Source organism: Glycomyces sambucus (assembly GCF_900102815.1).
Lineage (GTDB): Bacteria > Actinomycetota > Actinomycetes > Mycobacteriales > Micromonosporaceae > Glycomyces > Glycomyces sambucus.
The window spans coordinates 42,872-99,138 of record NZ_FNGF01000008.1 but is presented as its reverse complement, the minus strand read 5'-3'; the positions used below and the strand labels follow the sequence as shown (position 1 = coordinate 99,138).

General features: G+C 72.4%; 52 protein-coding genes and 1 riboswitch (1 of these 53 cut by a window edge). Of the genes, 34 read left to right on the top strand and 18 right to left on the bottom strand.

What is annotated here, in order from left to right; translation table 11 throughout:
• Together BLS99_RS22285 and BLS99_RS22280 are read left to right on the top strand one after the other, a co-directional pair.
• Positions 1-603: the 3' portion of a tripartite tricarboxylate transporter TctB family protein gene (locus tag BLS99_RS22285; protein ID WP_091053936.1), read on the top strand. It extends 6 nt beyond the left edge of the window; 603 of the gene's 609 nt are visible here — the last part of the coding sequence; its start codon lies off the left edge, out of view; it ends in the stop codon at positions 601-603.
• 9 nt (positions 604-612) lie between these two features.
• Positions 613-2,121, top strand: coding sequence for a tripartite tricarboxylate transporter permease (locus BLS99_RS22280; protein WP_091053935.1), 1,509 nt, complete (start codon positions 613-615; stop codon positions 2,119-2,121).
• Between the two features lie 65 nt (positions 2,122-2,186).
• Here the strand turns inward: BLS99_RS22280 and BLS99_RS22275 are convergent, their stop codons facing one another.
• Together BLS99_RS22275 and BLS99_RS22270 are read right to left on the bottom strand one after the other, a co-directional pair.
• Positions 2,187-3,344, bottom strand: a complete 1,158-nt coding sequence (locus tag BLS99_RS22275; RefSeq protein WP_091053934.1) for a DUF418 domain-containing protein — start codon at positions 3,342-3,344, stop codon at positions 2,187-2,189.
• 112 nt (positions 3,345-3,456) lie between these two features.
• Positions 3,457-4,200, bottom strand: a complete 744-nt coding sequence (locus BLS99_RS22270) for a DUF2306 domain-containing protein (protein WP_245712373.1) — start codon at positions 4,198-4,200, stop codon at positions 3,457-3,459.
• Positions 4,201-4,348: 148 nt separating this feature from the next.
• Between BLS99_RS22270 and BLS99_RS22265 the strand changes: the two genes are divergently transcribed.
• Positions 4,349-5,050, top strand: coding sequence for a TetR/AcrR family transcriptional regulator (locus BLS99_RS22265; RefSeq protein WP_176953482.1), 702 nt, complete (start codon positions 4,349-4,351; stop codon positions 5,048-5,050).
• 65 nt (positions 5,051-5,115) lie between these two features.
• Here the strand turns inward: BLS99_RS22265 and BLS99_RS22260 are convergent, their stop codons facing one another.
• Positions 5,116-6,507, bottom strand: a complete 1,392-nt coding sequence (locus tag BLS99_RS22260; RefSeq protein ID WP_091053932.1) for a dicarboxylate/amino acid:cation symporter — start codon at positions 6,505-6,507, stop codon at positions 5,116-5,118.
• A 345-nt stretch (positions 6,508-6,852) separates the two neighbouring features.
• Between BLS99_RS22260 and BLS99_RS22255 the strand changes: the two genes are divergently transcribed.
• The 3 genes from BLS99_RS22255 (at position 6,853) to BLS99_RS22245 (ending at position 10,373) form a co-directional block, all read left to right on the top strand.
• On the top strand, positions 6,853-7,305 hold the full coding sequence (locus BLS99_RS22255) for a fluoride efflux transporter FluC (RefSeq protein WP_245712372.1): 453 nt from the start codon (positions 6,853-6,855) through the stop codon (positions 7,303-7,305).
• Positions 7,302-7,664, top strand: coding sequence for a fluoride efflux transporter FluC (locus BLS99_RS22250; RefSeq protein WP_091053930.1), 363 nt, complete (start codon positions 7,302-7,304; stop codon positions 7,662-7,664). Before BLS99_RS22255 ends, BLS99_RS22250 begins: the two co-directional genes overlap by 4 nt.
• A 201-nt stretch (positions 7,665-7,865) precedes the next feature.
• Complete coding sequence (locus BLS99_RS22245; RefSeq protein ID WP_091053929.1) at positions 7,866-10,373, top strand: S8 family serine peptidase; 2,508 nt, start codon at positions 7,866-7,868, stop codon at positions 10,371-10,373.
• A gap of 276 nt (positions 10,374-10,649) precedes the next feature.
• Here the strand turns inward: BLS99_RS22245 and BLS99_RS22240 are convergent, their stop codons facing one another.
• Positions 10,650-11,384 carry an SDR family NAD(P)-dependent oxidoreductase gene (locus tag BLS99_RS22240; protein WP_091053928.1) on the bottom strand — a complete coding sequence of 245 codons (735 nt, stop codon included), beginning with the start codon at positions 11,382-11,384 and terminating at the stop codon, positions 10,650-10,652.
• Between the two features lie 128 nt (positions 11,385-11,512).
• Positions 11,513-11,721: riboswitch (cobalamin riboswitch) on the top strand.
• 41 nt (positions 11,722-11,762) lie between these two features.
• Here BLS99_RS22240 and metE point away from each other — a divergent pair.
• From metE to BLS99_RS22190, 11 genes are all read left to right on the top strand, one after another.
• Positions 11,763-13,997 carry a 5-methyltetrahydropteroyltriglutamate--homocysteine S-methyltransferase gene (gene metE, locus BLS99_RS22235; RefSeq protein WP_091053927.1) on the top strand — a complete coding sequence of 745 codons (2,235 nt, stop codon included), beginning with the start codon at positions 11,763-11,765 and terminating at the stop codon, positions 13,995-13,997.
• Positions 13,998-14,153: 156 nt separating this feature from the next.
• Entirely contained in the window at positions 14,154-15,278 is a 1,125-nt protein-coding gene (gene alr / locus BLS99_RS22230; protein WP_091054091.1) for an alanine racemase, read from the top strand.
• A 3-nt stretch (positions 15,279-15,281) separates the two neighbouring features.
• The gene (locus tag BLS99_RS22225; RefSeq protein WP_091053926.1) at positions 15,282-16,475 is read left to right on the top strand and encodes an alpha/beta fold hydrolase; all 1,194 of its coding nucleotides are present in this window, start codon (positions 15,282-15,284) and stop codon (positions 16,473-16,475) included.
• Between the two features lie 69 nt (positions 16,476-16,544).
• Positions 16,545-17,021 carry a tRNA (adenosine(37)-N6)-threonylcarbamoyltransferase complex ATPase subunit type 1 TsaE gene (tsaE, locus tag BLS99_RS22220; protein WP_245712371.1) on the top strand — a complete coding sequence of 159 codons (477 nt, stop codon included), beginning with the start codon at positions 16,545-16,547 and terminating at the stop codon, positions 17,019-17,021.
• Positions 17,018-17,671, top strand: coding sequence for a tRNA (adenosine(37)-N6)-threonylcarbamoyltransferase complex dimerization subunit type 1 TsaB (gene tsaB, locus BLS99_RS22215; protein WP_091053925.1), 654 nt, complete (start codon positions 17,018-17,020; stop codon positions 17,669-17,671). Before tsaE ends, tsaB begins: the two co-directional genes overlap by 4 nt.
• Positions 17,672-17,718: 47 nt before the next feature.
• Positions 17,719-18,174 (top strand): ribosomal protein S18-alanine N-acetyltransferase, encoded by a 456-nt coding sequence (rimI, locus tag BLS99_RS22210; protein WP_091053924.1) that lies wholly within the window; start codon positions 17,719-17,721, stop codon positions 18,172-18,174.
• Positions 18,171-19,229 (top strand): tRNA (adenosine(37)-N6)-threonylcarbamoyltransferase complex transferase subunit TsaD, encoded by a 1,059-nt coding sequence (gene tsaD, locus BLS99_RS22205; protein ID WP_091053923.1) that lies wholly within the window; start codon positions 18,171-18,173, stop codon positions 19,227-19,229. The genes rimI and tsaD overlap by 4 nt, the downstream gene beginning before the upstream one ends.
• A 40-nt stretch (positions 19,230-19,269) precedes the next feature.
• A complete protein-coding gene (locus BLS99_RS22200; RefSeq protein WP_091053922.1) occupies positions 19,270-19,830 on the top strand; it encodes a mycothiol transferase in 561 nt (186 codons plus the stop codon).
• A 57-nt stretch (positions 19,831-19,887) separates the two neighbouring features.
• The gene (locus BLS99_RS25840; protein ID WP_143034910.1) at positions 19,888-20,769 is read left to right on the top strand and encodes a hypothetical protein; all 882 of its coding nucleotides are present in this window, start codon (positions 19,888-19,890) and stop codon (positions 20,767-20,769) included.
• An 80-nt stretch (positions 20,770-20,849) separates the two neighbouring features.
• Positions 20,850-21,881, top strand: a complete 1,032-nt coding sequence (locus BLS99_RS22195) for an endonuclease/exonuclease/phosphatase family protein (protein ID WP_143034909.1) — start codon at positions 20,850-20,852, stop codon at positions 21,879-21,881.
• 87 nt (positions 21,882-21,968) lie between these two features.
• Complete coding sequence (locus BLS99_RS22190) at positions 21,969-22,535, top strand: dihydrofolate reductase family protein (protein WP_091053920.1); 567 nt, start codon at positions 21,969-21,971, stop codon at positions 22,533-22,535.
• 32 nt (positions 22,536-22,567) lie between these two features.
• Here BLS99_RS22190 and BLS99_RS22185 read toward each other — a convergent pair whose 3' ends face one another.
• The 3 genes from BLS99_RS22185 to BLS99_RS22175 all read right to left on the bottom strand — a co-directional run bounded on the left by BLS99_RS22185 (position 22,568) and on the right by BLS99_RS22175 (position 25,330).
• The gene (locus tag BLS99_RS22185; RefSeq protein WP_091053919.1) at positions 22,568-23,104 is read right to left on the bottom strand and encodes a GNAT family N-acetyltransferase; all 537 of its coding nucleotides are present in this window, start codon (positions 23,102-23,104) and stop codon (positions 22,568-22,570) included.
• A gap of 87 nt (positions 23,105-23,191) precedes the next feature.
• Positions 23,192-24,172, bottom strand: coding sequence for a S66 peptidase family protein (locus tag BLS99_RS22180; protein WP_091053918.1), 981 nt, complete (start codon positions 24,170-24,172; stop codon positions 23,192-23,194).
• An 84-nt stretch (positions 24,173-24,256) separates the two neighbouring features.
• Positions 24,257-25,330 (bottom strand): hypothetical protein, encoded by a 1,074-nt coding sequence (locus BLS99_RS22175; RefSeq protein ID WP_143034908.1) that lies wholly within the window; start codon positions 25,328-25,330, stop codon positions 24,257-24,259.
• 225 nt (positions 25,331-25,555) lie between these two features.
• Here BLS99_RS22175 and BLS99_RS22170 point away from each other — a divergent pair, with 225 nt between their 5' ends.
• The 4 genes from BLS99_RS22170 to BLS99_RS22155 all read left to right on the top strand — a co-directional run bounded on the left by BLS99_RS22170 (position 25,556) and on the right by BLS99_RS22155 (position 30,775).
• Positions 25,556-27,829 carry a glycoside hydrolase domain-containing protein gene (locus BLS99_RS22170; protein WP_091053917.1) on the top strand — a complete coding sequence of 758 codons (2,274 nt, stop codon included), beginning with the start codon at positions 25,556-25,558 and terminating at the stop codon, positions 27,827-27,829.
• A complete protein-coding gene (locus tag BLS99_RS22165) occupies positions 27,826-29,100 on the top strand; it encodes a glycosyltransferase (protein WP_091053916.1) in 1,275 nt (424 codons plus the stop codon). The genes BLS99_RS22170 and BLS99_RS22165 overlap by 4 nt, the downstream gene beginning before the upstream one ends.
• Positions 29,101-29,447: 347 nt before the next feature.
• Positions 29,448-29,993: a SigE family RNA polymerase sigma factor gene (locus tag BLS99_RS22160; RefSeq protein ID WP_218126792.1), complete on the top strand. Its 546-nt coding sequence runs from the start codon at positions 29,448-29,450 to the stop codon at positions 29,991-29,993.
• On the top strand, positions 29,990-30,775 hold the full coding sequence (locus BLS99_RS22155; protein WP_091053914.1) for a hypothetical protein: 786 nt from the start codon (positions 29,990-29,992) through the stop codon (positions 30,773-30,775). Before BLS99_RS22160 ends, BLS99_RS22155 begins: the two co-directional genes overlap by 4 nt.
• A gap of 150 nt (positions 30,776-30,925) precedes the next feature.
• On the opposite strand, the gene BLS99_RS22150 is transcribed toward BLS99_RS22155, so the two are convergent.
• Entirely contained in the window at positions 30,926-31,396 is a 471-nt protein-coding gene (locus BLS99_RS22150) for a rhodanese-like domain-containing protein (protein ID WP_176953481.1), read from the bottom strand.
• Positions 31,397-31,508: 112 nt separating this feature from the next.
• Between BLS99_RS22150 and BLS99_RS22145 the strand changes: the two genes are divergently transcribed.
• On the top strand, positions 31,509-32,345 hold the full coding sequence (locus tag BLS99_RS22145) for an aldo/keto reductase (protein ID WP_091053912.1): 837 nt from the start codon (positions 31,509-31,511) through the stop codon (positions 32,343-32,345).
• Positions 32,346-32,408: 63 nt separating this feature from the next.
• Here the strand turns inward: BLS99_RS22145 and BLS99_RS22140 are convergent, their stop codons facing one another.
• From BLS99_RS22140 to BLS99_RS22120, 5 genes are all read right to left on the bottom strand, one after another.
• Positions 32,409-32,621 (bottom strand): helix-turn-helix domain-containing protein, encoded by a 213-nt coding sequence (locus BLS99_RS22140; RefSeq protein WP_091053911.1) that lies wholly within the window; start codon positions 32,619-32,621, stop codon positions 32,409-32,411.
• Positions 32,621-33,109, bottom strand: coding sequence for a DUF2975 domain-containing protein (locus tag BLS99_RS22135; RefSeq protein ID WP_091053910.1), 489 nt, complete (start codon positions 33,107-33,109; stop codon positions 32,621-32,623). The genes BLS99_RS22140 and BLS99_RS22135 overlap by 1 nt, the downstream gene beginning before the upstream one ends.
• Before the next feature lie 101 nt (positions 33,110-33,210).
• Positions 33,211-34,098, bottom strand: coding sequence for a sigma-70 family RNA polymerase sigma factor (locus BLS99_RS22130; protein ID WP_091053909.1), 888 nt, complete (start codon positions 34,096-34,098; stop codon positions 33,211-33,213).
• A gap of 118 nt (positions 34,099-34,216) precedes the next feature.
• Positions 34,217-35,458, bottom strand: a complete 1,242-nt coding sequence (locus BLS99_RS22125; protein ID WP_176953480.1) for an arginine deiminase — start codon at positions 35,456-35,458, stop codon at positions 34,217-34,219.
• 17 nt (positions 35,459-35,475) lie between these two features.
• Entirely contained in the window at positions 35,476-36,915 is a 1,440-nt protein-coding gene (locus BLS99_RS22120; RefSeq protein ID WP_091053907.1) for a basic amino acid/polyamine antiporter, read from the bottom strand.
• Positions 36,916-37,257: 342 nt separating this feature from the next.
• On the opposite strand from BLS99_RS22120, the gene BLS99_RS22115 reads away from it, so the two are divergent.
• A complete protein-coding gene (locus tag BLS99_RS22115; protein WP_091053906.1) occupies positions 37,258-37,725 on the top strand; it encodes a universal stress protein in 468 nt (155 codons plus the stop codon).
• A gap of 183 nt (positions 37,726-37,908) precedes the next feature.
• Here the strand turns inward: BLS99_RS22115 and BLS99_RS22110 are convergent, their stop codons facing one another.
• Positions 37,909-39,411, bottom strand: a complete 1,503-nt coding sequence (locus BLS99_RS22110; RefSeq protein ID WP_218126791.1) for a glycoside hydrolase family 43 protein — start codon at positions 39,409-39,411, stop codon at positions 37,909-37,911.
• 342 nt (positions 39,412-39,753) lie between these two features.
• Between BLS99_RS22110 and BLS99_RS22105 the strand changes: the two genes are divergently transcribed.
• The gene (locus BLS99_RS22105) at positions 39,754-41,718 is read left to right on the top strand and encodes a potassium transporter Kup (RefSeq protein WP_091053904.1); all 1,965 of its coding nucleotides are present in this window, start codon (positions 39,754-39,756) and stop codon (positions 41,716-41,718) included.
• 14 nt (positions 41,719-41,732) lie between these two features.
• Here the strand turns inward: BLS99_RS22105 and BLS99_RS22100 are convergent, their stop codons facing one another.
• Entirely contained in the window at positions 41,733-43,148 is a 1,416-nt protein-coding gene (locus BLS99_RS22100; RefSeq protein ID WP_091054088.1) for a short-chain fatty acyl-CoA regulator family protein, read from the bottom strand.
• A gap of 141 nt (positions 43,149-43,289) precedes the next feature.
• On the opposite strand from BLS99_RS22100, the gene BLS99_RS22095 reads away from it, so the two are divergent.
• From BLS99_RS22095 to BLS99_RS22075, 5 genes are all read left to right on the top strand, one after another.
• Positions 43,290-44,789, top strand: coding sequence for an MmgE/PrpD family protein (locus BLS99_RS22095; RefSeq protein WP_091053903.1), 1,500 nt, complete (start codon positions 43,290-43,292; stop codon positions 44,787-44,789).
• Positions 44,789-45,685: a methylisocitrate lyase gene (prpB, locus tag BLS99_RS22090; RefSeq protein WP_091053902.1), complete on the top strand. Its 897-nt coding sequence runs from the start codon at positions 44,789-44,791 to the stop codon at positions 45,683-45,685. The genes BLS99_RS22095 and prpB overlap by 1 nt, the downstream gene beginning before the upstream one ends.
• A complete protein-coding gene (locus BLS99_RS22085; RefSeq protein ID WP_091053901.1) occupies positions 45,682-46,800 on the top strand; it encodes a bifunctional 2-methylcitrate synthase/citrate synthase in 1,119 nt (372 codons plus the stop codon). The genes prpB and BLS99_RS22085 overlap by 4 nt, the downstream gene beginning before the upstream one ends.
• Positions 46,801-46,881: 81 nt before the next feature.
• Positions 46,882-47,466, top strand: a complete 585-nt coding sequence (locus tag BLS99_RS27520; RefSeq protein WP_091053900.1) for a sugar O-acetyltransferase — start codon at positions 46,882-46,884, stop codon at positions 47,464-47,466.
• A complete protein-coding gene (locus BLS99_RS22075; RefSeq protein ID WP_091053899.1) occupies positions 47,456-48,004 on the top strand; it encodes a TetR/AcrR family transcriptional regulator in 549 nt (182 codons plus the stop codon). The genes BLS99_RS27520 and BLS99_RS22075 overlap by 11 nt, the downstream gene beginning before the upstream one ends.
• A 74-nt stretch (positions 48,005-48,078) precedes the next feature.
• Here the strand turns inward: BLS99_RS22075 and BLS99_RS22070 are convergent, their stop codons facing one another.
• A complete protein-coding gene (locus tag BLS99_RS22070; RefSeq protein WP_091053898.1) occupies positions 48,079-49,968 on the bottom strand; it encodes a glycogen debranching N-terminal domain-containing protein in 1,890 nt (629 codons plus the stop codon).
• A 32-nt stretch (positions 49,969-50,000) separates the two neighbouring features.
• Between BLS99_RS22070 and BLS99_RS25835 the strand changes: the two genes are divergently transcribed.
• The 5 genes from BLS99_RS25835 (at position 50,001) to BLS99_RS22050 (ending at position 54,572) form a co-directional block, all read left to right on the top strand.
• On the top strand, positions 50,001-50,729 hold the full coding sequence (locus BLS99_RS25835; RefSeq protein ID WP_143034907.1) for a hypothetical protein: 729 nt from the start codon (positions 50,001-50,003) through the stop codon (positions 50,727-50,729).
• 284 nt (positions 50,730-51,013) lie between these two features.
• Positions 51,014-51,367: an ArsR/SmtB family transcription factor gene (locus BLS99_RS22065; protein WP_091053897.1), complete on the top strand. Its 354-nt coding sequence runs from the start codon at positions 51,014-51,016 to the stop codon at positions 51,365-51,367.
• Complete coding sequence (locus tag BLS99_RS22060; protein ID WP_091053896.1) at positions 51,364-51,840, top strand: SRPBCC domain-containing protein; 477 nt, start codon at positions 51,364-51,366, stop codon at positions 51,838-51,840. Before BLS99_RS22065 ends, BLS99_RS22060 begins: the two co-directional genes overlap by 4 nt.
• Before the next feature lie 80 nt (positions 51,841-51,920).
• A complete protein-coding gene (ligD, locus tag BLS99_RS22055) occupies positions 51,921-52,817 on the top strand; it encodes a non-homologous end-joining DNA ligase (protein ID WP_218126788.1) in 897 nt (298 codons plus the stop codon).
• Positions 52,818-53,030: 213 nt separating this feature from the next.
• Positions 53,031-54,572: a pectate lyase family protein gene (locus BLS99_RS22050; RefSeq protein ID WP_091053895.1), complete on the top strand. Its 1,542-nt coding sequence runs from the start codon at positions 53,031-53,033 to the stop codon at positions 54,570-54,572.
• 96 nt (positions 54,573-54,668) lie between these two features.
• Here BLS99_RS22050 and BLS99_RS22045 read toward each other — a convergent pair whose 3' ends face one another.
• The gene (locus tag BLS99_RS22045; protein ID WP_091053894.1) at positions 54,669-55,532 is read right to left on the bottom strand and encodes an alpha/beta fold hydrolase; all 864 of its coding nucleotides are present in this window, start codon (positions 55,530-55,532) and stop codon (positions 54,669-54,671) included.
• A gap of 24 nt (positions 55,533-55,556) precedes the next feature.
• Entirely contained in the window at positions 55,557-56,126 is a 570-nt protein-coding gene (locus tag BLS99_RS22040; protein WP_091053893.1) for a GNAT family N-acetyltransferase, read from the bottom strand.
• Positions 56,127-56,267 lie beyond the last annotated feature (141 nt).

Genomic DNA, 56,267 nt, shown 5'->3' with positions numbered 1-56,267 from the left:
GACGCCGACAAGGCGGAGGGCGCGGTCGAGGACCCGTCCGCGGCGTCGGGCGCCGCGGACGACGCGGCCGCACCGACCGGCGCGCCCGGGGGCGGCGGCGCCGACACCGCTGCGGCCGAGGCGAAACCGGGCCGCGACCTCCAGCAGCTGTGGGTCTGCGGGTTCCTCGCGGTGCTCGGCGTCCTCGTCATCGTCGACGCCGCGCGCCTGGGCGGGTTCACCGCCTCGAACGACCCGATCGGCCCGAAGCCGGTCCCGATCATCCTCGGCGTCCTGCTGTTCGCGGTGGCCGCGTTCTACGCGCTCGACACCGTGCGCGGCGGCCACGGCGAGGACGAGGGCGCCAACGCCGGCGACAGGCTCGACTTCAAGACCGTGGGCCTGCTGTGCGCCGTGTTCATCGCGAACGCGCTGCTCATCGACTGGCTCGGCTGGGTGATCTCCGGCTCGCTCCTGTTCTGGGGCGCCGCGATCGTGCTCGGCTCGCGCCGGTACTTCCTCACACTCGCCGCCGCGGTCGTCCTCGGCCTGGCCACGTTCTACGGGTTCGCGATCGGCCTGGGCCTCGGCCTGCCCGCCGGCGTGCTCCAGGGAATCCTGTAGGGGGCGGGGATGGACAACCTCAACTCCCTCCTCGACGGCTTCGCCGCGATCCTCACCCCCGGGAACCTGCTCATCGCGCTCCTGGGCGTCACCATCGGCACCGCCGTGGGGATGCTCCCGGGCCTGGGCACGGCGATGGCGATCGCGCTGCTGCTGCCGATCACGTACGGGATGGAGCCGACCCAGGCGTTCATCATGTTCGGCGGGATCTTCTACGGCGGCATGTACGGCGGCTCGACCACGGCGATCCTGCTGAACACGCCGGGCCAGTCGTCGTCGGTGGTGACGGTCCTCGAAGGGTTCAAGATGGCCCGCAACGGGCGCGGCGGCCAGGCCCTCGCGACCGCGGCCATCGGCTCCTTCGTGGCCGGGACGATCGCGACGATCGCGCTCGTGTTCGTCACCCCGATCACCGTGGAGTTCGCGATCGGCCTCGGCGCGCCCGAGTACCTCGCGATCATGGTGCTCGCGCTGGTGGCGACCGCGTCGGTGCTCGGCTCCTCGCGCATCCGCGGATTCGCCTCGCTCCTGGTGGGCCTGGTGATCGGGACGATCGGGATCGACGCGGTGACCGGCCAGCAGCGGCTCACGTACGGGGTGCCGGAGCTGGCCAACGGGATCGACATCGTCGTGGTCGCGGTCGGCGCGTTCGCCGTGGGCGAGGCGCTGTGGACCGCGGCGCGGCGCCGCAGCGGCAGGGACGAGATCATCCCGGTAGGCCGGGTGTGGATGGGGCGCAGCGACTGGCGCCGCTCGTGGGGCCCGTGGCTGCGCGGCTCGGCGCTGGGCTTCCCGTTCGGGGCGGTCCCGGCCGGGGGCGCGGAGGTGCCGACGTTCCTGTCGTACGTGACCGAGCGGCGGCTCTCGAAGCACAAGGGCGAGTTCGGGAACGGCGCGATCGAGGGCGTCGCGGGCCCGGAGGCGGCGAACAACGCCTCCGCGGCGGGCACGCTGGTGCCGATGCTCGCACTCGGCCTGCCGTGCAACGCGACCGCGGCGGTCATGCTGGCGGCGTTCCAGACCTACGGGATCCAGCCGGGCCCGCTCCTGTTCGAGAAGGAGTCGGCGCTGGTGTGGACGCTCATCGCGGGCCTGTTCGTGGGCAACGCGATGCTGCTGGTGCTCAACATGCCGCTCATCCCGGTGTGGGTGAAGCTGCTGCGGATCCCGAAGCCGTACCTGTTCGCGGGGATCCTGTTCTTCGCGTCGATGGGCGCGTACGCGACGAGCGGCCAGTCGTTCGAGCTGTTCGTGCTGCTCGCGCTGGGCCTGATCGGACTCGCGATGCGGCGCTTCGGGATCCCGATGCTGCCGATGATCGTGGGCGTGATCCTCGGCCCGATGGCCGAGCGGCAGGCGCGCATGGCGCTCCAGCTCTCGGGCGGCGAGGCGTCGGGCCTGCTCGGCGGGCCGGTCGCGTGGACCGTGTACGGCGTCATCCTGGTGATCGCCCTGTGGCCCTTGGCGTCGCTGCTGCGCCGCCGCATGACCCGCGACCGCGAGGCGGTCGCGACCTGACCCGACCGGGTGAGGCGAGGTGCGGGCCGATCTCGAACCGGCCCGCACCTCTTTGCTGTCGCGCCTCAGCGCAGGACGGCCTTCTGGAGCGCTTCGGCCGGGCCGTTCGCGAAGCGGCGCAGCCACAGCCGGGACCCGGCGAGCAGGACGACGCTGATGCCGAGCCAGAGCGCGGGTGCGAACCACGCCTCCGTCCCGAACCGGGCGGCGAGCCCGAGTCCCCAGCCGTAGCAGGCGATCGAGGCGAGCAGGTTCTGGAGGATGTAGCCGCTGAGCGCGGTGCGCCCGAGCGATTCGATTGCGGCCGTGACGGGTCCGCGGCGCACGTGCTCGACGAGGAACCCGGTCAGGCCGATGTAGCCGAGCATGACGACCGGCGCGACGGCGTACCGCTCCAGGTACACGAAGTCGTCGGGCGCGAACATGACGGCGATGTTGAGCGGCAGGCCGACGCCCAGGCCCCAGGCCGTCAAGCGGGCCCGGATGCGCCGGCCCGCGTCGTCGGCGCCGAACGCCCCGGCGCGGAACAGCCTGACGCCCAGCAGGAACAGGAACACCAGGAGCGGGAAGGTGATGATCGGCTCGATGCGGAAGACGAGCGCGTGGTCGAGGCGGAACCGCACCTGGTCGAGCCAGGAGCCGTCGGCGTAGAGCGCGGCGACCTCGGCGTCGCGCGACGGGTCGTTGCCGGGGCCGGTGACCTGGGCCGCAGTGAGGAGCGCGACCACCGTCAGGTGCAGGCCGAGCGCGGTCCACATGACGGCCCGCTGGGCGCGGGCGGAGCGCTTGAGGAGCCAGGCGACGGTGATCGCGGTGACGGCGTAGCCCATGAGGACGTCCCACGCGAACAGCAGGACGAAGTGGACGGTGCCTTCGGCGAACAGGAACAGGGCCCGCCAGTGGTAGCGGCCCGGCCAGCGCCGGCCCTTCTTCTCGGCGGAGGCGAACTGGATGGCGAGGCCGACGCCGAAGAGCACGGTGAGCATCGACAGGAACTTGCCGTTGGCGAGGAGTTCGAAGACGGCGCCGAGGGGGCCCTCACCGGTGATGCCGTAGCCGAGGAGCGGGCCGGCCTCGCCGTGGGCGCCGGCGAAGAGCCAGACGTTGGTGCCGAGCGTGCCGAGGATCGCGACGCCGCGGAGGACGTCGAGGAGCGGCAGCCGCTTCGCCGCGGCGGGCGCGGCCCCGGCGGCGGCCGGCGCGGTGGCGGTGGTGGTGTCCATGCCTCCAGCATCGCGTCCCGGAGGCCGCGGCGAATCCTTCCGCGGCATGGACTTCGGGGGTGCGGCGGGGCGACCGGGGGTGGAGCCCCGGCCGCCCCGAAGGTGGCACGTCCTAGGCGTTCACTGCGACTTTGGTGGCAGGGCGCTTGCCGCGGCGGTGCTTGGGCCTGCGGTCGAGCCACCACTGGGCGATCATGAGGTTGACGACCCAGGAGAGCCAGATGGAGGCGACGGCGACGTCCTGGATGAGCGCGTCGGTGTCCCCGTCGTAGTAGGTGTCCTCGAACGGGAGCAGGATGAGGATGAGCAGGACGATCCACACGCGGTTGACCACGATGGACCAGCAGAGGGCGAAGCTGCGGATCATCCAGCGCCGGTGGGCGCCGAAGTCGCGGCGGCGGGCGGCGAGGAACCCGGCGAAGGTCGTGCCGAACCACAGCAGGGAGAGCAGGACGTTGCCGACCTTGCCGTCGTTGCCCACGGTGGACATGAGGGAGACGGTGAGCGCGAAGATCCCCGAGGGCACGACGCCGGCGAAGACGTAGAGGCGCCCGGAGACGCGGTGGACCCGGGGGTGCTCGGTGCGCAGCCAGGTCCAGACCTGCATGGAGCAGGTGATGAGGGCGATCGAGCCGAACAGGATGTGGCCCGAGAGCATCAGGTAGTGGGTCTCGGGGAACGCGTCCTGGAGTTCGACGAGCGAGTCGCCGGTGTCGAAGGTGAGGTAGAAGGGCAGCCGCGCGGCGACGAACAGGCCGGCGACGGCGAAGAGCGGGACGATCCAGGGGCGCCGGTACCACTTGGGCTTCTCGCGGCCGGGCGGGCGTTCGTCGGTCTGAGGGAGGGTCTGGGTCACGGGTCTCTCCGATCGAGGTGGGGTCCGATCGATGCGTATGAGATACGCTATTAAGCGTACATCATACGCACGCTTGGCGGGTGCACGCGAGACCGGCACGGGCCCTAGGCTTGCGACGCGCGGAACCGGAGCTGAGGGGGTGCTTCTGTTGGGACAGGGCGATTACGAGCTGCTGTGGGGCGACCGCACGCCCGACGGCCGACCCCGCCCCGGGCGCGGACGCCCCTCCGGACTCACCCGCGAGCGCATCGTCGCCGAAGCCGTCGCCATCGCCGATGCCGAAGGGCTCCAGAAGGTCTCGATGAAGCACCTCGCCGACCGCCTCGGCTCCGGCGTCATGTCCCTCTACCGGCACGTGCCCGGCAAGGACGAACTCGTCGTCCTCATGTACGACTCCCTCATGGCCGGCCCGATCACCGTCCCCGAGGCCGACCACTGGCGCGACGTCCTCCTCGGCTGGGGCCGGTCCGTGCGCGGCCTCTTCCACGACCACCCCTGGGCCCTCCCCGTCGCCACCGGCGAACGGCCCATGGGCCCCCACGAGGCCGGCTGGGTCGACCAGGTCCTCGGCCGCCTCGACGCCGTCGGCATGCCCCCCGCCACCGGACTCGTCGCCGTCCTCACCGTCGACTGCTTCGCCCTCGGCGCCGTCCGCCCCGAGATCGGCGCCACCGGCGAGACCGCCGCCGACTTCTTCCGCTTCCTCGCCGACCCCGCCAACACCGGCCGCTTCCCCCACCTCGCCCGCGTCGCCGCCGACATCGCCCCCGACGACCCCGTCGAGGACCACTTCGAGTTCGGCCTCCACCGCGTCCTCGACGGCCTCCAGCTCTACCTCGACCGGCAGTGACGGGAACGGGGGACCGGCCCTGACGGACCGGCCCCCCGCTACTCAGGAGAGAACAAAGCCTCGGATCACGCCGGCGCCAGCGCCGGATCGCCCTTGCGCGGCGACCCGCCCTCGTCAGAGGACGCCGGCTCGGCGCCCCCGCCGAACGCGGACTCCTCGTCCAGCGGCTGCGGCGCCGCGTCGTACACCTCGCGGTCGAGCAGTTGCTCCGACCGCGCCACGATCACCGGCACCACCATCTGGCCGGCCACGTTCGTCGCCGTCCGGATCATGTCCATGATCGGGTCGATCGCCAGCAGCAGGCCCACGCCCTCCAGCGGCAGGCCCAGCGTCGACAGGGTCAGCGTCAGCATCACCGTCGCGCCCGTCAGGCCCGCCGTCGCCGCCGAGCCGATCACCGACACGAACGCGATGAGCAGGTAGTCCTGGATCCCCAGGCTCACGCCGTACACCTGCGCCACGAAGATCGCGGCGATCGCCGGGTAGATCGCGGCGCAGCCGTCCATCTTCGTCGTCGCCCCGAACGGCGACGCGAACGACGCGTAGTCGCGGTCCACGCCGAGGCGGTCGGTCACCGTCTTCTGCGCCAGCGGCAGCGTCCCCACCGACGAGCGCGACACGAACGCGAACTGGATCGCCGGCCAGGTCTTGCGGTAGAACTGCACCGGTGAGACCTTCCCGAACACGCGCAGCAGCACCGGGTACACGATGAGCAGCACGATCAGCGCGCCCGCGTAGATGTCGATGCTGAACACCGCCAGCGGCTCCAGCAGGTCCCACCCGTACGCGTACACCGACTTGCCGATCAGCGCCGCGGTGCCGATGGGCGCCAGGCGGATCACCCACCACAGGGCCTTCTGGATCAGCGCCAGCGCCGAGGCGTTGAACTTCAGGAACGGCTCGGCCTTGTCGCCGATCTTCGCCGCCGCCGCGCCCGCGACGATCGCCACGAACACGATCTGGAGCACGTTCACGTTCACGAACGCGTCGACGATGTTCGTCGGGACGATCCCGGTCAGGAAGTCGGTCCACGACCCCTGCGTCTCCGGCGCGGCCGCCGCACCCGACAGCTCGATCCCCGCACCCGGGTTCGTCGTCAGGCCGATCGCCAGGCCGATGACCACGGCGATCAGGGAGGTGATCGCGAACCAGCCGAGGGTCTTGGCGACCAGGCGGCCCGCGTTCGCGAGATTGCGCAGGTTCGCGATCGACGCCACGATCGCGGTGAACACCAGGAACGGGACGATCAGGAACAGGAGCTGCACGAACAGCGTCCCGACCGTCTCCAGCGTGGTGCCGAGCCACGCGACGGACCACTCGCGGGCCACGTACCCGAGGGCGAGACCGAGCACGAGACCGATGAGCAGTTGCGCGGCGAACGGGATGCGTCTGCGCCGCTTGGGCTTCGAAGTTTCCGAGACGGCCGGGTCGGCCGTGCTGTCGGGAGCACTTGACATGTGGACCTCTGGTGAAGGCAGGCGCCGCACGGCTGGGCGCGCAGCGGCGCGCCGTGTCAGCGACAGGGATGCGGGTCGGGCTCGGACCCAGCGGGGAAGATGAGAACGTCGGCGAGCCGGCCGGTGGGATCGGCGGTACTAACGACAGAGCACGGTCGACACGCGGCAGAAGTCGAGATGACGCCTGCGTGTCAGGAACTGGTTAGTGACGGTGTACCTCATCACCGTCAACGGTAGCGTCATTCGCATTTCGGGCGCAAGACCCGGTGAGGGATCGCATACGGACCGCCCCGCCGGAATAAACCCGGCGGGCACCGGCCCGCGGACCGGGCCTACATTCACTGCGTGCCCGCAACTCCCCGACCACCGGACCCGCGCCCGCCCCTGCGCGACGCGCTCGGCGCCGTCCCGGTCACCGTGCTCGCCGCCGTCTCCCTCGGCGGCGTCATCGGCTCCCTCGCCAGGTACGGACTCCTGCTGCTCCTCCCGCCCGAACCCGGGCGCTTCGACACCGCCACGTTCCTCGCCAACACCATCGGCGGGCTCCTCATCGGCGCCGTCATGGTCACCGCCACCGAGATCGCCCCCGGGCGGCGCCACCTCCGGCCGTTCCTCGGCGTCGGCGTCCTCGGCGGCTTCACCACCTTCTCCACCTACATCGTCGGCATCGGCCGCGCCGCCGCCGCGGACGCCGTGCTCCTCGCCGCCGTCTACGCCGCGACCACCCTCGCCGCCGCGCTGGCCGCGGCGGCGCTCGGCGCCTGGGCCACCCGCGCGATCGGGAGGCGCCTGCGGTGACGGTCCTCCTCGTCGCGCTCGGCGCCGCCGTCGGCGCGCCCGCCCGGTTCCTCACCGACATCGTCGCCGCCCACTACCTCGGACGCGCCATGCCCTGGGGCACCCTCGCCGTGAACACCGCCGGCTCCGGCCTCGCCGCGTTCCTCGCCGTCGCCGCCACCGGACCCGCCTGGACCGCGCTCCTCGCGATCGGCTTCTGCGGCGCGCTCACCACGTACTCCACGCTGTCGTGGGAGACCCTGCAACTCGCCCAGACCGGCCGGGTGCTCCGCGCCGCCGCCAACATCGCCCTCAACCTCGGCTGCGGCCTCGGCGCCGGACTCGCGGGCGCGGGACTGGCGCACCTGCTCGGATTCTGACGCGGACCGTCGGGGGACGCGGCGACCGTCCCGACCGCCTTCTTGAACGCCGCCGAGGGCCGACACGCGTTCGCGCCGCGCGGCAAATCCACGGTTCGGCGCGCCCCATGCCCCACGATCGAAGGTCCTGCCACATCTGCCCGCCGGGGGTTCCCGGGCGCCTCCGCGAACCCCCGGCGGGCGCGAGACGAAGGGACCCCTATGCCGGGCCTCCGCACGCTCCGACCCCTCCCGCCCGCCTGGCGGCGGCCCCTCGCCGCCGCGGTCGCACTGCCGCTCCTCGCGCTCGCCGCGCCTGCGGCGCAAGCGGAACCGGAGGACGGGCCCGCGCAGGTGTGGCTCGTCGAGTTCGCCGAAGGCGCCGACGCGTCGGCGCTCGGCGAGGCCCGCGACCTCGACTTCGAGGTGCGGCACGACTTCGAGCGGATCTGGAACGGCGTCTCGGTCGAGGCCGACCCCGCCACCGCGCGGCGCCTCGGGCAGCTCGGACTCGTCGAGCGCGTCTGGTCCGACGTCGTGTTCACCGGCCCCGCCCGCTTCGAGCAGATCACCGAATCCGCCGCCGTCCCCGAACTGGCGCAGGCGATCCAGACCACCCGCGCCGACATAGCCCACGAGCGGGGGATCACCGGCGAGGGCGTCAAGGTCGGCGTCATCGACACCGGCATCGACTACACCCACCCCGACCTCGGCGGCTGCTTCGGCCCCGGCTGCCGGGTCGCGTACGGCACCGACTTCGTCGGCGACGAGTTCGACTCCGACGACCCCGAGCTGAGCGAGCCCGACCCCGACGACGACCCCGCCGACTGCGGCGGCCACGGCACCCACGTCGCCGGGATCGTCGGCGCCGACGGCGAGGTCACCGGGGTCGCGCCCGACGTCGAGTTCGGCGCGTACAAGGTCTTCGGCTGCGAGGGCTCCACCAGCGCCGAGGTCATCATGCAGGCGCTGGAGACCGCGCTCGAGGACGGCATGGACGTCGTCAACCTCTCGCTCGGCCAGTCGTACCAGTGGCCCGGCTACCCGACCGCGAAGGCCGCCGACCGGCTCACCGAGGAGGGCGTCGCGGTCGTCGCCTCCATGGGCAACGACGGCGAGACCGGGGTCTACTCCGGTTCGGCGCCCGGCGTCGGCGAGGACGTGATCGCCGTGGCCTCCACCGACAACCCGGCCCAGCGCATGGACGCCGCATACGTGCCCGCGCTCGACCGCCGCATCGGCTACCGCACCATCGAGGAGTCCCCCGAGCCCGAGACCGGCACCGCGACGGCGCCGCTCGCCTGGCTCGGGCGCGCGTGCGCCGACGACGCCTCCGAATCCGACGTCGACGGGAAGACCGCCCTCATCGTGCGCGGCACCTGCACGTTCAAGGAGAAGTACGAGCGGGCCGTCGCCGAGGGCGCGACGGGCGTCGTCGTCTACAACGACCGGCCCGGCCCCTTCGGCGGCGGCGGCATCGAGGACCTCGGGGTCCCGATCATCGCCGTCACCGACACCGACGGGACGGACCTCCGCGACCTCGCCGCGATCGGCGAGGCCCCGGTGCTCGAGTTCGCGGGCGAGACGGTCCTCGTCGAACTGCCCCGCGGCGGCCTCGCCTCCAGCTTCACCGCCTACGGCCCGGCCCCCGACCTCGCCTTCAAGCCCGACGTGGCCGCCCCGGGCGGCGGCATCTGGTCCACGGTCCCCGTCGCCGACGGCTCGTACGAGGCGCTCTCGGGCACCTCGATGTCCTCCCCGCACGTGGCCGGCGCCGCCGCGCTCCTCCTCGACGCCGAACCGCGCCTGGAGCCCCGCGACCTCCGCACCCGCCTCGCGAACTCGGCCAAGCCGGTCCCGTGGGGCGACAACCCGGACCTCGGCGAACTCGAAGCGGCCCACCGGCAGGGGACCGGCGTCATCGACATCGTCGACGCCCTCGACGCCGAGGCGTGCCTGTACCCCGCGGGCGTCAACGTCGGCGACGGCACCGGGCCCCGCACCTTCGAGCTGACCCTGACCTCGCGCGACCGGACCGCCCGGGACTACACGCTGACCCACCGGTCCACGATCGCCACCACCGGCGACGACCGCGACCCGGGCTTCAGCGCCGCCGAACCCGAGGTGACCTTCGCACCCCAGGAGCTCCGACTGCACCCGGGCCAGTCCGCCACCGTCGAGGTCACGGTCGAACCCGGCGCGGACCTGCCCATCGGCAGCGTCTTCGGCGGCCGCATCACCGCCCGCCCCGAAGGCGGCGGCGAGTCCTTGACGGCCGCCTACTCGGGCTACCAGGGCGACTACCTGTCGATCCCGGTCCTCGAACACCCCGAGTTCCCGCGCCTGGCGGCGATCGTCGCCCAGGACCCGGACACCCATGAGTTCGAGTACCGCGACCTGGTCGACGGCGAGACCTTCAGCCTCGCCGAGGGCCCCGACCTGGCGGCCCTGGTCTACCTGGGCCACCAGCCGGCCGCCCTGGAGGTCTCGGCGGCGAACGCCGACACCGACGAGACCGTCGAATGGGACCCCGAGTCGTTCCTCCCCCGCTCCCCCGGGCCCGACGACACCATGGGGATCCACCTCGAGGACCTGGTCGAACAACGGCCCAGCGCACTCGAACCCGGGCGCTGGACCCTCACGGTGAAGGTCCTCAAGGCCCTGGGCGACCCGGAGGACCCGGACCACTGGGAGGAGTGGACCTCCCCGGTCTTCACCCTGGCCGAGTAGGGCGGGAAGTGGTGTTCGTGCGGGCGGTCGGCCTCGTCAGGCCGACCGCCCGCGGTGCTCCGCGCGGAGCAGGTGTATCGGCGGGGACCCGAGCGCGGATGGCTTCCGCGCCGTTCGGGCCTCGGTATGGAGCGACGTTTCGCGAATCCCCTTGTGTCGCCGCCATCCCGCCGACAGCGGATGACGTTTTTGCTATCCACTACAACAGGTGGGGCGGGGCGGTGGCGAACACGAAGAACGTACTTGTGGATAACTCTGCGGCGTCGCTGGTCAGGGCTACTGGCGGCGGTGGACCAGTTGGGCTCCGGCCTGGTCCCTCGGGGTGATGGTGATCTGGTCGATGTTGACGTGCGCGGGCCGGGTGGCGACCCAGGCGATCGTGTCGGCGATGTCGTCGGCGACGAGCGGGGTCATCCCTGCGTACACGGCGTCGGCCCGGTCCTGGTCGCCCTCGAAGCGGACCAGGCTGAACTCGGTCTCGACCATGCCCGGGTCGATCTCGCACACCCGCACCGGCTCGCCGAGCAGCTCCATCCGCAGCACCCGCGTGATCGCCGCTTCGGCGTGCTTCGCCGCGTTGTAGCCGCCCCCGCCCGGGTACGGCTGGTGGCCCGCGATCGAGCCGACCACCACGACCTGGCCGTCGCCGGACTCGATGAGCTTCGGCAGGAGCGCCTTGGTGATCCGGGCCGTGCCGAGGACGTTCACGTCGTACATCCGCTGCCATGCGTCGAGGTCCGCGCCCGCGATCGAGTCGAGGCCGAACGCCCCTCCCGCGTTGTTGACGATGAGGTCGCATCGGTCGATCTGCTCGACGAAGGCGGCCACCGAGCTCTCGTCGGTGACGTCGAGGGGGAGCGCCCTGCCGCCGCACTCGGCCGCGACCTCCGCGAGCCGGTCGGCCCGGCGGGCGCCCAGGACCACGTCGAAGCCGGCCTTGGCGAGCGCCCGCGCGGTGGCCGCGCCGATGCCGCTGCTCGCTCCCGTGACGACTGCGGTCTTCCTGCTCATCGAATCCTCCTCGAACGCGTCCCGGGCCGCGGTCCCGGCCCGGGACGGACCCTACCCGCCGCTCCTCCGGGGCCGGCGCCGGTTCTCACACTCTGGCCGAGGCGCCCGGGCCGCCCCGGCGCGCCCGTACCATCGCATTCGACGCTGGTTCCGCGGCGTGGGTTTCGCCGCGGCCAAGAGGGAATCTGGTGCGAATCCAGGACTGCCCCGCAGCGGTGAGGGGGAACGGAACCCGCCATGAGCACTGGGCCCGCGAGGGTCTGGGAAGCGGCGGGGAGTAGGTGCCGGCGACGGCGCGCCCCCGAGTCCGAATACCTGCCCGCGTCCCGCGCGCGAGCGCGCGCGGCCCCGCTGTCGCATGTTCGAGGGAACTGACACATGACGAACAACCGCATCGCCGTGCGCTCCACGGCGCTGGGATATCCGCGCATCGGATCCGACCGCGAGCTCAAGCGCGCGCTCGAGGCCCACTGGTCCGGGCGGCTCGACGCCGAAGGGCTGGAACGGGCCGCCGCCGCGGTCCGGGCCGAGATGCTCGACGACCTGTCCGTGCTCGACTCGGTGCCGACCGGCGTCTTCTCCTACTACGACCACGTGCTCGACACCGCGTTCGCGGTGGACGCCGTCGCGCCCCGGCACCGGCGCGGCGACGCGCTCGCCTCGTACTTCGCCGCCGCGCGCGGTGACGCCGAGGCGGCGCCGCTGGAGATGACCAAGTGGTTCGACACGAACTACCACTACCTCGTGCCCGAGATCGGGCCGTCGACCGCGTTCGCGGCCCGGCCCGAGAAGGCCGTCGCCGAGTTCCTGGAGGCGCGCGAGCGCGGCCTGGACGCCCGGCCCGTGCTCGTCGGCCCCGTCTCGTTCCTCCTGCTCGCGAAGCCCGAGGACGGCGCGCCCGAGGGCTTCCGGCCGCTCGACCGGATCGACGACCTGGTGGAGGTCTACGCCGAGATCCTGGCCGCGCTCGGCCGCGCCGGGGCCGGGCTGGTCCAGCTGGACGAGCCCGCGCTGGCCGCGGACCGGTCCGCGGAGGAGCTGGCGGTCGTGGCCGCGGCGTACCGGCGGCTGGTCGGGGTCGCGGAGATCCTGGTCGCCGGCGGCTACGGGCCGTTCGGCGAGTCCCTGCCGGTGCTCCTCGACGCCGGGGTGGAGGGCATCGCCCTCGACCTGGTGCGCGGCCGGTCGGACCTCGAAGCACTTGAGGCCCTGAATGTTTCACGTGAAACATTCGTCCTCGCCGGAGTGGTCGACGGGCGCAACATCTGGCGCACTGACCTGCACGAGGCCGCCCGGCTCATCGAGCGGGTTCGGGCTGTGAGCGACCGGGTCGAGGTCTCCTCTTCTTCTTCGCTCCTGCATGTCCCTGTGGACCTGTCGTCCGAGACGGCGCTCGAACCTGAGCTGCTCGCGCGGCTGTCATTCGCGCGGCAGAAGCTCGCCGAGATCACCGCGCTCGCGGACCCGGACGGCCCGCGCGCCTCCCGTCAGGCGACACCCGATGCCTGGCGCGACGACGCCGTTCGCGAGCGCCTCGCCGCGCTCGGCGCCGACGCCGACCGGCGCACGCCCTACGCCGACCGCCGCGCCGCCCAGGCCGAACGCGTGCCGCTGCCGCCCCTGCCGACCACCACGATCGGCTCGTTCCCGCAGACCGCCGAGCTGCGCAAGGCCCGCGCCGCCCACCGGCAGGGCCTCATGATCGACGCCGACTACCACGCCCGCATGAAGGCCGAGGTCGCCGCCGTCATCGCCGAGCAGGAGAAGCTCGGCCTCGACGTCCTCGTCCACGGCGAACCCGAGCGCAACGACATGGTCCAGTACTTCGCCGAGCAGCTCACCGGGTTCGCCACGACCGCCGCCGGGTGGGTCCAGTCCTACGGGTCGCGCTGCGTCCGCCCGCCGATCCTGTTCGGCGACGTCGCCCGGACCGCGCCCATGACCGTCCCCTGGACCTCCTACGCGCAGTCGCTCACCGACAAGCCCGTCAAGGGCATGCTCACCGGCCCGGTGACGATCCTCGCGTGGTCCTTCGTGCGCGACGACCAGCCGCTCGCCGACACCGCCGACCAGGTCGCCCTCGCCCTGCGCGACGAGGTCGCCGACCTCGAAGCGGCCGGCACCGCGATCATCCAGGTCGACGAGCCCGCGCTCCGCGAACTCCTGCCCGTCCGGGAGGCCCCGCGCGCGGCCTACCGCGAGTGGTCCACGCGCTCGTTCCGCCTCGCCACCTCCGGGGTGCGGCCGGAGACCTCGATCCACACGCACCTGTGCTACTCCGAGTTCGGGGTGGTCATCGACGCGATCGCCGCGCTCGACGCCGACGTGACCTCCATCGAGGCGTCGCGCTCGAAGATGGAGGTCGTGGCCGACCTCGGCCGCGCCGGGTACGCGAGCGGGGTCGGGCCGGGCGTGTGGGACATCCACTCCCCGCGCGTGCCCGGCGCCGCCGAGATGGCCGCCGCGCTGCGGCTCGCCGTCGCCGCGCTCGGGACCGGCCGGGTCTGGGCCAACCCCGACTGCGGGCTGAAGACCCGCCGCTACGAGGAGGTCGTGCCCGCGCTCGAAGGGCTCGTGGAGGCCGCGCGCACCGTGCGCGCCGAGGCCGCCTAGACCCGCCGCAGGCGCCCGGCCGCGCGTCCCGTTTCGCCCGGGATGCGCGGTCCGGCCGCCGCGGGTGCGTTGCGGCGGCGCGCATCCGGAGCCACGTACTCTTGAGCCGTGGCGATGGACAACTACCGCATCCTGACCGAACCGGTGAACGGCGGCATGTCCGGACTGGCGAAGGCCAGCGCGGACTGGCGGCGGCTCGCGCACAACGTCGAGGCGCTGGCGCGCGTCGCAGGGGTCCCGATGATGGCGATGGTGAAGGCCGACGCGTACGGGCACGGCATGGTCCCGGCGGCGCGCGTCGCCGTCGAGGCCGGGGCCGACCGGCTGGGCGTGGTGACGCTCCGGGAGGCGTGGCAGCTGCGGCATGCGGCGGGCCTGGAGCAGGCGCCGGTGATGGCGTTCTTCTTCGCGCCGGACCAGCCGGGGCTCGCGGAGGCCGTGGCCGCCGGGATCGACCTGGGGGTGTCGTCGCTGGCGCAGCTGGAGGCGGCGGCCGCGGCGGGCGAGCGGGCCGGGACGCCGGCGCGCGTGCACCTGAAGGGCGACACGGGGATGTCGCGCGGCGGGGTCGCCGAGCACGAGTGGGAGCAGGCCGCGGAGGCGGCGGCGAAGTTCCAGGCGGCGGGCCTGGTGGCGGTCGCGGGGGCGTGGAGCCACCTGGCGTGCGCCGACGAGATCGGGCATCCGGCGAACGCGTCGCAGAAGGAGGCGTTCGGGCGGTACCTGGCGGCGGTGGCGGCGGCGGGGCTGGAGCCGGAGGTGCGGCACCTGGCGAACTCGGCGGCGCTGATCGCGGACCCGGAGACCCGCTTCGACATGGTGCGGCCGGGGATCGCCCTGTACGGGTACAACCCGGTGCCGCGGTTCCCGGTGGACCTGCGGCCGGTGATCGAGGTGCGGTCGCGGGTGATGAGCGTGAAGCGGCTGCCGGCGGGGTCGGGGATCTCGTACGGGCACACGCACGTGCTGGAGCGGGACACGAACGTGGCGCTGGTGCCGCTGGGGTACGCGGACGGGATTCCGCGGGCGGCCTCCAACAAGGCGGAGGTGTACCTGGCGGGCCGGCGGCGGCGGGTGATCGGGCGGATCTGCATGGACCAGTTCGTGGTGGACTGCGGCGACGACGCGGTGAAGGCGGGCGAGCCGGTGGTGCTCATCGGCGCGGGCGAGCAGCATCCGGACGCGGACGACTGGGCGGCGTGGGCGGGGACGATCCCGAACGACGTGCTGACGGGGCTGGGGGCGCGGATCCCCCGGTTGTGGAACCGGGGTCTGGAATAGGCGATGGGCGCAGCGGAGGGCCGCGGTTCGCGGCGGGCGCGGGCCTGGGCGGTCGCGGGCGGGATCACCGGCGGTGTGGCGGTGGGCGCGGCGCTGGCGTACGGGGTGCCGCGGTACGTGGCGCGGCGGACGCGGGCGTCGTCGTCGGATCCGTACGCGCACGAGCCGTTCGAGATGCCGCCGACGAACTCGGTGCGGACGGTGGAGACGCGCGACGGGGCGTCGGTGCACGTGGAGACGGCGGGCCCGGAGGACGCGGACCTGACGGTGGTGCTGGTGCACGGCTACATGCAGGACATGGGGACGTTCTACTTCCAGCGGAAGGCGATCGCGGACGCGGTGCGGGGCGGGCTGCGGCTGCGGGCGGTGCTGTACGACCAGCCGGGCCACGGGCGGTCGAGCGGTCTGGTGCGGACCGAGTACTCGATCGACGATCTGGCGGAGATCCTGTTCGACGTGCTGGAGGAGGCGGCGCCGCGGGGGCCGCTGGTGCTGGTCGGGCATTCGATGGGCGGGATGACGATCATGGCGTTCGCGCGCCTCTACCCGGAGGTGTTCCGGGAGCGGGTGCGGGGCGTGGCGTTCCTGTCGACGAGCGCGGCGGGGCTGGACACGGTGGAGACGAAGGCGATGCGGGCGCTGCGGCGGCTGCGGCGGACGGTGCTGCCGATGCTGCAGCAGGTGGCGGGGTGGACGCCGGATCTGATCGACCGGTCGCGGCTGCTGGCGGGGGACCTGGGGTGGCTGCTGACGCGGAAGGCGGCGTTCCGGTCGCCGAATCCGCCGGGGTCGATCGTGACGCTGGTGGAGCGGATGAACCGGCGGACCTCGATCCAGTCGATCGTGGGGTACGCGCGCGCTATCCTCGACCACGACTCGACGGCGGTGCTGCCGCAGTTCAAGGGGCTGCCGATCCTGGTGGCGGTGGGGGACGACGACCCGTTGACGCCGCCGGGGCACTCGCGGCGGCTGGCGGAGGCGCTGCCGGGGTCGCGATTGGAGCTCATAGCCGAGGCGGGGCATTCGCCGCAGCTGGAGTACCCTGGTGAGATCTCACAACTGTTGTTGGAGATGATCGACAAAGTCGCGGCCGAGATGGGTGAGGGCCCGCAGCGTCCGGAGGCGGTGCCTCCGGGGGCCGGGCAGGTGCGGTACCGCCGCTGGAAGCCGTTCTCGCGGGGCCGCGCGCTCCCCTGACCGGGTGCGGATTTCGGATACGGGCGCCGGCGTGCAGTGGCCGCCGGTGCGGCAGAAGAGGAGTGAGACGTGAGGCTGACGCTCCGGACAGCCGAGGACACGCACGAGTTCGGGCTGCGCCTGGCAGCGGTGCTGCGGGCGGGCGACCTCGTGATCCTCACCGGCCCGCTCGGGGCCGGGAAGACGGCGCTGACGCAGGGCATCGGCGCGGGTCTGGGCGTGGAGGGGCGGATCACCAGCCCCACGTTCGTGATCGCGCGCTCGCACCGCGCCGGGGGCGCGGGGGTGCCTTTGGTGCACGTGGACGCGTACCGGCTGGAGACCTTGGACGAGCTGGACGACCTGGACCTGGACACCGACGTGGACGCGGCGGTGACCGTGGTCGAGTGGGGCGCGGGCCTGGCCGAGCGCCTCGCGGAGTCGCACCTGGAGATCGCGATCGACCGGCGAGCGGACGAGGTCCGCGAGGCGGTGCTGCACGCGCGCGGCGGCGACTGGGCGGCGCGGCTCGCGTCGCTGGGGCTGCCGGTGGGTGCGGCCGCATGAAGGTGCTGGCGCTCGACACGTCCACGTCCGCGGTGCAGGCGGCGCTGGTCGTCGTGGACGGTGCCGCGTTCGACGCGGAGCTGTTCCTGACCGCGTTCCGGCGCGAGGTGGACCCGCGCGGGCATGTGGAGAAGCTGGGGCCGTTCATCGAGGCGTGCCTGGCGGACGCCGGGTGGACCGCGAAGGACGTCGACGCGGTGGTGTCCGGGGTCGGCCCGGGCCCGTTCACGGGCCTGCGGGTCGGGATGGTCACGGCCGCGGCGTTCGCCGACGGCGCGGGCGTCCCGGTGTACGGCGTGTGCTCGCTCGACGGGATCGGCGGGAACACGCGCGGGCGGGCCCTGGTGGCGACCGACGCGCGCCGCAAAGAGGTGTACTGGGCCGTGTACGAGGACGGGCTGCGCGAGGGGGAGCCGCAGGTCGGCAAGCCCGCGGAGCTCCCGGAGACCGGCGCGGACTACGCGATCGGCGAGGGCGCGGCGAAGTACGCGGCCGAGCTGGCGGTGCCCGCCGAGGCCGAGGCGGTGTACCCCGACCTGGTGAAGCTCGTGGAGCTGGCCGCGCCGCGGCTGCTGTCGGGCGCGCCGAGCGAGCAGTTGACGCCGCTGTACCTGCGCCGCCCGGACGCCCAGCCCGCCAGTGGGAAGTGACGGCCGCCGAGGCCGGACCGCGCCCCGGCGTGGTACAGCTTGACGTGATGAACGGTGACTTGAGGATCGAGCGGGTGCGCTGGTGGCACCTGTCCGCGATCGCGCGGATGGAGACCGCGATCTTCGGGCCGGAGGCGTGGAGCGAAGGCGTCCTGTGGTCGGAGCTCGCGGCCGGGCACGACTACCGGGCCGTCCTCGACGGCGCCGACGGGGACCGGATCGCGGGATATGCCGGGACCGCGTTCGGCGACGCGGAGGCGTGGATCAACAACATCGCCGTCGACGCGGCGCACCGGCGGCGCGGGATCGCCGCGATGCTCATGGACGACCTGCTCGCGCGCGCCCGCGCGGGCGGCGCGAAGTCGGTGTTCCTGGAGGTCGCGGTCGACAACGCCCCGGCCCAGCGGCTGTACGACCGGTACGGGTTCTACGGCATCGGCGTGCGCAAGAACTACTACCAGCACACCGGCACCGACGCCGCCGTGATGAGGATGGACCTGTGAAGAACGAACCCTTGGTGATGGGCATCGAGACCTCGTGCGACGAGACCGGTGTCGGGATCGTGCGCGGGCACGAGCTGCTCGCGGACGCGATCGCGTCCTCGGTCGACGAGCACGCGCGCTTCGGCGGCGTGGTCCCCGAGGTCGCCAGCCGCGCCCACCTGGAGGCCATGGTGCCGACGGTGCAGCGCGCCCTGGACGACGCGGGCGTGACCCTCGCCGACCTCGACGGCATCGCCGTCACCGCCGGTCCGGGCCTGGCCGGGGCGCTCATGGTCGGTGTCGGCGCCGCGAAGGCGTACTCGATCGCCACCGGCGTCCCGATCTACGGCGTCAACCACCTGAGCGCGCACATCGCCGTCGACACGCTCGAGAACGGCCCCATCCCCGAACCGGCGATCGGGCTGCTCGTGTCCGGCGGGCACTCCACGATCATGATGGTCGAGGACCTCGCCGGGAAGGTCACGCAGCTCGGCGCGAGCATCGACGACGCCGCGGGCGAGGCGTTCGACAAGGTCGCGCGGCTCCTCGGCCTCCCGTTCCCCGGCGGCCCGTACATCGACCGGGCCGCGAAGGAGGGCGACCGGGCGTACGTCGACTTCCCGCGCGGCCTCTCCGCCGCGAAGGACCAGGAGAAGCACCGCTACGACTTCTCGTTCTCCGGGCTCAAGACCGCCGTCGCCCGCTGGATCGAGGCGCGCCGCGCCGACGGCGAGGACGTGCCCGTCAACGACGTGGCCGCCGCGTTCCAGGAGGCCGTCTGCGACGTGCTCACCAGGAAGGCGATCCTCGCCGCGAAGGAGCACGGCGTCGAGACGGTCCTCCTCGGCGGCGGCGTCGCGGCCAACTCGCGCCTGCGCGCCCTCGCCACCGAGCGCGCCGAGGCCGCGGGCCTGGTCCTGCGCTACCCGCGGCCGAAGCTGTGCACCGACAACGGCGCCATGGTCGCCGCCCTCGGCTCGCACCTCGTCGCCGCGGGCGTCGCGCCCTCGGTGATCGACTTCCCGGCGAACTCGTCGATGGACGTCGAGGTCGTCTCGCTCGCGGACACGCTCTGATCGGCCCCGGTTGTCGGTGCCCGGCGCTACCGTGTCGGGCATGACCGAACCAGTTCCGTGGGAACCGCCCCTCGCGGGCACCGAGTCCGAGCACCTCCTCGCGATGCTCGAACGCCTCCGCACGACCTTCCGGTGGAAGGCCGACGGCCTCGACAGCGCCGGCCTGAACCTGCGCATCGGGGCCTCGAACCTGACCATCGGCGGGCTCCTCAAGCACCTCGCGCGCGTCGAGGACATCACGTTCGCGTGGAAGATGCGCGGTCAGAGCCCCGGCGAGCCGTGGGTGTCCGCGCCTTTGGAGGACACCGACGACTGGGAGTTCACGACCGCCGCCGACGACAGCCCGGAGTACCTGTACGGGCTGTGGGACGCCGCGGTCGCCCGCTCCCGCGACCGCCTCGCCGCCATCGTCGCCGACGGCGGCCTCGACCAGCCCGCGCACTGGGAGTGGCCCGGCCGCGGGCACTTCAGCGTCCGCCGCATCGTCTGCGACCTCATCGAGGAGTACGGCCGCCACACCGGCCACGCCGACCTCCTGCGCGAGGCCGTCGACGGCCGCGTCGGCGAGGACCCGCCCGAAGGATGGCGCCCGAGCTCCTGAACCCGGTCCGCTGCACTCGGTACCGTTGCGGGTCAACCGCACCGGAAGGACACGGCCATGGGACCCGACCCGCGCGCGATCGTCGACGCCCTGCACGACTGGGCCCGGGACACCGACTGGGTCGAGTGGGTCGAGCTCGGCGGGTCCCTCGGCCGCGGCGCCGGCGACGCCTACTCCGACGTCGACGCGGGCATCGGCGTCACGGGCCTTGACGACCACGCTCTCGACGGCCGCGCCCTCCAAGGCGATGCCGCTGACGACCACGACCCTGAAGCTCCTGCCCCTGAAGACGCTGCCCCCGACGACCACGCCTCCGACCATCCCACCCCCACAGGCCCCGACCCGCGCGCGGCCGAGACCCTGGCGGCGATCAGCGCCTTCGCGCCGCTCGCCGCCACGCTGGAGCAGCGGATCGGCGGGCTCCTCCACTTCGTCTGCGTCTACGAGGACGGCCGCCAGCTCTCCCTCGTCCTCTTCGACGCCGCCGCCCGCGCCGGACTCGCCCCCCAGTCCAGGGCCGTCCTCGACAAGACCGGCCGCCTCGCCGCGCCCCTCGACCCCGGGCACTGGACGCCCAGCGGCGACGAGGTGCGCGAATGGACCTTCCTCGCGTGGATCGACCTCGGCGACGCCGCCCGGCACCGCCACCGCGACCACCCGTGGCGGGCCCTGCGCTCCCTCACCGACGCCCGCGACCACCTCTGGAAGCTCCACGCCGCCCGCCTCGGCCTCACCTACCCGGCGTTCGGCGCCGTCACCGTCGAGAACGCCGGCGCCCCGCCCCCGCCCGGCATCGCCGCCACCCACCCGACCGGCCTGGGCCGCAACGAGTTCCACACCGCGCTCACCGCCCTCGCCGGGCTCCTCGACGCCCACACCGGCCCCGACCTGCACGGCCTCGCCGCCGCGATCCGGCCCCGCCTCGACCTCCTCGCCTGAACGACGGGACCACCGGACACCCGGGCCCCGGACACCCGAGCGCCCGGGGACTGTGGACGCCGGCGGCTAGATTCGGGCCCATGACAGAGACGGACACCGCCGCCGCGACCGACGAGCGCCCCCGACCGGGCGAGCGGGCCCGGCGGCCCTGGTGGCGGTCCCGCTGGCTCCGGGCCCTCTCCTGGGCCGGGACCGCCGGCGTCGCCGCGTACACGCTCGTCCGCCTCCTCGGCCTGGAGACCGGCTGGCTCCTGGTCACCACCGTCGCGTTCGTCCCCTACGCCGCGATCGGCGCCCTCGCCGCCGCCGGGATCCAGGCCGCCGTCCGGCACTGGGCCGCGCTCGCCGCCACCGGCGCCTGCGCGCTCGCCCTCGGCGCCGTGCTCCTCCCGCGCGTCGTCGAGGACGCGCCCGCCGAAGCCGCCGGCACCGAGTTCACCGTCATGTCAGTGAACCTCTACGTCGGCCAGACCGACCTCGAACGCGTCGTGGACCTCGTGGAGGAGCACGCGCCCGACCTGCTCAGCGTCCAGGAGCTCACCCCCGGCGCCGCCGACCGCCTCGCCGAACTCGGCCTCGGCGACCTGCTCCCCCACTCGATCCTCGAACCCGACGACCTCGCCGTCGGCACCGGACTGTACGCCGCGCACCCGATCGAGCGCATCGACACCGTCGGGCGCGAGGGGATCTTCTACCAGATCGGCGCCGAGGTCGACCTCGGCGGCGAGGCCGTCCGGTTCATGGCCGTGCACACCGCCGCCCCCGCCTCCCGCGAGCGCATCCCCTTGTGGGAGGAGGACTTCGCGGACATGCCGCGCCCCGACGGCGGCGCCCCGTGGATCCTCGCCGGCGACTTCAACGCCACCCTCGACCACGACAACATGCGCGGCCTCCTCGCCGACGGGTACACCGACGCCGCCGAAGCGCTCGGCGAGGGCCTGACCCCCACCTGGCAGCCCACGAGCGACGGGTACTTCGGGTTCGTGAAGATCCCGCCCGTCACCCTCGACCACGTCCTCGCCGAGGACGGCGTCGCCGTCCTCGACTGGGAGGTCCTGGGGAAGGGCGGCAGCGACCACGCCCCGGTCCTCGCCCGGCTGCAACTCCCTTAAGGAGATTTCAGGTTCGCGATGAATACTGTCGGGGGCCGTCGTCATAGTGGGGGAGAGCCCGACACCACCGAACCGAAAGGCACGCACATGCGCCAGCTCATCGTCACCGCGTTCGTCTCCCTCGACGGCGTCATGGAGGCCCCCGGCGGCGAGGCCGGGTACCGCAACACCGGCTGGACCTTCAAGGACATCGAGTTCGTCCCCGAGGCGTACGCGCTCAAGGGCGCCGAGCAGGAGGAGGCCGGGGCGCTGCTGCTCGGGCGCCGCTCCTACGAGGCGTTCGCGCCGGTGTGGCCCTCCATGACCGAGGAGTTCGCGGGCTACAACTCGATGCCCCGCTACGTCGTCTCCACCACCCTGAAGGAGGAGGACGAGCGCTGGCCCGCCACGATCCTGCGCTCGGTCGACGACGTCGCCGCGCTCAAGGAGGGCGAGGGCAAGCCGATCATCGTGAACGGCTCCGGCACCCTCGGCCAGAGCCTCGCCGACGCGGGCCTGGTCGACCGCTACAACCTGCTGGTGTTCCCCAAGCTCCTCGGCGCCGGCAAGCGCCTGTTCTCCGCGGCCGACCAGGACGCCGTGAAACTCGAGCTCGTCGAGCACGAGGCGTACGCGAACGGCATCCAGAAGCAGGTCTTCGACGTCGTCCGCTAGCGCCGGCCGGGCCGGACCCGTTCCGGCCCGGTTCAGGCCGCCGCGGCGTCCTTCTGGAGCGTCAGCCGCGCGCACGGGAACGACGCGCCGCCGAGTTCGACGGTCTTGCGCGCGCCGTCGGCCGCGAAGCCGTACCGCTCGTAGAAGCGGCGGCTGACCTCGCTGCCCTCCATCATCCACACCCGGACCGGCGTCAGGCCCTCCTCGGTCAGCCACCGCACGCCCTCGTTCATGAGGGCGCGGCCGGCGCCGCGGCTCCAGTGGTCGGGGTGGACGTAGATCGACAGCACCTCGCCGGGGACGCCGGGCCCGGCGTCCTCCTCGGCCGCCTCGTCGCGGTCCCAGGCGAACACGGCGAACCCGATCACGTACGGGCCCTTCTCCGCCACGAGTGCCAGTTCGAGCGGCCGCTTCTGCGCGAGGTGCCGCACGTACCGCTCGGACGCCTCCTCGGGCAGCCCGGCGAGCACGTCGGCGTCGACCAGGCCGGCGTAGGCCGCGCGCCAGGACGCGGTGCGGACCTGGACCATCTCGTCTGCGTCTGCGGGGGTGGCCGTTCGGATCTTCATGTCTACCAACCGTGCCCGAAGGTCCACAAGAAAGCAACCACTCCGGCGGCCGGAATTGCGACAGCAACCCGTTCGTGCAAGAAGTGTCTAGGCGACGGGCGACTCCAGCAGCCGCAGCTCGCGCGACGTGGCGTCCACCGCGGCCAGGGTGCCGATCGGCATCGGCAGATTGGGACCGGTATGTCCGAAGTCGACTCCGGCGAGGATCGGGAAACCGTAGTCGGCGGCGACGTCGAGCACCACGTCCCGCACCGAGACCGGCCCGAACGGGGCGTCGGCGGGGATGGCGACGTCGAGCGGGATGCCGACGACCATCGCGCCGATGCGGTCGAACACCCCGGACATGCGCAGCACGTGGAGCTGGTTCCACACGTGGCCGAGGTTGCGGCCCACGTCCTCCCAGAAGAACACCGCGCCGTCCCAGGTCTCGGGCGCGAGCGCGTACGGCGACGCCTGCACGTTGAGGAGCCGGTCGAGCAGGCCGCCGACGAGCCGTCCGGTCGCCCGGCCCGGCCGCCATGTCTCCCAGGTGTTCTCGGCCGGGAGCGACACCTCGGTGACGGCGCCGGTGAGCAGGCCGGCGAGGAGGCCGCGGACCACAAGGTGGCGCTCGGGCGTCGCGTCCTCCCAGAAGCGGCCGCTCAGGCCGGGGGCGAAGTCGGCGTGCATGCCGACCAGGCCGGTCCGCGAGTGGAGGGCGAGGTGGAGGGCGGTGATGTCGCTGAAGCCCAGGAGCGGCTTGGGGTCGCGGCGCACGGCGTCGTAGTCGATGCGGTCGAGGTAGGCGGTGGTGGCGTTGCCGCCGGAGAACGGGAGGATCGCGCGCACCTCGGGGTCGCCCAGGAGCCCGTTCAGCTCGGCGGCCTGGACCTCGGGCGGGGCGGCGCGCCAGAAGTGGTGCGCGGCCTCCTCGACCAGGGGCGTGCGGCGGACGGCGAACCCCAGGTCCTCCAGGACCGCGGTCGCGGCGTCGAGCTGGTCGCGGCGGTGGGGCATGCGCGGCCCGGAGGGGGCCGCGATCGCGATGGTGTCGCCGGGGCTGAGGCGCTTGGGTCGCAAGGGTTCCATGTGGCTGCTGCTTCCAGGAGACGGGTCCGGGCCGGGACCAGCCTACGGCGGTCCCGGCCTGGGTGCAATTCCTGGTCGCAAGCGTTATCCGAGTGCGGGGTGCGCCGCCGCTGCGGTCCCGGCGGCCCTGCGGGCTCTCGCGACCGTGACCGCGATCCCGGCGGCGGCGAGGAGCACCGAGGCCGCGTAGGCGGCGATCGAGGCGGCGTCGGGGGCGGCGAAGGACTGGCCGCGCACGGCCTGCCAGCCGGCGGTCGCGAAGACCCCGAGGTACCCGGCGGCGCTCCAGCGGACCACGGCGGCGCGGACCCGGTCGTCGCGCAGCCACACCCGGCGGGCCGCCAGGAACCCGAGGAGCATGGCGAGGCCGATGAGGACCTGGATGCCGTGCAGGCCGATGAAGTGCGCGACCCGCATGTCGCCGCCGGTGGTCGACCAGCCGGTGAGGAACATGCCGTTGCCGTCGAGGTCGCCCACGCCGTGCCCGGCGTTCAGGGGGATCTCGTTCCCGTCGGCGTCCAACTGGGTGCGCTGGCCCTGGCCGCCGACGGTGACGATGAAGAACGCGGCGAACATGCCCAGGCTCGACAGGAGCAGGCCCCAGCGGATCACGGCGGTCACGGCGCGGTCGCCGATGCGTTGGAACAGGACCAGCACCGCGATGGCGGCGTTCGCGAGGAACATGACCGGCACGAACTGGAACGCCATCTGCACGACCTGGTTGAACGCGTCGTCCGAGGCGTTGAAGTGGCTGTAGGTGCCCATCGCGGCGGCGGCCACGATGACGCCGACCTCGGCGGCGCTGATCACCGCGAAGACGGTGCCGAAGACCCAGCCGGTGCGCCGCAGCCTCGTCATGTGCGACAGGAGCCAGGCGAGGCTGAGGCAGTAGGTGAAGAAGGAGAAGCCGAACTTGAACGACTTGATCCAGACGCTCTCGCCGAGGATCTGGCGGTCGTCGAACGGGATCGCCGCCAGCGACAGGACGGCGACCGCGCCGCAGGCGATCCCGAGCACCAGCAGCGGCCGGTGCCAGCGGCGGCCCCCATGCGTGAGGGCGAGGCCGGCGTCGCCGGCGAGGTCGGCGGCGCGCCCGACCGCGGAGGTCCGCGCGGAGTGCCGGGGGCGATGGGGCGTGATGACGGGGGCAGTGCTCATGTGAAGAACGGTATTTTCATTCGCGCCCTGACGCATTGACGCTCACCGCCCGAAACGGGGTGGGGCCTGCCGTACCAAGCCCGCACCGCGGGCGACCGCCGCGACTGCGCCGGCCGGGCCGCGAAAGCGGCCGAAGTGTGCATTCTGGACGGCCGGGCCCGGGATTCTAGGCGAAGTCCCTGTGAACGCTTGCGCGTTCATCCGGCTGTAACGAGGATGTGACGAATGAGCTCTAATCTCAGTCGCATCTTGGACAGCGTGGACCCCTTCATCGGCACGGCCGCCACCGACCTGCCCGCGGCGCAGGGGCTGGCCGCCTCCTGGTGGTGGCCGAAGGCCCAGGTCGGGAACACCCACCCGGGCGCGTGCTACCCGCTCGGGATGGTCTCGGCGTGCGCGTGCTCCGGCGCCTACCCCACCGGCTACGGCCTCTACGGGATCTCCACCGAGGGCGCCCCCACCCGCATGTACGACGACTACCTCGCCAGCGGCTTCACCCACTTCCAGCAGTCGGGCACCGGCGCGATCCGCAAGTACTACAACTACTTCCGCGTCACCCCCATGATCGAGCCGCTCGACTCGCTCGGGAACCGGTGGCGGCTGCGCGACGAGGAGGCGTCGCCCGGGTACTACGCCGCGACCCTGGAGAACGGGATCCGCTGCGAGCTCACCGTCGGCGCGAAGACCGCCGTCCACCGGTACACGTTCCCCGAGTCCTCCTCCTCCCGCGTGGTCCTCGACTTCTCCTACGGCGGCCTCGCGATCGAGCACGGGACCACGGTCCCGCTCCGCGCCGGGATCGAGAGCCTGGGCCAGGGCAGCGCGCAGGGCACCGTCGTCATGGAGGGCATCCCGCTCTCGGTCTACCTCGACACCGACGCGCCCGGGTGGCGCCAGCTCGTGTGGTACGACCGGCGCCGCGTCGACGGCGGCACCCGCCTGGACTTCGACTACATCCGCCGCACCACCCTGCGCCCCTTCGGACTCATGTTCATGGGCCCCACCAGGGCCGGCCAGGTCGTGGAGATCCGCATGGGCTTCTCCATGCGCGGCACCGAGCAGGCCCGCCGGAACCTGGAGCAGGCCCTCCCCGGCGAGGCCGGGTTCGACCAGGCGCTCGCCGACACCCGCGAGGCGTGGTCGGACTACTTCTCGCAGGTCGAGGTCCAGGGCGGCACGCCCGAGCGGCGGCAGGTGTTCGCGACGAGCCTCTACCACTCGCTCATCAAGCCCTGCTTCGCCCAGGACGAGAGCCCGTTCTGGCCCTCCAAGGGCCCCTTCGTGTTCGACATCGCGACCATGTGGGACATGTACAAGACCCAGTTCCCGCTGCTCACGGCCCTGAACCCGGCGAAGGGCGCCGACATGCTGGAGGCGATCGTGCGGATCGCCGAGGAGGAGGGGAACCTCCCGATCGGCTACCGGATGGCCCGCGGCTCGGACCGGTTCTTCCGGCAGGCGTCGGCGCTCGCGCACACCGTGCTCGCGGACGGGTTCCAGCTCGGACTCGAAGGGCCCGAATGGGACTGGGCGCTCGTCCACATGCAGGACGACCTGCGCCGCGGCTACGGCGAGGACTTCACCGAGCGCGGCGTCGTCCACCCGATCAGCCACACCCTCGACCTCGCCACCGGCTACTGGTGCACCGCGATCGTCGCCCGGGGCCTGGGCGACCTCAAGCTCGCCGACGAGCTGGAGGCGAAGGCCCGCAACTGGATCAACGCGTTCGGCCCCGACGGGCTGCTGCGCGACTCCTCCTTCTACGAGGGCGGGCGCTGGAACTACTCGTTCCGGCTCCTGTACGACATGGCCGCCCGCATCGACCTCGCGGGCGGCGACAAGGAGTTCACCGCGATCCTCGACCGGTTCTTCGGGTTCGGCGCCGACCCGGTCGTGCAGCTCGGGACGCCCCCGTTCGGCACCGAGTTCGCGATCGGCCTCGACCTCGACCGGTTCGAGGGCCTGAACAACGAGCCCGACATGGAGGCCCCCTGGGCCTACCACTACGCGGGCCGGCCCGACCGCACCGCCGAGGTCGTCCACGCCGCGCTGACGTACCAGTTCGGGACCGGGCGCGGCGGGCTCGTCGGGAACGACGACTCCGGGGCCCTGTCCTCGTGGTACGTGTGGGCGTCGCTGGGGCTGTTCCCCGTCGCCGGCCAGAACCTGTTCCTCGTCAACGCGCCCGCGTTCGCCGAAGCGCGACTGCGCTTCGGCGGCAACGACTTCGAGGTGGTCACGACCGGCCACACCGAGTCGGGGATCGGCGAGGACGCCCGCGGCGCCGCCCCGCGGTACGTCCAGTCCGCCCGCTTCGACGGGAAGCCCCTGGACCGGAGCTTCATCACCGGCACGCAGCTGCACGGCGGCGGGCGGCTGGAGATCGAGCTCGGCGCGCACCCCTCCGACTGGGCGACGCAGACGCGCCCGCCGTCCGCCTCCGACCGCACCGACCACGCTCGGGACGCGGGGGCCCGCTTCCAGGAGTTCCTACCGTGACCGAGCAGTCCCGCCGCCTGATCATCGTCGTCCGCGCCGACCCCGTCATCTGCGGCCACGCCACCGAGGCCCGCGGCCTCGCGGAGGTCGCGCTCACGCGCGGCTTCGACGACGTGCGCATCGTGACGTGGCCGATCGAGGCGCTCCAGGCGGCGGGGCTGCCGCTCAAACCGCTCGACGAGCTCCTGCCGTACTCGGCGGGGATCACCGTCGAGCGGCCCGGGCCGGTCGGGGACTACCGGGTCCCCGACGGCCGCCACCTCCTCGGCCTCACCGGCCGCCTCGTCGAGCTGTTCACCGGGGGCGTGCCGGTCGTGTGCATGTCGATGTACCTGTCCCCGCACGCGAACGCGGTCGTCGACGCGCTCCGGACGGTGCGCGCCGCGGGCATGGACGCGGACGTCACCACGATCGCGGAGGCGGTCGGCTCCGACATCACCAACGTGGTGCGCGGGTGCCTCGCGCGCGGCGAGCTCGGGGCCGCGGCCGCGCTGTTCACCACGTACCTCGCGAACGACCGGTGCGTCGCGGTGTCGCAGTACACGAAGGACCTCATCGTCGAGGAGGCCGCGCAGGTCGACCGCGCCTGCGGGACGTCCTTCGCCGCCGCGGTCGACGCGCGCGTCCAGGTGTCCTACCCGGCCGTCGACGCCGGGCTGTACACCGGCATCGACCCGGCGGCGGTCGACGCGGCCCTCGCCGCGCGCGGCCTCGAACGCGACAAGTACGTCCTGTTCCTCTCGCGCGTGGCCGCCGCGAAGGGCGCCGACGACCTCATCGCCGCCCACCGCGACTCGCTCGCCTACAAGACCCACCGGCTCGTCATCGCCGGGACCGGCCCGGCGCTGGCCGAGACGAAGGTGTTCGCCGAGGGCGACGAGCGGGTCCTGTTCCTCTCCGACGTGTCGGACGACGAGAAGCCGCTGCTCATGAACGGCTGCGCCGCATACGCACTGCCGTCCAAGCCGCGCCCGGAGTTCGTCGAGACCTTCGGGATCGCCCTGGTGGAGAAGATGCTCGCCGGCGGCGGCCCCGTCATCACCACCCGCACCGGCGGCATCCCCGAGGCCGTGGGCGAGCACGCCATCGAGGTCGCGCCCGCCGACCGCGCGGCCCTCGCCGACGCGATCGACCTCGCTGTGTCGATGGACCCCGCCGAGCGCGCCGACCGGGCCGCCCGCGCCCGCGCGTACGCGATGCGCTTCGACCGCGCGGCCGTCTTCGACAACCTCTTCGCCGGCCTCGCCGACGTCCCCGCCCCGGTCGCGTAACCATCTGAGCTGCGAGAACACCGGTCGAGAAAAAAGATCCGGGAAACCTCCCGATCCGGGGCAACCTTCGGGGCGGGCGCGGCAACTGGTAGACGGTGCGGCAACCCGGCTCCGCCGCACCGCACATCTACCGGAGGGACGGGCTGCGATGTCCTCAGAGACTTTCCCCACCACCCCCGCCATGGCGCGCCCGTAACGACTCCGGTTCCAACGGATGGGCTTCCTGCCATGGGAGATCGACAGGCGCGGGCACCGGGGGTGCCTGCGCCTGTCGTGCAACGGAACGTGAGGGGGCCTCGGTCATGCTGCTAGAATCGCCTCCCCGCAACGCGACCGGAAGGCCCCCGTTGGACGTCCCCGCCAAGCTGGACGAAGACGCCTTCCGCGCCTTCTTCGAGCGGCACCATGCCGAGCTCGCGCGCTTCGCGTGGATGCTCATCGGCGAGCGCACCGCGGCGGAGGACATCGCCGCGGACGCCATGCTCGCGGTGTGGCGCCAGTGGGACCAGGCCCGGCGGGCCCGCTCGCAGATCGCGTACGCGCGCGGCATCGTCGCCAACCTCGCCAAGGCCCGCATCCGCGCCGCCGTGCGCGAGCGCCGCCGCAACACCCTCTTCTGGCAGCGGCCCGACGCCGCCGTGGAGGGTCCCGACACCGCCGCCGTCCTCGACGTGCGCGCGGCCCTCGACCGCCTGCCCCTGCGCCGCCGCGCCTGCGTGGTCCTGCGCCACTCCCTCGAACTGTCCGAGCGCGAGACCGCCGACGCCCTCGGCATCTCCGTCGGCACCGTCAAGAGCCAGACCTCGAAGGGCCTCGCCGAACTGCGGCGCCTCCTCGGGGAGCCCGGCGAGGGCCCCGCGCGGGCCGCGATCAGGAACGGGGTGGGGCCGTGAACGACGAACTGCCCGACCGGCTCCGGGTCACCGCCGAGGAGTTCGACCCCGACGCGGACCGCATGTGGTCGCGGGTCGCCGAGGGGATGCGCGCGCCACGCGGGGCCGCGGCCCCCGCCGAGCGCCGCCGCCTCGTCCCGCACCTGGCCCTCGCCACCGGCGCGGCCCTCGTGCTCATCGGCGGCGTGGTCCTCTTCGGGCAGGGCCTCGGCCTCGGGCCCTCGGCCGACCCCGACCCGGCCCCGCCCGCGGGCGGCCCCGGCACCCAGTCCGAGTCGCCGAGCGGCACCGAGGAGGACACCGGCGGCGAGACGACCACCTCCGAAGGGCCCTCCGAGACCGGCAGCAGCCCGGACGGGCAGACCAGCAGCGAGGAGACCGGCGGCGAGCCCGAGGCCCCCGACTGGCTCACCGCGCAGGGCTCGATCGACGCGAACAACACCGACTACTTCTCGCAGTCGGTCGTCAAGTTCAGGAGCGAGCGCGCGCTCACCGGCCTCACGGTGGAGCTGCGGGTCGCCGAGGGCGGCGGCCTCGTGGTCTCCGACACCTGGACCACCGACGACAACCTCTTCCAGGAGGCGGTCGTGACCAGCGAGGACGGCTACACGGTCCTGCGCTGGACTCTGAAGGACGGCGCGGTCGTCCCCGCCGGGAACGAGTACACGCTCGCGGGCCAGTTCGACCCCAACGGGGGTCCGCGCAGCGGCGCCGACGACTCGTTCACGGTCACCGCCACGGACGAGGACGGCGGAACCGGCACCCTCGAAGGCGGTTTCTAGTCCTCGTCGACCCCAGAGCGGGAGCGGGGGCCGGTCGCGACAGCCGGCCCCCGCGCCTGTCCTCGGCGGCGGCACGCCCGCGCGCCCGCCCCGGGCGGATTCAGACCGCGAGCACCTCGACGTCGAACTCCGGAATCACCGAGTCGCGCGTCAGCAGTCGCAGGAGACGCCGCTCGACGGTGCGGTGAGGGGGTCGGGGCGGCCGCGTTCGACGCCGGCGTCGGTGGCGACCGGCAGGCCCTCGCGGACCCAGTACTCGAAGCCGCCCATCATGTACTTCACCCGGTAGCCGAGGGTCGCGAACGCGACCGCGGCGCGGTACGCGCCGTTGCAGCCCGGACCCCAGCAGTAGACGACGACGGGCCGGTTCGGGTCGGCGGCTTCGGCGGCGCGGGCGGCGATCTCGTCGGTCGGCAGGTGCACGGCGCCGGGGACGCGGCCCTGGGACCAGGCGGCGGCGCCGCGGGTGTCGACCAGGGTGAACCCGGGGTCGTCGAGCCCGGCGGCGGCATGGACGTCGGAGACGTCGGTGCTGAAGGCCAGCAGGCCGGTGAAGTGGGCGAGCGCGTCGGCGGGGGAGGCCGGGGGCACGCGCAGCACGGCGTTCTCTTCAGTTCCCATGACGTGAAGATATATGCCGGTACAAAGATTCTTTTGCATCGGTACAAAGGCGTCCCATATTCGGGGTGGGGGTAGCGTAGACGCCGAACCGCATCCGAGGAAAGAGGCACTGATGGCTCCCACCGCACCGACCGTCCGGCTCGTCCACGGCGCCGACATGCCGCGCCTGGGCCTGGGCACGTGGCCGATGGACGACGCCGAGGCCGAGCGGGTCATCGCCGAGGCGATCGGCCTGGGCTACCGGCTCGTGGACACCGCCGAGAACTACCGCAACGAGCGCGGCGTCGGCCTGGGCGTCAAGGCGTCCGGGGTCGCCCGCGAGGAACTGTTCGTCACCAGCAAGTTCAACAAGGAGTGGCACGGGGTCGACCTCGCCGCCGAGGCCGCCGAGCGCCGCCTCGACCTGCTCGGCCTCGACTACCTCGACCTGCTGCTCATCCACTGGCCGAACCCGCAGCACGGCAAGTACACCGAGGCGTGGCAGGGCCTGGCACGGCTGCTGGAGACCGGGCGCGTCAAGGCGATCGGCACCTCGAACTTCAAGCCAGCGCACCTCGACCGGATCATCGACGCCACCGGGGTCGTGCCCGACGTCAACCAGATCCAGTTGAGCCCGTACACGACCCGTGACGCCTCGCGCGCGTACGACGCCGAGAAGGGCATCGTCACGCAGTCGTGGTCCCCGATCGGCGGCGCGGGCGGCGAGGTCCGCAAGGACCCGGTCGTGGTCAGCCTGGCCGAGAAGTACGGGAGGACGCCGGGGCAGATCGTGCTCCGCTGGCACCTGGAGCTGGGCCTGGCGGTGGCGGTGAAGTCGAGCGACCCGGCGCGACTGGAGCAGAACCTGGACGTGTTCGGCTTCGAACTGGAGCCGGCCGACGTCGAGCTGCTGTCGGCGCTCGACCGCGGCGAGGGCGCGGCGGCGGACTCCGACGAGTTCGGGCACTAGACGCACGAGGCGGCGGCACCGGAACCCCGGTGCCGCCGTTGGCCTGTGCCCGCAGTCACGTGCTCATTCCCCGTCGGGGACCCAGCGGAGCACGTCGCCGGGCTGGCACTGGAGGACGCGGCAGATCGCTTCGAGGGTGGAGAACCGGACCGCCTTCGCGCGGCCGTTCTTGAGGACCGCGACGTTCGCGGGGCTGATCCCCACGGCCTCGGCGAACTCGCCCACGGACATGCCGCGCTCGGCGAGGAGCACGTCGATGTCGACCGCGATGGCCATCAGACGACCCCGGCCATCTCGGTCCGCAGCTCGGTGGCCTTGCGCAGCAGGCCCTTCATGATGAGGGTGAACATCGCGAAGGCCGCACCGCCGCCGGCGCAGACCACGAGCCCGCCGATGTCGCCCAGGAGGCGCATCTCGTCGGCGCCGCTCCCGAACACGAAGATGTAGGCGGCGGTGAGCAGGGCGATCACCATGGCGGCGAGGGCGGCCCAGACGACGACGTCGACCCAGCGGAAGGACCGCTCGCTGAAGATCGCGTCGCCGTCGATCATGCCGAGCAGGCGCCAGGTCGCGACGAGCACGACCTGCACGCAGGCGATGCCCGCGATGGCGGCGGGCACGAGCGCGGTGGCCATCTCGGGGCCGTAGGCGTTCGTGACGTCCTCGGCGAGCGAGTTCGGCACGACCATGACCTGACCGAACAGTCCGGCGAGGAAGGCGGCGGCGAGGGCCATCCGCAGCATCAGGATGAGGAATGCGTTCATGCATCGATTCTCGATCGGTATCTATCGAGAGTCAATAGATACCGATCGAAAATCGAGAGACGGCACGATCCGGTGAGTCGGCGCCGCGAGCGCGGGCCGCCTCAGACGTCGAGCAGCGTCATCTCCATGCCGCGGATGCGGGCCGCGTCCGTGATCCCCTCCAAGGCCGTGATCCGCCCGTCCTCCACCGTGAAGACCAGCACCCGCGTGGGCAGCGGCTGGCCCGGCACCGACGAGACCGTCCCGATCCGCCCGTCCACGAGCACCAGCTGCGCCTGGGTCGCCATGGCCGCGAACGTCACCGCACCGCCCGCGATCGTCGCCGCGCCGCGCAGGATCGTCCCGACCCCGGCCGCGTCGGTCCGCAGGGTCACGTCCGGGTCGAGCACCGACACCAGGGCGTCGAAGTCCCCTTCGCGCGCCGCCGACATGAACGCCTCGACCACCGCGCGCTGGCGCGCCGTGTCCCGGTGCTCCGGCTCGCCCGTCCCCCGCACCCGGGCGCGGGCCCGGCTCGCGAGCTTCCTCGCCGCCGCGGGGGTCCGGTCGACGATCTGGGCGATCTCGTCGAACGGCACTCCGAACATGTCGTGCAGCACGAACGCCAACCGCTCGGCCGGCTCCAGGGTCTCCAGCACCACCAGGAGCGCGAGCCCCACCGAGTCGGCCATGACCGCCTCGGACTCGGGGTCGACCGGCGCCCCGGCCAGGGTCGGCAGCGCGGTCGGCTCCGGCCCGGTCTCGGGGATCGGCTGCTCGGCCCGGGACTTGCGGCGCCGCAACTGGTCCAGGCACACCCGGCCCACCACGGTCGTCAGCCACCCGGAGAGGTTCACGATCCGCTCGGTGTCGCTGGCGGCCAGGCGGAACCACGCCTCCTGGACGGCGTCCTCGGCCTCGCCCGAGGACCCGAGCATCCGGAACGCCACCGCCACCAACCGCGGTCGGTCGTCCTCGAATCGGCGTGCGAGCCACTGGTCGTCGGTCATGTCCGGTCCCTTCCCCGTTCAGGTGTACGACCTTATGACGCACGGGCGGGCGCGGATGTGACCGGACGGTCCGGCCCGTTTCGGAGGGACCGGCGCGACGTCGCGCGGCGCGCTCCTGTCAGAAGTCGACCGGGTCGCGGACGATCGGGCAGGTCATGCAGTGGCCGCCGCCGCGTCCGCGCCCGAGTTCGGCGCCGACGATCGTGACGACCTCGATCCCGGCCTTGCGCAGCAGCGTGTTCGTCTGCGTGTTCCGGTCGTAGGTCATGACCACGCCCGGCTCCAGCGCGACCGCGTTGTTCCCCGAGTCCCACTGCTGCCGTTCGGAGGCGTACACGTCGCCGCCCGTCTCGATCACCCGCAGCCCCGGCAGCCCCAGGGCCTCCGCGACCACGTCGGTGAACGCCGCCGAGCCGTGGTCGACCAGCTCCAGGCCCGGCTCGCGGTCGGCCGGGTACAGCGAGAACGCGTGCACCGCGTCCATGATCTTCGGGTACAGCGTCACCACGTCGCGGTCGGCGAACGTGAACACCGTGTCCAGGTGCATCGCCGCCCGCAGCTTCGGCATGCCCGCCACCACGACCCGCTCGGCCGCGCCCCGCGCGAACAGGGCCCGCGCGACCTGCGTGATCGCCTGCCGCGAGGTGCGCTCGCTCATGCCCATGAGCACCACGCCGCCGCCCACCGGCATGATGTCGCCGCCCTCGAACGTCGCCTGCCCCCAGGTCTCGTCCGGGTCGCCCCACCACACCGTCGACCCCGTGAAGTCCGGGTGGAACGTGTACACCGCCTTCATCAGCAGCGTCTCGTCGTGCCGCGCCGGCCAGTACAGCGGGTTCAGCGTCAGCCCCCCGTACAGCCAGCAGGTCGTGTCCCGCGTGTACAGCGTGTTCGGCAGCGGCGGCATCAGGTACTCGCGCGCGCCCGTCGACTCCCGCGCCAGCGCCACATAAGGCGGCCGCAGGTCCCCGGGCAGGTCAGCGGTCGACATCCCGCCGATGAGGAACTCCGCGAGGTCCATGGGCCCCAGCGACTCCAGGAACTCCCGGGTCGGGTCCACCAGGCCCAGGCCCACCTCGTTCGGGGTGATCTTGCGGTCCAGCAGCCACGACCGCGCCGCCGGGTCGGCCATCGTCGCCGCCAGCAGCTCGTGCAGCTCCACGACCTCGACGCCCCTGCCGCGCATCTCGTCCACGAAGTCGGCGTGGTCGCGCTGCGCGTTCTCGACCCACATGACGTCGTCGAAGAGCAGCCCGTCGGCGTTCGTGGGCGTCAGCCGCCGGTGGGCCAGGCCCGGCCGGCAGACGAGGACCTTGCGCAGCCGGCCCACCTCGGAGTGGACGCCGTAGTCAGCGGTCATTGCGGTGCCTCCAAGGGTCACAGTTCGATCCAGTCCAGTGCGAGCGCGACGATCCCGGCCGCCGCGCCCGCGACCGAGACGGCCAGGAGCACCGCCTCGCCGGGCCCGAACAGGCGCCGGCCCTGCTCGCGGCGGGTCATGACGAACAGGATCGTCGCCGGCGCGTACACGATGAACGACACCAGCACGAACTTCAGGCCCGCCGCGAACAGTAGGAACGCCGTGTACACCACCGCGAGCAGCGCGATCACCACCGCGCCGCCCGTGCCCCGGCCCGCCGCCTCCGGGTCCCTGCCCGTCGCCACCTTCACCGCGAACAGGGTCGCGAGCAGGAACGGGATGAGCGTCAGCGCGCTCGTGAGGTCGAGCGCGAACGTGAACGCGTCGTCGGAGAAGTACGTGACCACCAGGAACACCTGGCTCAGCGCCGTCGACAGCGCCAGCGCCGGCACCGGCACGTCCTCGCCCGTCGACCGGGCGAGGAACCGCGGCATGTCCTTGTCCTTCGCGGCCACGAACAGGACCTCGGCCGCCATGAGCGTCCACGCCAGGTACGCGCCGAGCACCGAGACGATGAGGCCGACGCTGACGAAGACCATGCCCCACGTGCCGACCGCGTGCTCCAGGACCCCGGCCATCGACGGCTGGCGCAGCTCCGCGATCTCGTCCATCGGCATGATCCCGTAGGACACGATCGTGACCGACGCGAACACCGCGAACACCGACAGGAACCCCGTGACCGTGGCCCGCCCGACGTCCTCGCGGCGCTTCGCGTGCCGGGAGTAGACGCTCGCGCCCTCGACCCCGAGGAACACGAACACCGTGGCGAGCATCGTGCCCTTGACCTGGCTGAACAGCGAACCCGCGTAGTCATCGCCGCCCCAGTTCGCGGCCAGCGCGGCCGGGTCGAGGAGGAACAGCGCGAGGATCACGAACACCGCGATCGGGATGAGCTTGGCGACCGTGACGATCCGGTTGATCGCCGCCGCCTCCTTGACGCCGCGCTTGATGAGGAGGAAGAACCCCCACAGGCCCGCCGAGGAGAGGGCGATCGCCAGGACCGTGTCGCCCTCGCCGAGCGCGGGCGCGATCGCGCCGATCGTGGACATGATGAGGACCCAGTAGGTCACGTTGCCGACGCAGGCGCTGGCCCAGTAGCCGAACGCGGCGAAGAAGCCGGGGTACTCGCCGAAGCCGGCCTTCGCGTAGGCGTAGACGCCCGCGTCGAGGTCGGGGCGGCGGACCGCGAGCTGCTGGAACACGAACGCGAGCATGAGCATGCCGGTGCCGGCGACGGCCCACGAGATGAGCGCGCCCGCGACGCCGGTCTGCTGCGCGAACCGGGAGGGGAGCGAGAAGACGCCGGCGCCGACCATGGAGCCGACGACCATGGAGGTGAGGGTCCAGAACGCGAGTTTCACCGCGGGGCGGGCCTCGGCCGCGGAGTCGTGCGCCATGGCGTCCTCGCAGGTCCTGCCCGCGGTCTCGGGTGTCCGGACGGGCGCTGGGCCTGAATATAGCTCCGGTCCGGGCGCCGGGGCCGCGATTCGCGCCGATCCCTCGGGAGGTTCGGTGGAGGTTCGGGAGCGGTATGGCGGCGGTGGGGTGGAGGCGCGGGGCGGGGTGGAGGTGGGGTGGAGGTGCAGAGAGGTGAGGTGAGGTGCGGCAAGGGGGGTGCGGCGCGGGTGGAGCACTCCGGGTGGGGCGGTTGTGGCGTCGTCCGGGATCGGATTCGGACACGCCCGGGCGGGGTATCCGATGGGTCCCCCGCAACGAGGGGCCTGACGGAAGGAGCGGACATGGACGTCTCGGAGAGCAAGCCGGAGCGCATCGTCGTCGGCGTCGACGGCTCGCCCGCGTCCCTGCGGGCGCTCGAATGGGCCCTGCGCGAAGCGGCGCTCACCGGCGCCGACCTCGAAGCGCTGCACGCCTGGGAGGTGCCCGCCGCGTACGGCACGGGCATGGTGATGACGCTCCCCAGCAGCGAGGAGTTCGAGGCCGCCGCGAAGGAGTCGCTGGCGCGCGCGGTCGAACTCGCCACCGTGAACGACCCGGGCGTCCGGGTCCTCCAGAACACCGTCGCCGGGCATCCGGCCCGGGTCCTCATCGACGCCGCCGAAGGCGCGTCGCTGCTGGTCGTCGGCTCGCGCGGGCACGGCGGGTTCGTGGGGACGCTCGTCGGCTCGGTCAGCCAGTACTGCGTCTCGCACGCCCCGTGCCCGGTGGTCGTGGTCCGCGACCTGACGGAGCAGGAGCAGGAGTCGTAGCGGCCCGGCCCGTCCGCAGGGCGGGCCCGCGCCGCGTGGAACGGCCCGCGGACACCGATGGTGTCCGCGGGCCGGTTCGCGCTGTCGGGGTGCGCTGTCGCGGAACGCTCCCGGGCCGGGTTCGGCAGAACGGTGCCGAAACGCTCCGGGTCTCGGGCCGCGCAGTCGGCCTCCGCTGCCCGTCTAGCCGGGCGTGTACCGGAACCGGTGCAGGACCGAGGGTTCGCTTCCGGCCGCGCCGACGCCGAGCATTCGGCCGGTGAACCCGGCCGCGACCTCGGTGGAGAGGTAGCGGCCGTCGAGGCGCGCGAGTTCGGTGCCGTTCACCGAGAGCACGATGTCGTCGGGGCCGTAGGCCGTCATGGTCTCGGCCTCGCATTCGACCGCGGCGAGGCGCAGCACCACGTCGCCCCCGATCGCATGGCCGTCAACCGTGCTGCCTTCAGCCGTGCCGCTCCCGACCGCCGCCGCGCCGAGGTCGGCCCGGACGCCGCCGATGCGGGCCTCGGCGCGGACGGTGCCGTCCGCGAACACCAGGCCGTAGCGGTGGCGGTCGTCGATGCGGACCTCGAACCGGCCCGAGCCGGAGAAGACCGCCTCGGCCTCCCAGCGCAGGTCCGTGACCCGGGTGCACAGCAGGCCCGGCGAGCCGTCGCCCGGCTCCCGCAGGTCCAGGCCGCCTTCCGGACGCGGCGAGGCGATCTTCGCCGGTTCGCTCGACGGCGAGACCCAGCGCGGCCCCAGGGACGGCGCGGTGAAGTCGTCCTCGAAGGCGGTGTCGTCGGGGGTGAACTCGTAGCGGTTCTCGTCGACGACGGGCCAGCCGTCGACCCAGTCGACCCCGGCCAGGAACGTCTCGCGGCCGAGCACGTGGAACGAGGGCGTGAACCCGCCCGGGCGCACCGCCAGGTAGACCGCGGCCCAGCCGCCGTCGGCCGTCTCGACCAGGTCGGCGTGGCCGGTGTTCTGCACCGGGTGCGGGGTGGAGCGGTGCGTGAGGACGGGGTTGTGCGGGCACGCCTCGTACGGGCCCTCGGGGCGGTCGGCGCGCGCGATCGTGACCGCGTGGCCGCGCTCGGTGCCGCCCTCGGCGAGGAGCAGGTACCAGCGTCCGCCGATCCGGTACAGGTGCGGCGCTTCGGGGTGCGCGAGGCCCGTGCCCTGCCACACGAGGTACGGCGGGGCCTCGAACGTGCCGGTCTTCATGTCGAGGCGGCCCTGCCAGACGCCGTTCTCACCGTTGACCGCGCCGGTCCAGGTGAGGTAGCAGGTGCCGTCCTCGTCCCAGGCGAGGTCGGGGTCGATGCCGACCGCCTCGGGGACGAAGACCGGGTCGCTCCACACGCCCGCGGGGTCCTCGGTCGACACGATGGTCTGGCCCGACCCGGCGTCGCCGACGTTCGTGGTGACGAAGTAGAACCGGCCGTCGTGGTGGCGCAGGGTCGAGCCGTAGATGCCGCCGGAGGGGCGGCCGTCGCCGCGCAGGAACTGGCCGCGGCGGTCGAGGATGTTGCCGATGCGGGTCCACGACACGAGGTCGCGGCTGTGGAAGACCGGCGCTCCGGGGAAGTACTCGAAGCTGGAGTGGGCCAGGTAGTAGTCCTCGCCGACCCGGCAGACGGTGGGGTCGGGGTGGAATCCGGGGACGATCGGGTACTCGGCGGCGGACACGGTCGGACGGCTCAAGGAGGCTCCCTCGGTGGTGGCGCGCGGACGGCCAAGACTAAGTTGTGTCGCCAAACTTTGTCAACCGGCTTCAGCTCCGCTTCAGGTGCCCCAGGCTAGCGTTGCAACCGGGGGCCCTTACCCAGAGGTGAAGGCGGCCTTCAGGGTGCGCTCCGGCGGTCCGCTCGCGGCCGGCGGTCCGGTCCGCGGCGCTGTGATCCGCGGCAACGGCCCCCGCCGCCCAGGCGTGAGCGCTCCGCCACTCCAGGTCGGCGAGGGCGCTGCGCGAGGTATCGTGCATCGGTCGGACCGGACCGAGGGTGCCCGCCCGCAGGTCCGCCCGCTCGGACAGGAGAGACAGCAGTGACCGCCGCCGGCAGTGCGAGTCAGCCCGGACTCGCGACCGGCGCCGAGCCCCCCGCAGGGCACGGCGTCCGCCACGCCACCCGCCTCGCGCTCGTCGTCGGCGCCCTCGGCGTCGTCTTCGGCGACATCGGCACCAGCCCCATCTACGCCCTCCAGACCGTGTTCAACCCCGCCGACCCGCACCCCGTGCCCGTCACGGAGGCGAGCATCTACGGCGTGGTCTCGCTGATGTTCTGGTCGATGGTCGTCATCGTCACCGTCACCTACGTCCTCCTCGCGATGCGCGTCGACAACGACGGCGAGGGCGGCATCATGGCCCTCATCACCCTCCTCCACCGCTGGAAGCAGCAGCGGGGACGCAAGGCCGCCCTCACCCTCGCCGCGCTCGGCATCTTCGGCGCCTCCCTGTTCCTCGGCGACTCGATGATCACCCCCGCGATCTCCGTGCTCTCCGCCGTCGAGGGCATCGGCGTCGTCGAACCCCGCCTCGAAGGCGTCGTCGTCCCCCTCACCGCCGTCATCATCGTGGTCCTGTTCGTCGTGCAGCGCAAAGGCACCGCCGCCGTCGGCCGCGCCTTCGGCCCGGTCATGATCGCCTGGTTCGGCGTCCTCGCGCTCCTGGGGATCCGGGGGATCAGCGGCCACCCCGAGATCCTCAAGGCCCTCAGCCCCGTCTACGCCGCCGAGTTCCTGTTCGGCCACTTCCACATCGCGTTCTTCGCGCTCGCCGCGATCGTCCTGTGCGTCACCGGCGCCGAAGCGCTCTACGCCGACATGGGCCACTTCGGCCGCCCCGCCATCACCAAGGCGTGGCTCGCCCTCGTCTTCCCCGCCTGCCTGCTCAACTACATGGGCCAGGGCGCCATGGTCCTGGAGGACGGCAGCGCCGTCTCCGGCCCCTTCTTCCTCCTCGCCCCCGGCTGGGCGCGGCTGCCGCTCCTCGTCCTCGCCACCGCCGCCACCGTCATCGCCGCCCAGGCCGTCATCACCGGCGCCTACTCCGTCGCCGCCCAGGCGTCGCGCCTCGGCTACCTGCCGCGCCTGCGCATCGCCCACACCTCCGCCGAGCAGTACGGCCAGATCTACGTCCCCTGGATCAACTGGCTCCTCATGGTCTCGGTCCTCACCCTCGTGTTCGCGTTCCGCTCCTCCCACGCGCTCGCGTACGCGTACGGCATGGCCGTCATGGGGACGATCGCGATCATGACCCTCCTGTTCCTGTACATCGCGAAGTCCCGCTGGGACCTGCCGCTGTGGCTCGTCCTCGCCGGCGGCGCCGTCCTCCTCGGCTTCGACCTGCTGTTCCTGGCCGCGAACTTCACCAAGCTCGTCCACGGCGCGTGGCTGCCGCTGCTCATCGGGCTCGCCGCGTTCACCGTCATGGTCACGTGGCGCAAGGGCCGCGGCGTCGTCACCGCCGAGCGCGAACGCCGCGAGGGCCCGCTGCGCGCCTGCGTCAAGCAGCTCCGCGCCGAGCTCCCCAAGACCAAGTGCGTGCCCGGCACCGCCGTGTTCCTCAACCGCGGCAAGCTCACCACCCCGCTCGCGCTGCGCGCGAACATGGAGCACAACCACGTGCGCCACAAGCAGATCGTCATCGCCTCCATCGAGACCAAGCCGGTCCCGCGCGTGGGCGACGAGGACCGCGTCTCCGAGGACTTCCTCGGCTTCGCCGACGACGGCATCGTCTACGTGCAGATCCGCTTCGGCTACATGGAGGTCCAGGACGTGCCGCGCGCGCTCGCGCTGCTCGACCGGGACCGCCACGAGGGGAGCCTCCACGTCGACGAGGCGACGTACTTCCTCTCCACGATCCAGCTCCGCCCCGGCGACCAGCCGACGATGGCGATGTGGCGCAAGCACCTGTTCATCGCCACCTCCCGGATCACCGCCGACGCCGCCGACCACTTCCGGCTCCCGCGCGAGCGCACCATCATCATGGGCTCGCAGATCGAGGTGTAGCCGCGGATCGCGGTCTAGCCCGCGGACGGGTACGGCGTGAACCGGCTCTGCCGGTCCGTCACCTCCAGCGGCGCCCCGATCGCCGGGAACGCCCGCTGCGGGCAGCCCTTGCGGTCGCACACCTTGCAGCCCGGCCCGATCGGCGTGAGCATCGCCGGGTTCGCCAGGTCGAGGCCGTCGGCGTACACGAGCCGGTGCGCATGGTGCAGGTCGCAGCCGAGCCCGATCGCGAACGTCTTCGCCGGGGTCCCGAACCCGCCGTACCGGCGGGTCACCGTGCGCGCCACCCACAGGTACGAGCGGCCGTCGGGCATCTGCGCGAGCTGGGTCCGGATCTCGCCGGGGTTCGCGAACGCCTCGTAGACGTCCCACAGCGGGCACGTCCCGCCCACCCGCGAGAAGTGGAAGTCGGTGGCGGACTGGCGCTTCGAGATGTTCCCGGCCCGGTCCACGCGCACGAAGAAGAACGGCACGCCGCGCGCGCCGGGCCGCTGGAGCGTCGAGAGCCGGTGCGCCACGGTCTCGAAGCCCACCCGGAAGCGCCGTCCCAGCAGGTCGATGTCGTACCGCAGCTCCTCCGCCGCCGCCAGGAACGGTCCATAGGGGAGGATCAGCGCCCCCGCGAAGTAGTTCGCGAGGCCGATCCGCGCCAGACCCCGCGCCTCGTCCCCCGACAGGTCCGCGGCCTCGGCCTCGGCCCGGATGACGTCGTCGCACGCCACCAGCGCCAGGTGCGTGGCGAGCTGGAATGCCCGCTGCCCGGGGCTGAGCAGCGGCGAGAGCCGCAGCAGCCGGGCCTCGGGGTCGAAGCGGCGCTTCACCCGGTTCGCCTCGCCCGCTTCGAGGTCGGCGACCACCGTCCCGTACCCCTCGCGCAGCAGCCGCGCCAGCCCGCCCGCCAGGTCGCCGCGTTCGGCGGCTTCAGCGAGGGACGCCTCCGCGTAGATCCGCTCCGCCGCCTCGTCGAGCGCCGCCACGTGGTTGCGCTTGGCGTAGAACAGGTCCCGCACCTCCTCGTGCGCGGTCGGCGCCGCGCCCGCGTCCAGCTCGGCGCTCATCGCCGCGTTGCGCTCCAGCATGTGCCGGTACCGCCGGTGCAGGTCCACCACGTACTGCGCCAGCTCCGGCGTCGACTCCGCCAGCTCGCGGACCTCCCCCACCGACACCCGGTCGGCGTGCGCGGTATCGGCGAGCACGTCGCGCAGTTGCGCGGTGAGCCGGTCGCTCTCGGAGGCCGAGAACCGCTGCACGTCCACGTCGTACACCTCGGCCAGGCGCAGCAGCACCGGCCCGGTGATCGGCCGCTGGTTCGACTCCATCTGGTTGACGTAGCTCGTCGAGATCCCCAGCGCCGTCGCCAGCGCGGCCTGCGTGAGCCCGCGCTCCTCGCGGAACCGGCGCAGCCGCAGCCCCACCTTGGCCTTCCTCAACGGCATGACCACGCCCTTTCACAAGTTCCACAATCCGGCCCGGAAAATTCCACAAGAAACCACATTTACAGCGGTTTCAACGGCATCCCGGTGTGTACATACTGTGAAATGTACCCTCCCGAAACCGCTAGGAGCCGCCGAGTGATCACCCACCGCGTCCGCGCCCACGCCTCCCGCGAGGACCTGCCCCGCGAGGCGCAGCTCGCCTGGAAGCTCGCCGAGACCGCGGCCGACCCGGTCCCGGTGGAGCGCGACGTCGCCGAGATGATCGGCAACCGGGTCATCGACAACGCCGCCGTCGCCGCCGCCTCGCTCGCCCGCGGGCCCGTCGCCGCCGCGCGCGCCCAGGCGCAGGCGCACCCGTACGCGCCGGGCGCGGCCGTGTTCGGCCTCCCGGCCGCGTTCCGCTCCTCCCCGGAGTGGGCGGCGTGGGCGAACGGGGTCGCGGTGCGCGAACTCGACTTCCACGACACGTTCCTGGCCGCGGACTACTCGCACCCGGGCGACAACATCCCGCCGGTGCTCGCGGTCGCGCAGCACCGGGGCCTGGACGGGCGCGCGCTGGTGCGCGGGATCGCCGCGGCGTACGAGGTCCAGGTGGACCTGGTGCGCGGGATCTGCCTGCACGAGCACCGGATCGACCACATCGCGCACCTCGGCCCGTCGGCCGCGGCCGGGATCGGCGCGCTCCTGGACCTGCCGGTGGACGTGGTCTACCAGGCGATCGGGCAGGCGCTGCACACCACGACCGCGACCCGGCAGTCCCGCAAGGGGGCGATCTCCTCGTGGAAGGCGTTCGCGCCGGCGTTCGCGGGCAAGGCCGCGGTCGAGGCCGTGGACCGGGCGATGCGCGGCGAGGGCGCGCCGTCGCCGATCTACGAGGGCGAGGACGGCGTCATCGCGCGCCTGCTGTCGGGGCCCGGCGCGGTGTACGAGGTGCCGCTGCCGTCCCGCGGGGAGGCCAAGCGCGCCGTCCTCGACACCTACACGAAGGAGCACTCCGCGGAGTACCAGAGCCAGGCGCTCATCGACCTGGCCCGGCGCATGGCGCCGCGGGTCGACCTCGCGCGGGTCCGGGAGGTGGTGATCCACACGAGCCACCACACGCACTACGTGATCGGGACCGGCGCGGAGGACCCGCAGAAGACCGACCCGGACGCGAGCCGCGAGACCCTCGACCACTCGATCATGTACATCTTCGCGGTGGCCCTCGAGGACCGGGCCTGGCACCACGAGCGGTCGTACACTCCCGAACGCGCCCACCGGGCTTCGACGGTGGACCTGTGGCGGAAGGTGCGCACCGTGGAGGACCCGGAGTGGACGGCGCGCTACCACGACCCCGACCCCGCGAAGCGGGCCTTCGGCGGCCGGGTCGACATCGTCCTCGACGACGGCACCGCGGTCACCGACGAGCTGGCCGTGGCCGACGCGCACCCGGCCGGGGCGCGCCCGTTCGGGCGCGAGCAGTACGTCGCGAAGTTCCGGACCCTCGCCGAGGGCGTGATCGCCGAGGCCGAGCAGGACCGGTTCCTGGACCTGGCGTCGCGCATCGGCGCGCTCGACGCGAACGGCGTCCGGGCGCTCAACCTGGCCGCGCCCGCCGGGGCGCTCACTGCACCGACCGCGAAGGGGCTCTTCTGATGACCACCGCTTCCCAGAAGCGCCGCCGCCTGCGGGAGGGGCTGGCCTCGGGCCGGCTCCAGCGGCTGCCGGGCGCGTTCTCGCCGCTGGCGGCCCGCGCGGTCGCCGACCACGGGTTCGACGGCGTGTACGTCTCGGGCGCGGCGCTCGCCGCGGACCTGGCGCTGCCGGACATCGGGCTGACCACGCTGACGGAGGTCGCGCAGCGCGGGGGCCAGATCGCGCGGGCGACGGACCTGCCGACGCTCATCGACGCGGACACCGGCTTCGGCGAGGTGTCCAATGTGGCGCGCACGATCCGGTCGTTCGAGGACGCCGGGCTCGCGGGCTGCCACCTGGAGGACCAGGTGAACCCCAAGCGCTGCGGGCACCTGGACGGCAAGGCCGTGGTGCCGGCCGCCGAGATGGTCCGGCGGGTCGCGGCCGCGGTGAAGGCCCGCACGGACCCGGACTTCGTCGTGTGCGCGCGCACCGACGCCCGCGCGGTCGAGGGCCTGGACGCCGCGATCGACCGCGCCAAAGCCTATGTGGACGCCGGGGCGGACATGGTGTTCCCCGAGGCGATGCGCGACGAGGCGGAGTTCGCGGCGTTCCGCGCCGCGGTCGACGTCCCGCTGCTGGCCAACATGACCGAGTTCGGGACCTCCCCGAACCTGACGGCCCGGCAGCTGGAGGACCTGGGCTACGACCTGGTCATCTGGCCCGTCTCCAGCCTGCGCGCCGCCATGGGCGCGGTCGACGAGCTGTTCGCGGCGCTGAGGTCCGAAGGGACGCAGGCGTCCCTGGTCGACCGGATGCAGACCCGCGCCCGCCTCTACGACCTGGTCGACTACGCGTCCTACAACGAGTTCGACCAGGAGCTGTTCGACTTCGAGGTCCCCGGGAGGGACGCATGAGCACCGACGTCCGCAAGGGGCTTGCCGGGGTCGTCGCCGACACCACCGCGATCTCCGAGGTCGTGCCCGAGACCCTGTCGCTCACCTACCGGGGCTACCCGGTGCAGCAGCTGGCCGCGTCCCGCTCGTTCGAGGAGGTCGCGCACCTCATCTGGTACGGCGAGCTGCCCGACCCGGCGCAGCTCGCGGCGTTCTCGGCCCGCGAACGCGCGCAGCGGGAGGTCACCCGGTCCACGGTCGGCGTCGTCGACCGCGTCCCCGACGGCTCCCACCCGATGGACCTGCTGCGCACCGCCGTCTCGTGCCTGGGCGCCGAGGACCCGAGCGAGGACGACAACCGGCGCGAGTCCAACCAGGCGAAGGCCGAGGCGCTGTTCGCCAAGCTCCCCACGGTCATCGCTCACGCGCACCGGCGCCGCCGCGGGCTGGAGCGGATCGCACCGGACCCGTCGCTGGGCTGGGCCGAGAACTTCTTCCACATGTGCTTCGGGGAGGTGCCCGCGCCGGAGGTGGTGCGCTGCTTCGAGGTCTCGATGATCCTGTACGCCGAGCACTCCTTCAACGCCTCCACGTTCACGGCCCGGGTCGTGGCCTCCACGCTCTCGGACATGTACTCGGCCGTCACGGCCGCCGTCGGCGCGCTCAAGGGCCCGCTGCACGGCGGCGCGAACGAGGCGGTCATGAGGATGATGCTGGAGATCGGCGAGCCCGAGCGCGCCGGCGATTGGCTGCGCGAGCGCCTGGCCGCCAAGGAGAAGGTCATGGGCTTCGGGCACCGCGTCTACAAGGACGCCGACTCGCGGGTGCCGACCATGAAGGCCGCGCTCGTCGACACGGCCGCCCGCACCGGCGGCGGGAAGTGGGTCCGCATGTACGAGGAGCTGGAGTCGGCCATGCTGGAAGCCAAGGGGATCCACCCGAACCTCGACTTCCCGGCCGGGCCCGCGTACTACCTCATGGGCTTCGACATCCCCATGTTCACGCCGCTGTTCGTCATGTCCCGCATCACCGGCTGGACCGCGCACATCATCGAGCAGCTCGACGCGAACTCCCTCATCCGGCCGCTCTCGGCCTACACGGGCCCGGGCGAGCGGGCGGTCCCGGCCGCGGCCTGAGTCGCACCGCCGACCTGTTGCGGCGCTTGCCGTCGGCCCACTGCGCGTACGACCGTACACTTCTGGTGTACGGTCGTACGCATGACGGTTCAGGACCACTTCGCGGGCGACGCCCGCACCATGCGCGAGCGGATGCTCGCCGGGGACTTCTACCTCGCCGACGACCCCGAGCTCACCGCCCTCATGGAGCGCGCCGCCGTCCTCTCCGAGCGGTACCGGGCCGCCTTCGCCGAGGACTACGCCACCGCGCGCGGGCACCTCGACGAGCTCATCGGCGACCTCGCCGAGGACGCGTTCATCCGCCCGCCCCTGCACGTCGACTACGGCGCCAACATCAGGATCGGCGCCCGGTCCTTCGCGAACTTCGGGCTCGTCGCCCTCGACGTCGCGGCGATCACCATCGGCGAGGACTGCCAGATCGGCCCGAACGTGCAGCTCCTCACCCCCACCCACCCGCTCGAACCCGGGCCGCGGCGCGACAAGCTCGAAGCCGCGAAGCCGATCACCCTGGGCGACAACGTGTGGCTCGGCGGCGGCGTCATCGTCTGCCCCGGGGTCCACATCGGTGACAACACGGTCGTCGGCGCGGGGGCCGTGGTCACCCGCGACCTGCCCGCGAACGTCGTCGCGGTCGGCAACCCCGCCAGGGTGATCCGTGAACTCTGAGCGCGGGCCGCGCCGCCCCGACCCCGGGCGGCGCGACCGCATCATCGACGCGTGCCTCGATGTGGTCGCCGAGGCCGGGGTCGCGGGCGCCTCGCACCGCAAGGTCGCCGCCGCCGCGGGGGTGCCGCTCGGCTCGATGACCTACCACTTCCACGGGATCGGGGAACTGCTCCACGAGGCGTTCGCGCGGTTCGGGACCGCCGAGAGCGCCGCGTTCGACGCCGCCATGGCCGCCGCCGCGGGCCCCGCCGAGGCCGAGGCGGTGATCGTCGGGATCGTCACCGCGCCCGCCGACCCGCGGAACCTCGTCCTCGCCCACGAGCTGTACACGCTCGCCGCCCGCGAACCGGCGTTCCGGGACCTGACGAACGAGTGGATGGCCCGGTCGCGGGCCTCGCTGGAGCGCCACTTCGACCCCGAGGCCGCGCGCATGGTCGACGCCCTCATCGAGGGCCTGACGATCCACGCGAGCCTCGACACCGAACCGCAGGACCCGGCGGTGGCCGCCGAGGCGGTCCGCCGGATCCTGCGGCGCTAGTGCGGCCCGTCCCGTGGACCCCTCCCCGGGACGGGCCGGCCCGCGCGATCCATGCCCTTCGCGCGGGCAGGGGTTCAGTCTTGGGTGCGCGCGATCTGGAGGCACGTGAGCGCGGCCGTCGCCGACCACGCCTGCGGGCGGCACGCCGCCGGGTAGGGGACGGGCCGGTCCCGTTCGGCGCGTGCGAATCCGGCGTGCAGCTCGGGCATGCGGAACCCGAAGCCCTCCGCCGCGTCGAGGAGCCCTTCGACCACGACCGCGGCCTCCTCGCGGCGTCCGGCGCGGGCCATGCCGTGCGCGACGATCGCCGAGTCGTGGGCCCACACCGCGCCCCCGTGGTAGCTCAGCGGCCAGTACCCGGCCGCGCCGCTCGACATGGTCCGGACCCCGTAGCCCGAGCACATCGACTCGCCGACCAGGAGTCCGGCGATGAGCTCCTCGTCGGCGGCGTCCACGATGCCGGTCCCGAGGAGGTGCCCGATGTTCGAGGTGAGCGCGTCGACGGCCCGCCCGTCGCGGTCGAGCGCGATCGCCGGGTAGCGGCCCTCGGGGGTCGCGACCCAGAACCGCTCGTTGAAGCGCTCGCGCAGGCGCGCGGCCCATGCGCGCCAGTGCGCGGCCTCCCCGCCCGCGCCGAACGCGTCGAGGAGGTCCGCGGCGCCCGCGGCGGCCTCGTGCGCGTACCCCTGGGCCTCGCACAACGCGATGGGGCCCTTGGCGAGCCGGCCGTCGCGCCACTGGATCGAGTCCCCGGAGTCCTTCCAGCCCTGGTTCGACAGGCCCTTGCCGGTGCGGTCGAAGTAGGAGAGGAACCCGTCCTTCGCGGCCGCCGCCTCGATCCACTTGAGCGCGGCGCGCAGGTGCGGCAGCAGCGCCTCGACCTCCGCGCGCGCCATGCCGGCCCGCCAGGCGTCCACGAGCAGGCACGCCCACAGCGGGGTCGCGTCCACGGTCCCGTAGTACAGGGGCGGGAGGGAGATGTCCTCGCCGGGCATGCGGAACGCGGTGGCCCGCAGCTCGTGCGGGATCTTCCCCGGCTCCTCCTCGGTCGCGGCGTCGTCCACCTTCCCTTGCAGGCGTGCGAGGACGCGCAGCGTGGAGGCGGCGATCGAGGCGTCGACCGGGAGCATCATCCGTGCGGCCCAGATCGAGTCGCGCCCGAACAGGGTGAAGAACCAGGGCGCCCCGGCCGCGAGGAACGCGTCCTCGGGGTGGCCCGGGAACGCCAGCCGCAGCGCGTCGAGGTCGTCGAGCGCGACCCGCGCCCACCGCGTCAGCCGCGCGTCCACCCCCGCGAGGTCCGCAGCCGGTGCCGCCGCCCACGCCGCGGGCCCGGTCGCGGCCCGCACCACCAGGCCCGGGTCGCTCACCCGCACCGACCAGTGCAGCACCGCCCGCTCGCCCGGTCCGATCGCGAAGGGCCACTCCAGGACCACCGCGCCGTCCTCCACGAGCCACGCGCCCGCGTCCGCGGCGAGCGCGAACGACGCGTCCCCGGAGGCGACGGCCGCCGAGGCGCCTTCGGTCTCGGCCGTCCACGCGGCCGGCGCCGCGTGCCCGGACTTGACGTCCTGGAGCGGCGCGAAGTCCGGCTCAACGACCAGCCTGAGCACGCCCGACACCGCGCGGTCCACGACCGAGGCGACGGTGACCGCCTCGTCGAGGACCCCGTCGCCGACGGTCCGCTCGCGGGCCAGGCGCAGGTGCGGGTCGGGGGTGCCGTCGTCGAGGCCGCGCAGGACCGCGTCGAAGCCGACCGCGCGGGCGCCGCGCCCGTGCGACGCGATCGCTTCGGGCGCTTCGCCCTCCACCTCGATCCGGAGCCCGCGCGCGAACCGGCGGTCGCCGTGGAACAGGCCGTCGATCGGGGCGGTCATCGCCCCGTCGGGGCGCGACCACGCCTGGGTCGGCGCGTGCAGCGCGATGACGGCGTCGTGCAGGAAAGGCTGGCGGCCGGGGATCATCCCTTGACGGCTCCTTCGCTCGTGTTCATGATGTGCTTCTGGAAGACGAAGAACAGCTTCACTTATCTGAGCGGAGTTCTGGCGTCATCAATGCCCAGAATCTGTTCTATGATAAACCTATGAATTCCTCATACTCCTCGGATGAATCCGATTGGTCCCTTGAGTCCATATTTGCAGATCGTCTCAGGTTTGAACACGAGCTCATTGGACAGCGCATGACCTGGCTAATGACCTTAAACAGCTTTGTGATTGGCGGTAGTGCTGTGCTCGTGAGTGGTGCCAGGCAGATCTCTGGTGACTATGTGGTCTGTGTGGCAATCCTACTCCTTAGCGCTCTTGGGATACTTAGTAACGCTTCTTGTTTGTTCTCGAATTATTGGGGTGCAAAGAGTATTGCGGAATCGGGAAGATCGCTTGATGAGGCTTGGGTGGAGCTCGCAGAAGACCTGCGTGAGCGACGCCGATCAAAGATGCGCCTCTTCGGCCGAGACCCGAGGCATATAGGTGAAGATCGAGGATCCCCTCCGAGTCAGGTGCTTCATCCTTGGATTCTACTGCCTGCAATTTTCTTGCTCTTCTTCATTGCCTTGCCTCATCTTGGGCTGGCTTCAGTGACTGGTGGGCGAGAAATTGCTCTTTATTGGCGAATTCTTGCTGAGATCAGTGTGATGACACCGTTCGTCCTCCTTCCGCTTCTCGATAAGCGGCATCATGGTCGCAAGGCTATGCCCGTTGGTCTTGGTAACTCAACGGATGCCTAAAGACAAACACTCGTGACGGTATTTGACCCACCTTTCGCAGTGGAAGCCTCGGGATCTCCAGCGTCGAGCAGCTGCCCGAACGGGTCGCCGCGGGGATCCTGGAGATGCTCATGGGCCCCGAGGGGAGCAAGGTCGTCCCGTCCGAGCCCCGCGGCCTGCTCGTGGAGCCGCGCCTCATCGTCAGGTAGAGGCATCTTGAGGTAGCGGCATCGCGAGGTAGCGGCGCCGGAAGGAAAAACACTGAGCCCTTGCGCTAACTGTTCTCCGGTGCAATACTTAGCCTCATGGCACAGTATTCGGAGGCGCTCGACGGCGTGTTCACCGCGCTCGCCGACCCCACCCGCCGCGAGGTGGTCCGCCGCCTCGGCCGCGGTCCGATGAGCGTCGGCGACCTCCACCGCGAGTTCCCGATGACCCTCCCCTCCTTCATGAAGCACGTGCGGACCCTGGAGGCGAACGGCCTCATCCGCACCGCCAAGTCCGGCCGGGTCCGCACCTGCGCGCTCCGGCGCGACCGGCTCGCGCTGGTCGACGACTGGCTCGCCGACCAGCGGCGGGTCTGGGAGTCGCGCACCGACCGGCTGGAGCAGTACCTCACCGATTCCGATCCCGAACAGGAAGCCAGGGAGCAGCAATGAACACCGAACTCGACCTCAGCATCGAACGCGTCATACGCGCGCCCCGCGACGCCGTCTGGCGCGCCTGGACCGACCCCGCCCGCTTCGAGCAGTGGTGGCTCCCGGCCCCGATGGTCATGCGCGTCGAACGGTTCGAGGCCACGGCCGGCGGCCCGATGGTCACCAGCATGAGCGAGGACGGCGAGCAGTTCGTCCCGCACATGGACGCCGTGTTCCTCCTCGTCGAGGACCGCGAGCGCATCGTCTTCACCAACGCGATCGACTCCGCCTGGCGCCCGGCCGAGCCGCAGCCGGTCGCACTCACCGCGGAGATCACGCTCGCGGACGCGCCCGAGGGCACCGCGTACCGTGCGCTCGTGCGCCACGGCGACCGCGCCGCGCGCGACCGCCACGAGGAGCTCGGCTTCCATGAGGGCTGGGGCGCCGTCGCCGACCAGCTCGCCGCGCTCGTGGAGAAGGAGGCCGGCGCCTAGGCGCACCGGAGGTCCGATGTCGCGGTCGTTTACCGTTGCGACCTGCGGGTACACCCCGGTGAGCGAAAGGGGTCACCCGCATGCCGTCAATCACGGTCGATGGCCGCGACATCAAGGTCTCCAGGCTCGACAAGGAGCTCTTCCCCGCGGACCACCGCAGCAAGGGCGACGTGATCGCGCACTACCGCGCCGTCGCCTCCGCGATGCTCCCGCACCTCGCGGGCCGGCCGCTGACGATGCGCCGCTACCCCGACGGGATCGACGAGGGCGGGTTCTTCCAGAAGGACGCCTCGGACTACTTCCCCGAGTGGATCAGGACCGAGAAGGTGAGGGCGCAGAACGAGTCCGGCAGCGTCGACTACGTCATCTGCGAGGACGAGGCGACCCTCGTCTACCTCGCGAACCAGGCCGCCGTGGAGTTCCACGTGTGGCCCGCGACCCTGGACGACCTGGAGCGCCCCGACCGGCTCGTCATCGACATCGACCCGCCCGACGGCACCGCCGCCGCGGTCCTCCACAAGGTCGCCCGGCGCCTGCGCGACGTCTACACCGAGATCGGCCTGGCGCCGTTCGTGCAGGCCACGGGCGGGCGCGGCTACCACGTCGTGGCCCCGCTCGACCGCAGCACCGGGTTCGAGGCCGTCCGCGAACTCGCCCTCGCGATCGCCGACCGGCTCGCCGCCGAGGACCCGAACCTCCTCACCACCGCGCAGCGCAAGAACAAGCGCGGGGACCGGATCTTCCTGGACGTCAACCGGAACGGGCAGGGCCAGACGTTCGTCGCCCCCTACTCCCTGCGCGCCCGTCCCGGCGCCGCCGTGGCGACCCCGCTGGACTGGGACGAGCTCGGCCGCTCCGAGCCGGCCCGCTACACGACCGACCGCATCAAGCGCCGCCTAGTGCGCAAGTCCGACCCGTGGTCGGCGATGGACGACCAGGCCGCCTCGGCGGAGGAGGCCCTGGAGGAACTGGGCTGACCGGCACTCCGGCCCCTTGCGGGGCTTTGCGGCGCACGCGGCACCCGCGACGACCGCCCTCCACCGATTTTGCGGCGCCGCCGCAGCTCAGAAGCCCTTCGGGCGAAAATTCCGGGAAGTTGTGCAATCGGTTGCCCAAAATGCTTGACCGCAGGAAAGGGCTTTCCCTAGACTCATTGAAACATGTCAATTCCTACCCCTTAGGAGCCGGCGATGAGACGATCGCTAGCACTCAAGGTCGGGACGGTGGCCGCCGCGATGGCGGTAGCCGTCGCCGGCATCACGTTCTCGATGAACTCCGCCACCGCCCAGACCAACGCCGCGAACGGCTACGCGTCGCAGAACGGCGGCACCACCGGCGGCGCCGGCGGCGCCGTGGTCCGGGCGACCACCGGCACGCAGATCAACCAGGCCCTGTGCGGCCGCTCCAGCGACAGCACCCCGATCATCATCCAGGTCGAGGGCACCATCAACCACGGGAACACCGCCGACGTGTCGGGCAGCAGCTGCGACGTCGGGTCGACCCTGATCGACCTGAAGGGCGTCAGCAACGTGACGATCCTCGGGGTCGGCTCGGGCGCGGTCTTCGACCAGATCGGCATCCACATCCGCGAGTCCAGCAACATCATCATCCAGAACGTCACGGTCAAGAACGTCAAGAAGTCCGGCTCCCCGACCTCCAACGGCGGCGACGCCATCGGCATGGAGAACGGCGTCCGCAACGTCTGGGTCGACCACGTCACCCTCGAAGCGTCCGGCGGCGAGTCCGAGGGCTACGACGGCCTGTTCGACATGAAGGACGACACCAAGTACGTGACGCTGTCCTACAGCATCCTGCGCAACTCCGAGCGCGGCGGCCTCGTCGGCTCCGGCGACAGCGACCTGGACTCCAGCTTCATCACGTACCACCACAACCTGTACCAGAACCTGAACTCCCGCATCCCGCTCCTGCGCGGCGGGACCGCCCACAGCTACAACAACCACTTCGTGGGCATCGTCGAGTCGGGCATCAACTCCCGCGTCGGCGCGAAGATCAAGGTGGACAACAACTACTTCGAGGACTCGAAGGACCCGATCGGGACCTTCTACACCGACCTCAGAGGCTACTGGCAGGTCAGCGGCAACGTCTTCGACAACGTGACCTGGTCGTCCCCCGGCACCGACAACTACCCGGCCGGCCCCAACCCGACCTCCACCACCACCGTCTCCATCCCCTACTCGTACAGCCTCGACAACGCGAACTGCGTGCCGTCGGTGGTCTCCACGACCGCCGGTGCGAACAAGGGCCTGAAGACCTCCAACGGCAGCTGCTCCATCCAGACGCCGACGAACCCGCCGACGGACCCGACCGACCCCACGGACCCGCCGACCACCACCCCGCCGCCGACCACCGGCACCAACCTCAGCCTCGGCGCGGGCGCCGACGGCACCTCGAAGGGCGGGGGCACCAGCTACGGCAACGTCATCGACGGCAGCACCTCGACCTACTGGTCGCCGAGCGGCACCACCGGGCGGATCTCCGTCAAGTGGGGCTCCGCGCAGACGATCGACACCGTGGTCATCCGCGAGGCGTCCGACGCCGTCGGCAACATCGACGGCTGGCAGCTGGTCAACAACAGCACCGGGGCGGTCCTCGCCTCCGGCACCGGTGCGGGCACGATCTCGTTCACCGCGACGTCCCTGACCAAGGTCAACTTCGTGATCACCGCGGCATCCGGCACGCCGAAGATCACCGAGTTCGAGACGTACGCATAACCCCCCGGCGACGGGATTCGGAGACAGAGGACGCCCGGGTGGGACCACCCGGGCGTCCTCGCCTGTGCCGCTTGGGAATCGGCGAACCCTGCGCTCCTAGCCCTTCGCCCGCTCGGCGATGCGGGCCAGGATCTCGACGACCTCGGGCCGGTAGAACGGCCCGACGTGCGGGGCGGCGACCGAGTGGACCTCGGTCGGGTTGTGCGGGGTCAGGCGGTCGGCCTCGGCGATGAAGCGGTCCTGGAGCGCCGGCGGGATGAGCCGGTCCTCGGTGAACCGCACGTAGGTGCGGCGGACGCTGCCCCAGCGGTCGGCCTCGACCCTGGTCTCGGACTGGGGGATCGCGACCGGCTCGTCGGGCTGGAACAGGTTGAGGAACCGCAGCAGCTCCTCGTCCGAGAACCCTCCCATGAGGCAGTCCCGGATCCCGTCCAGCACCTGCGGATCGGCGGTCCGCCAGTTCACGCGCGCCACCCCGAGCTCGGCCGGGTCGCCCGCGATCGCCGCGGTGACGTTCGCGATGAGGCTGCCCGCGTTCTCGGGCTGCTCCAGGTACGCGGCCATGCTCGGCAGCTCGACCGGGCAGTACGCGGCCATGTAGACGAGGTCGTCGACCAGCTCGGGGACGGCGTTCCCGACCCGGCTCAGGGTGACCCCGCCCTGGCTGGAGCCGACCAGGACCACCGGCCCGTGGGCGGCGGCGCGGCGCACGACCTCGATCGTGCGCTCGGCGTAGTCGTCGAGGGTGAGCGAGGCGAGCGGCGAGGGCTCCTTGGCGAGCGCGGCCGGGTCCTGCGGGGCCTGGTAGGAGCGGGGGAAGAACCCGTCGATCCCGTGGCCGGGCAGGTCGACCGCGACGGTGCGCAGGCCGCGGAGGGCGAGCTCGGTGGTGAGCCCGACCCAGGAGAACGACGAGACGTGGGTGCCGTGCACGAGCACGATCGTGGGGACGGTGGACATGGTGTTCCTCCTCGGTCAGTGGTGTTACTTGACGGCTGCGGCGTTGCGCCACATGGGAAAGATCGGGGGAGCGTCCTCGAACCGGACCGGCTCGCCGAGGTCGGCGAACCCGTGCCGCAGGTACAGCGCGCGACTGCCGGGGGAGCTGGCCTCGAGGTAGGCGGCCTCGCCGTCGCGGTCGGCGAGTTCGAGCCGGCGCTCCAGCAGCGCGGACCCGATCCCGCGGCCCTGGAACCCGGCGGCGACGCCCATGACCGCGAGGTACAGGTGCGGATCGACCGGATGCCGCTGCGCGAGAGCGGCCCCGAGCCCGGCGAGCCGCGCGAGCGGGCCCGCGGTGGGCCCGTCCTGGCGCAGGGATTCGCCGGCGCCCAGCCGAAGCCAGATCGAAGCGCCGGACTCCCCGGCGAGGTAGGACTCGGCGCCGGGGTGCTCGAGCAGGGAGCGGTAGAAGCCCTCCTGGTATCCGGCCCGGCGGGCCAGATCGGGGAAGAGCCAGGCCGCGAGCGCATCGCCCTCGAACGCGGAGGCGAGCACTCCGGTGACGACCCCGGCCCGGCCGGTGCCCGGTGCGTACGTTGTATCAGCGTTCATGCGTACAAGGTTCCACGCCGATCACATCGACAACAAGCAAAAATCACCTGAAGTGAACTAGTCCTACGACAAGTGACCTAGGTCGATAAGCTGGTAGCATTCGACGCGAACGCGAACGCGAACGCGAACGCGAACGCGAAC

What these genes read in the sequence shown, in the direction of transcription:
- BLS99_RS27520 (WP_091053900.1), top strand. Translation starts at nt 46,882, where the DNA reads ATGACGGTTCAGGACCACTTCGCGGGCGACGCCCGCACCATGCGCGAG.
- BLS99_RS22180 (WP_091053918.1), bottom strand. Translation starts at nt 24,172, where the DNA reads ATGGAACCCTTGCGACCCAAGCGCCTCAGCCCCGGCGACACCATCGCG.
- BLS99_RS22150 (WP_176953481.1), bottom strand. Translation starts at nt 31,396, where the DNA reads ATGGGAACTGAAGAGAACGCCGTGCTGCGCGTGCCCCCGGCCTCCCCC.
- BLS99_RS22065 (WP_091053897.1), top strand. Translation starts at nt 51,014, where the DNA reads ATGGCACAGTATTCGGAGGCGCTCGACGGCGTGTTCACCGCGCTCGCC.
- BLS99_RS22040 (WP_091053893.1), bottom strand. Translation starts at nt 56,126, where the DNA reads ATGAACGCTGATACAACGTACGCACCGGGCACCGGCCGGGCCGGGGTC.
- tsaB (WP_091053925.1), top strand. Translation starts at nt 17,018, where the DNA reads ATGAAGGTGCTGGCGCTCGACACGTCCACGTCCGCGGTGCAGGCGGCG.
- BLS99_RS22260 (WP_091053932.1), bottom strand. Translation starts at nt 6,507, where the DNA reads ATGTCAAGTGCTCCCGACAGCACGGCCGACCCGGCCGTCTCGGAAACT.
- BLS99_RS22245 (WP_091053929.1), top strand. Translation starts at nt 7,866, where the DNA reads ATGCCGGGCCTCCGCACGCTCCGACCCCTCCCGCCCGCCTGGCGGCGG.
- rimI (WP_091053924.1), top strand. Translation starts at nt 17,719, where the DNA reads ATGAACGGTGACTTGAGGATCGAGCGGGTGCGCTGGTGGCACCTGTCC.
- BLS99_RS22120 (WP_091053907.1), bottom strand. Translation starts at nt 36,915, where the DNA reads ATGGCGCACGACTCCGCGGCCGAGGCCCGCCCCGCGGTGAAACTCGCG.
- BLS99_RS22225 (WP_091053926.1), top strand. Translation starts at nt 15,282, where the DNA reads ATGGGCGCAGCGGAGGGCCGCGGTTCGCGGCGGGCGCGGGCCTGGGCG.
- BLS99_RS22145 (WP_091053912.1), top strand. Translation starts at nt 31,509, where the DNA reads ATGGCTCCCACCGCACCGACCGTCCGGCTCGTCCACGGCGCCGACATG.
- BLS99_RS22050 (WP_091053895.1), top strand. Translation starts at nt 53,031, where the DNA reads ATGAGACGATCGCTAGCACTCAAGGTCGGGACGGTGGCCGCCGCGATG.
- BLS99_RS22280 (WP_091053935.1), top strand. Translation starts at nt 613, where the DNA reads ATGGACAACCTCAACTCCCTCCTCGACGGCTTCGCCGCGATCCTCACC.
- BLS99_RS22175 (WP_143034908.1), bottom strand. Translation starts at nt 25,330, where the DNA reads ATGAGCACTGCCCCCGTCATCACGCCCCATCGCCCCCGGCACTCCGCG.
- BLS99_RS22135 (WP_091053910.1), bottom strand. Translation starts at nt 33,109, where the DNA reads ATGAACGCATTCCTCATCCTGATGCTGCGGATGGCCCTCGCCGCCGCC.
- BLS99_RS22115 (WP_091053906.1), top strand. Translation starts at nt 37,258, where the DNA reads ATGGACGTCTCGGAGAGCAAGCCGGAGCGCATCGTCGTCGGCGTCGAC.
- BLS99_RS22240 (WP_091053928.1), bottom strand. Translation starts at nt 11,384, where the DNA reads ATGAGCAGGAAGACCGCAGTCGTCACGGGAGCGAGCAGCGGCATCGGC.
- BLS99_RS22125 (WP_176953480.1), bottom strand. Translation starts at nt 35,458, where the DNA reads ATGACCGCTGACTACGGCGTCCACTCCGAGGTGGGCCGGCTGCGCAAG.
- BLS99_RS22170 (WP_091053917.1), top strand. Translation starts at nt 25,556, where the DNA reads ATGAGCTCTAATCTCAGTCGCATCTTGGACAGCGTGGACCCCTTCATC.
- BLS99_RS22275 (WP_091053934.1), bottom strand. Translation starts at nt 3,344, where the DNA reads ATGGACACCACCACCGCCACCGCGCCGGCCGCCGCCGGGGCCGCGCCC.
- BLS99_RS22140 (WP_091053911.1), bottom strand. Translation starts at nt 32,621, where the DNA reads ATGGCCATCGCGGTCGACATCGACGTGCTCCTCGCCGAGCGCGGCATG.
- BLS99_RS22130 (WP_091053909.1), bottom strand. Translation starts at nt 34,098, where the DNA reads ATGACCGACGACCAGTGGCTCGCACGCCGATTCGAGGACGACCGACCG.
- metE (WP_091053927.1), top strand. Translation starts at nt 11,763, where the DNA reads ATGACGAACAACCGCATCGCCGTGCGCTCCACGGCGCTGGGATATCCG.
- BLS99_RS22045 (WP_091053894.1), bottom strand. Translation starts at nt 55,532, where the DNA reads ATGTCCACCGTCCCCACGATCGTGCTCGTGCACGGCACCCACGTCTCG.
- BLS99_RS22190 (WP_091053920.1), top strand. Translation starts at nt 21,969, where the DNA reads ATGCGCCAGCTCATCGTCACCGCGTTCGTCTCCCTCGACGGCGTCATG.
- BLS99_RS22185 (WP_091053919.1), bottom strand. Translation starts at nt 23,104, where the DNA reads ATGAAGATCCGAACGGCCACCCCCGCAGACGCAGACGAGATGGTCCAG.
- BLS99_RS22200 (WP_091053922.1), top strand. Translation starts at nt 19,270, where the DNA reads ATGACCGAACCAGTTCCGTGGGAACCGCCCCTCGCGGGCACCGAGTCC.
- BLS99_RS25840 (WP_143034910.1), top strand. Translation starts at nt 19,888, where the DNA reads ATGGGACCCGACCCGCGCGCGATCGTCGACGCCCTGCACGACTGGGCC.
- prpB (WP_091053902.1), top strand. Translation starts at nt 44,789, where the DNA reads ATGACCACCGCTTCCCAGAAGCGCCGCCGCCTGCGGGAGGGGCTGGCC.
- ligD (WP_218126788.1), top strand. Translation starts at nt 51,921, where the DNA reads ATGCCGTCAATCACGGTCGATGGCCGCGACATCAAGGTCTCCAGGCTC.
- BLS99_RS22195 (WP_143034909.1), top strand. Translation starts at nt 20,850, where the DNA reads ATGACAGAGACGGACACCGCCGCCGCGACCGACGAGCGCCCCCGACCG.
- BLS99_RS22060 (WP_091053896.1), top strand. Translation starts at nt 51,364, where the DNA reads ATGAACACCGAACTCGACCTCAGCATCGAACGCGTCATACGCGCGCCC.
- alr (WP_091054091.1), top strand. Translation starts at nt 14,154, where the DNA reads ATGTCCGGACTGGCGAAGGCCAGCGCGGACTGGCGGCGGCTCGCGCAC.
- BLS99_RS22085 (WP_091053901.1), top strand. Translation starts at nt 45,682, where the DNA reads ATGAGCACCGACGTCCGCAAGGGGCTTGCCGGGGTCGTCGCCGACACC.
- BLS99_RS22070 (WP_091053898.1), bottom strand. Translation starts at nt 49,968, where the DNA reads ATGATCCCCGGCCGCCAGCCTTTCCTGCACGACGCCGTCATCGCGCTG.